The organism is Mycobacterium sp. GA-2829 (assembly GCF_001499965.1).
GTDB lineage: Bacteria > Actinomycetota > Actinomycetes > Mycobacteriales > Mycobacteriaceae > Mycobacterium.
Window position 1 is genome coordinate 113298 of record NZ_LQIT01000089.1, and the last position, 54939, is coordinate 168236.

General features: G+C 69.9%; 63 protein-coding genes (2 of these 63 running past the window's edge). 38 read left to right on the plus strand and 25 right to left on the minus strand.

Going from position 1 to position 54939, the window contains the following annotated elements; translation table 11 throughout:
• A protein-coding gene (locus AU194_RS30315) for a RidA family protein (protein WP_059092945.1) crosses the window boundary here: on the plus strand, positions 1–62 show its final stretch. It extends 310 nt beyond the left edge of the window; 62 of the gene's 372 nt are visible here — the last part of the coding sequence; the start codon falls outside the window, past its left edge; the stop codon is at positions 60–62.
• On the opposite strand, the gene AU194_RS30320 is transcribed toward AU194_RS30315, so the two are convergent.
• Positions 47–427, minus strand: coding sequence for a DUF952 domain-containing protein (locus tag AU194_RS30320; protein WP_059092946.1), 381 nt, complete (start codon positions 425–427; stop codon positions 47–49). The genes AU194_RS30315 and AU194_RS30320 overlap by 16 nt on opposite strands.
• A gap of 154 nt (positions 428–581) precedes the next feature.
• Between AU194_RS30320 and AU194_RS30325 the strand changes: the two genes are divergently transcribed.
• Together AU194_RS30325 and AU194_RS30330 are read left to right on the plus strand one after the other, a co-directional pair.
• The gene (locus AU194_RS30325; protein ID WP_011559579.1) at positions 582–773 is read left to right on the plus strand and encodes a hypothetical protein; all 192 of its coding nucleotides are present in this window, start codon (positions 582–584) and stop codon (positions 771–773) included.
• A 77-nt stretch (positions 774–850) separates the two neighbouring features.
• Positions 851–1828 (plus strand): YihY/virulence factor BrkB family protein, encoded by a 978-nt coding sequence (locus AU194_RS30330; protein WP_059092947.1) that lies wholly within the window; start codon positions 851–853, stop codon positions 1826–1828.
• Here AU194_RS30330 and AU194_RS30335 read toward each other — a convergent pair.
• Positions 1818–2054 carry a DUF3039 domain-containing protein gene (locus tag AU194_RS30335; protein ID WP_059092948.1) on the minus strand — a complete coding sequence of 79 codons (237 nt, stop codon included), beginning with the start codon at positions 2052–2054 and terminating at the stop codon, positions 1818–1820. The two genes, AU194_RS30330 and AU194_RS30335, sit on opposite strands and share 11 nt — an antisense overlap.
• A 59-nt stretch (positions 2055–2113) precedes the next feature.
• Here AU194_RS30335 and AU194_RS30340 point away from each other — a divergent pair, with 59 nt between their 5' ends.
• From AU194_RS30340 to AU194_RS30350, 3 genes are all read left to right on the plus strand, one after another.
• Positions 2114–2533, plus strand: a complete 420-nt coding sequence (locus AU194_RS30340) for a DUF3099 domain-containing protein (protein ID WP_059092949.1) — start codon at positions 2114–2116, stop codon at positions 2531–2533.
• A 117-nt stretch (positions 2534–2650) separates the two neighbouring features.
• Positions 2651–3640: a sigma-70 family RNA polymerase sigma factor gene (locus tag AU194_RS30345; protein WP_255374851.1), complete on the plus strand. Its 990-nt coding sequence runs from the start codon at positions 2651–2653 to the stop codon at positions 3638–3640.
• Between the two features lie 156 nt (positions 3641–3796).
• Positions 3797–4489, plus strand: coding sequence for a metal-dependent transcriptional regulator (locus tag AU194_RS30350; protein ID WP_059092951.1), 693 nt, complete (start codon positions 3797–3799; stop codon positions 4487–4489).
• Here the strand turns inward: AU194_RS30350 and AU194_RS30355 are convergent.
• Complete coding sequence (locus AU194_RS30355; RefSeq protein ID WP_059092952.1) at positions 4486–5532, minus strand: DUF4192 domain-containing protein; 1047 nt, start codon at positions 5530–5532, stop codon at positions 4486–4488. The two genes, AU194_RS30350 and AU194_RS30355, sit on opposite strands and share 4 nt — an antisense overlap.
• Before the next feature lie 91 nt (positions 5533–5623).
• Positions 5624–6316 carry a hypothetical protein gene (locus AU194_RS30360; protein WP_059092953.1) on the minus strand — a complete coding sequence of 231 codons (693 nt, stop codon included), beginning with the start codon at positions 6314–6316 and terminating at the stop codon, positions 5624–5626.
• Positions 6317–6440: 124 nt separating this feature from the next.
• Between AU194_RS30360 and sthA the strand changes: the two genes are divergently transcribed.
• The 4 genes from sthA to AU194_RS30380 all read left to right on the plus strand — a co-directional run bounded on the left by sthA (position 6441) and on the right by AU194_RS30380 (position 10822).
• Positions 6441–7847 carry a Si-specific NAD(P)(+) transhydrogenase gene (sthA, locus tag AU194_RS30365; RefSeq protein ID WP_197417787.1) on the plus strand — a complete coding sequence of 469 codons (1407 nt, stop codon included), beginning with the start codon at positions 6441–6443 and terminating at the stop codon, positions 7845–7847.
• Positions 7848–8022: 175 nt separating this feature from the next.
• Positions 8023–9027, plus strand: a complete 1005-nt coding sequence (locus AU194_RS30370; RefSeq protein ID WP_059092955.1) for a proteasome assembly chaperone family protein — start codon at positions 8023–8025, stop codon at positions 9025–9027.
• 50 nt (positions 9028–9077) lie between these two features.
• The gene (locus tag AU194_RS30375; protein WP_059092956.1) at positions 9078–10100 is read left to right on the plus strand and encodes an alpha/beta fold hydrolase; all 1023 of its coding nucleotides are present in this window, start codon (positions 9078–9080) and stop codon (positions 10098–10100) included.
• Positions 10101–10135: 35 nt separating this feature from the next.
• Complete coding sequence (locus tag AU194_RS30380; protein WP_059092957.1) at positions 10136–10822, plus strand: PhzF family phenazine biosynthesis protein; 687 nt, start codon at positions 10136–10138, stop codon at positions 10820–10822.
• A 6-nt stretch (positions 10823–10828) separates the two neighbouring features.
• Here AU194_RS30380 and nrdR read toward each other — a convergent pair whose 3' ends face one another.
• Together nrdR and AU194_RS30390 are read right to left on the minus strand one after the other, a co-directional pair.
• Positions 10829–11290 (minus strand): transcriptional regulator NrdR, encoded by a 462-nt coding sequence (gene nrdR, locus AU194_RS30385; protein ID WP_059092958.1) that lies wholly within the window; start codon positions 11288–11290, stop codon positions 10829–10831.
• Between the two features lie 169 nt (positions 11291–11459).
• Positions 11460–11906: a LysM peptidoglycan-binding domain-containing protein gene (locus AU194_RS30390; RefSeq protein ID WP_059092959.1), complete on the minus strand. Its 447-nt coding sequence runs from the start codon at positions 11904–11906 to the stop codon at positions 11460–11462.
• Positions 11907–12091: 185 nt separating this feature from the next.
• On the opposite strand from AU194_RS30390, the gene lexA reads away from it, so the two are divergent.
• The gene (lexA, locus tag AU194_RS30395; protein ID WP_059092960.1) at positions 12092–12784 is read left to right on the plus strand and encodes a transcriptional repressor LexA; all 693 of its coding nucleotides are present in this window, start codon (positions 12092–12094) and stop codon (positions 12782–12784) included.
• An 11-nt stretch (positions 12785–12795) separates the two neighbouring features.
• On the opposite strand, the gene AU194_RS30400 is transcribed toward lexA, so the two are convergent.
• Positions 12796–14814, minus strand: coding sequence for an LGFP repeat-containing protein (locus AU194_RS30400; protein ID WP_059092961.1), 2019 nt, complete (start codon positions 14812–14814; stop codon positions 12796–12798).
• A gap of 181 nt (positions 14815–14995) precedes the next feature.
• Here AU194_RS30400 and AU194_RS30405 point away from each other — a divergent pair, with 181 nt between their 5' ends.
• Entirely contained in the window at positions 14996–17284 is a 2289-nt protein-coding gene (locus tag AU194_RS30405) for a molybdopterin guanine dinucleotide-containing S/N-oxide reductase (RefSeq protein WP_059092962.1), read from the plus strand.
• Here AU194_RS30405 and AU194_RS30410 read toward each other — a convergent pair.
• From AU194_RS30410 to AU194_RS30435, 6 genes are all read right to left on the minus strand, one after another.
• Positions 17281–18606 (minus strand): DEAD/DEAH box helicase, encoded by a 1326-nt coding sequence (locus tag AU194_RS30410; RefSeq protein ID WP_059092963.1) that lies wholly within the window; start codon positions 18604–18606, stop codon positions 17281–17283. The genes AU194_RS30405 and AU194_RS30410 overlap by 4 nt on opposite strands.
• Positions 18607–18803: 197 nt before the next feature.
• Complete coding sequence (gene hflX / locus AU194_RS30415; RefSeq protein ID WP_157576605.1) at positions 18804–20219, minus strand: GTPase HflX; 1416 nt, start codon at positions 20217–20219, stop codon at positions 18804–18806.
• A 45-nt stretch (positions 20220–20264) separates the two neighbouring features.
• Positions 20265–21146: a diaminopimelate epimerase gene (dapF, locus tag AU194_RS30420; RefSeq protein WP_059092965.1), complete on the minus strand. Its 882-nt coding sequence runs from the start codon at positions 21144–21146 to the stop codon at positions 20265–20267.
• Between the two features lie 4 nt (positions 21147–21150).
• Positions 21151–22068, minus strand: a complete 918-nt coding sequence (miaA, locus tag AU194_RS30425) for a tRNA (adenosine(37)-N6)-dimethylallyltransferase MiaA (protein WP_059092966.1) — start codon at positions 22066–22068, stop codon at positions 21151–21153.
• On the minus strand, positions 22065–22751 hold the full coding sequence (locus AU194_RS30430) for a hypothetical protein (protein ID WP_059092967.1): 687 nt from the start codon (positions 22749–22751) through the stop codon (positions 22065–22067). Before AU194_RS30430 ends, miaA begins: the two co-directional genes overlap by 4 nt.
• 9 nt (positions 22752–22760) lie before the next feature.
• Entirely contained in the window at positions 22761–23648 is an 888-nt protein-coding gene (locus AU194_RS30435) for a DMT family transporter (protein ID WP_059092968.1), read from the minus strand.
• Positions 23649–23842: 194 nt separating this feature from the next.
• Here AU194_RS30435 and AU194_RS30440 point away from each other — a divergent pair, with 194 nt between their 5' ends.
• A complete protein-coding gene (locus tag AU194_RS30440) occupies positions 23843–25204 on the plus strand; it encodes a DUF349 domain-containing protein (RefSeq protein ID WP_059092969.1) in 1362 nt (453 codons plus the stop codon).
• A gap of 27 nt (positions 25205–25231) precedes the next feature.
• Entirely contained in the window at positions 25232–26383 is a 1152-nt protein-coding gene (locus AU194_RS30445) for a macrolide family glycosyltransferase (RefSeq protein WP_197417783.1), read from the plus strand.
• Here the strand turns inward: AU194_RS30445 and AU194_RS30450 are convergent.
• Both AU194_RS30450 and miaB read right to left on the minus strand, forming a co-directional pair.
• Positions 26380–26985: a hypothetical protein gene (locus AU194_RS30450; RefSeq protein ID WP_059092971.1), complete on the minus strand. Its 606-nt coding sequence runs from the start codon at positions 26983–26985 to the stop codon at positions 26380–26382. The two genes, AU194_RS30445 and AU194_RS30450, sit on opposite strands and share 4 nt — an antisense overlap.
• Positions 26982–28514 carry a tRNA (N6-isopentenyl adenosine(37)-C2)-methylthiotransferase MiaB gene (gene miaB / locus AU194_RS30455; RefSeq protein WP_059092972.1) on the minus strand — a complete coding sequence of 511 codons (1533 nt, stop codon included), beginning with the start codon at positions 28512–28514 and terminating at the stop codon, positions 26982–26984. Before miaB ends, AU194_RS30450 begins: the two co-directional genes overlap by 4 nt.
• Positions 28515–28615: 101 nt before the next feature.
• On the opposite strand from miaB, the gene AU194_RS30460 reads away from it, so the two are divergent.
• From AU194_RS30460 to AU194_RS30485, 6 genes are read left to right on the plus strand one after another with little or no spacing between them, the layout of a single operon-like run.
• Entirely contained in the window at positions 28616–29344 is a 729-nt protein-coding gene (locus tag AU194_RS30460; protein WP_059092973.1) for an amino acid ABC transporter ATP-binding protein, read from the plus strand.
• A gap of 25 nt (positions 29345–29369) precedes the next feature.
• A complete protein-coding gene (locus AU194_RS30465) occupies positions 29370–30200 on the plus strand; it encodes a glutamate ABC transporter substrate-binding protein (RefSeq protein WP_059092974.1) in 831 nt (276 codons plus the stop codon).
• A 21-nt stretch (positions 30201–30221) separates the two neighbouring features.
• Entirely contained in the window at positions 30222–30902 is a 681-nt protein-coding gene (locus AU194_RS30470) for an amino acid ABC transporter permease (protein ID WP_059092975.1), read from the plus strand.
• A gap of 28 nt (positions 30903–30930) precedes the next feature.
• Positions 30931–31809 carry an amino acid ABC transporter permease gene (locus AU194_RS30475; protein WP_059092976.1) on the plus strand — a complete coding sequence of 293 codons (879 nt, stop codon included), beginning with the start codon at positions 30931–30933 and terminating at the stop codon, positions 31807–31809.
• A gap of 39 nt (positions 31810–31848) precedes the next feature.
• Entirely contained in the window at positions 31849–32256 is a 408-nt protein-coding gene (locus AU194_RS30480) for a DUF1622 domain-containing protein (RefSeq protein WP_059092977.1), read from the plus strand.
• The gene (locus AU194_RS30485) at positions 32253–32525 is read left to right on the plus strand and encodes a hypothetical protein (RefSeq protein ID WP_059092978.1); all 273 of its coding nucleotides are present in this window, start codon (positions 32253–32255) and stop codon (positions 32523–32525) included. Before AU194_RS30480 ends, AU194_RS30485 begins: the two co-directional genes overlap by 4 nt.
• Here AU194_RS30485 and recX read toward each other — a convergent pair.
• Together recX and recA are read right to left on the minus strand one after the other, a co-directional pair.
• Positions 32482–33018 carry a recombination regulator RecX gene (recX, locus tag AU194_RS30490; protein WP_059092979.1) on the minus strand — a complete coding sequence of 179 codons (537 nt, stop codon included), beginning with the start codon at positions 33016–33018 and terminating at the stop codon, positions 32482–32484. The two genes, AU194_RS30485 and recX, sit on opposite strands and share 44 nt — an antisense overlap.
• Positions 32990–34030, minus strand: coding sequence for a recombinase RecA (recA, locus tag AU194_RS30495; protein WP_059092980.1), 1041 nt, complete (start codon positions 34028–34030; stop codon positions 32990–32992). The genes recX and recA overlap by 29 nt, the downstream gene beginning before the upstream one ends.
• A 242-nt stretch (positions 34031–34272) precedes the next feature.
• On the opposite strand from recA, the gene AU194_RS30500 reads away from it, so the two are divergent.
• From AU194_RS30500 to AU194_RS30575, 16 genes are all read left to right on the plus strand, one after another.
• Positions 34273–34602, plus strand: coding sequence for a hydrogenase maturation nickel metallochaperone HypA (locus AU194_RS30500; protein WP_059092981.1), 330 nt, complete (start codon positions 34273–34275; stop codon positions 34600–34602).
• Positions 34603–34604: 2 nt separating this feature from the next.
• Positions 34605–35408 carry a hydrogenase nickel incorporation protein HypB gene (hypB, locus tag AU194_RS30505; protein WP_059092982.1) on the plus strand — a complete coding sequence of 268 codons (804 nt, stop codon included), beginning with the start codon at positions 34605–34607 and terminating at the stop codon, positions 35406–35408.
• A gap of 87 nt (positions 35409–35495) precedes the next feature.
• Positions 35496–36551 carry a hydrogenase expression protein HypE gene (locus tag AU194_RS30510; RefSeq protein ID WP_059092983.1) on the plus strand — a complete coding sequence of 352 codons (1056 nt, stop codon included), beginning with the start codon at positions 35496–35498 and terminating at the stop codon, positions 36549–36551.
• Between the two features lie 70 nt (positions 36552–36621).
• Positions 36622–38418 (plus strand): nickel-dependent hydrogenase large subunit, encoded by a 1797-nt coding sequence (locus AU194_RS30515; protein ID WP_059092984.1) that lies wholly within the window; start codon positions 36622–36624, stop codon positions 38416–38418.
• A 3-nt stretch (positions 38419–38421) separates the two neighbouring features.
• Positions 38422–39285, plus strand: a complete 864-nt coding sequence (locus AU194_RS30520; RefSeq protein WP_059092985.1) for a NifU family protein — start codon at positions 38422–38424, stop codon at positions 39283–39285.
• Positions 39285–39917, plus strand: a complete 633-nt coding sequence (locus AU194_RS30525) for a DUF5947 family protein (RefSeq protein WP_059092986.1) — start codon at positions 39285–39287, stop codon at positions 39915–39917. Before AU194_RS30520 ends, AU194_RS30525 begins: the two co-directional genes overlap by 1 nt.
• Positions 39914–40558 carry a DUF6084 family protein gene (locus AU194_RS30530; RefSeq protein ID WP_059092987.1) on the plus strand — a complete coding sequence of 215 codons (645 nt, stop codon included), beginning with the start codon at positions 39914–39916 and terminating at the stop codon, positions 40556–40558. The genes AU194_RS30525 and AU194_RS30530 overlap by 4 nt, the downstream gene beginning before the upstream one ends.
• The gene (locus AU194_RS30535; RefSeq protein ID WP_059092988.1) at positions 40555–41886 is read left to right on the plus strand and encodes a hypothetical protein; all 1332 of its coding nucleotides are present in this window, start codon (positions 40555–40557) and stop codon (positions 41884–41886) included. Before AU194_RS30530 ends, AU194_RS30535 begins: the two co-directional genes overlap by 4 nt.
• Before the next feature lie 110 nt (positions 41887–41996).
• Entirely contained in the window at positions 41997–42470 is a 474-nt protein-coding gene (locus AU194_RS30540) for a hydrogenase maturation protease (protein WP_059092989.1), read from the plus strand.
• A gap of 3 nt (positions 42471–42473) precedes the next feature.
• Positions 42474–42728 carry a HypC/HybG/HupF family hydrogenase formation chaperone gene (locus AU194_RS30545; RefSeq protein ID WP_059092990.1) on the plus strand — a complete coding sequence of 85 codons (255 nt, stop codon included), beginning with the start codon at positions 42474–42476 and terminating at the stop codon, positions 42726–42728.
• A gap of 11 nt (positions 42729–42739) precedes the next feature.
• On the plus strand, positions 42740–44995 hold the full coding sequence (hypF, locus tag AU194_RS30550; RefSeq protein ID WP_059093036.1) for a carbamoyltransferase HypF: 2256 nt from the start codon (positions 42740–42742) through the stop codon (positions 44993–44995).
• Between the two features lie 14 nt (positions 44996–45009).
• The gene (locus AU194_RS30555; protein ID WP_059092991.1) at positions 45010–45309 is read left to right on the plus strand and encodes a HypC/HybG/HupF family hydrogenase formation chaperone; all 300 of its coding nucleotides are present in this window, start codon (positions 45010–45012) and stop codon (positions 45307–45309) included.
• 4 nt (positions 45310–45313) lie between these two features.
• Positions 45314–46414 (plus strand): hydrogenase formation protein HypD, encoded by a 1101-nt coding sequence (gene hypD / locus AU194_RS30560; RefSeq protein WP_059092992.1) that lies wholly within the window; start codon positions 45314–45316, stop codon positions 46412–46414.
• Complete coding sequence (gene hypE / locus AU194_RS30565) at positions 46407–47474, plus strand: hydrogenase expression/formation protein HypE (RefSeq protein ID WP_059092993.1); 1068 nt, start codon at positions 46407–46409, stop codon at positions 47472–47474. The genes hypD and hypE overlap by 8 nt, the downstream gene beginning before the upstream one ends.
• A 1-nt stretch (position 47475) precedes the next feature.
• Positions 47476–48186 carry a DUF6390 family protein gene (locus AU194_RS30570; RefSeq protein ID WP_059092994.1) on the plus strand — a complete coding sequence of 237 codons (711 nt, stop codon included), beginning with the start codon at positions 47476–47478 and terminating at the stop codon, positions 48184–48186.
• Between the two features lies 1 nt (position 48187).
• A complete protein-coding gene (locus AU194_RS30575; RefSeq protein ID WP_059092995.1) occupies positions 48188–48499 on the plus strand; it encodes a hypothetical protein in 312 nt (103 codons plus the stop codon).
• Between the two features lie 6 nt (positions 48500–48505).
• On the opposite strand, the gene AU194_RS30580 is transcribed toward AU194_RS30575, so the two are convergent.
• Positions 48506–48700: a DUF3046 domain-containing protein gene (locus AU194_RS30580; RefSeq protein WP_059092996.1), complete on the minus strand. Its 195-nt coding sequence runs from the start codon at positions 48698–48700 to the stop codon at positions 48506–48508.
• A 9-nt stretch (positions 48701–48709) separates the two neighbouring features.
• On the minus strand, positions 48710–49873 hold the full coding sequence (locus tag AU194_RS30585; RefSeq protein WP_059092997.1) for a glycosyltransferase: 1164 nt from the start codon (positions 49871–49873) through the stop codon (positions 48710–48712).
• A 61-nt stretch (positions 49874–49934) separates the two neighbouring features.
• On the opposite strand from AU194_RS30585, the gene AU194_RS30590 reads away from it, so the two are divergent.
• Positions 49935–50384, plus strand: a complete 450-nt coding sequence (locus AU194_RS30590; RefSeq protein ID WP_059092998.1) for a limonene-1,2-epoxide hydrolase family protein — start codon at positions 49935–49937, stop codon at positions 50382–50384.
• A 4-nt stretch (positions 50385–50388) separates the two neighbouring features.
• On the opposite strand, the gene AU194_RS30595 is transcribed toward AU194_RS30590, so the two are convergent.
• The 5 genes from AU194_RS30595 to pgsA form a co-directional block, all read right to left on the minus strand.
• Positions 50389–51210 carry a hypothetical protein gene (locus AU194_RS30595; RefSeq protein ID WP_059092999.1) on the minus strand — a complete coding sequence of 274 codons (822 nt, stop codon included), beginning with the start codon at positions 51208–51210 and terminating at the stop codon, positions 50389–50391.
• 18 nt (positions 51211–51228) lie between these two features.
• Entirely contained in the window at positions 51229–52047 is an 819-nt protein-coding gene (pspA, locus tag AU194_RS30600; protein WP_059093000.1) for a phage shock protein PspA, read from the minus strand.
• 106 nt (positions 52048–52153) lie between these two features.
• Positions 52154–52468: a transcriptional regulator ClgR gene (gene clgR / locus AU194_RS30605; protein ID WP_059093001.1), complete on the minus strand. Its 315-nt coding sequence runs from the start codon at positions 52466–52468 to the stop codon at positions 52154–52156.
• 83 nt (positions 52469–52551) lie between these two features.
• The gene (locus tag AU194_RS30610; RefSeq protein WP_059093002.1) at positions 52552–53040 is read right to left on the minus strand and encodes a CinA family protein; all 489 of its coding nucleotides are present in this window, start codon (positions 53038–53040) and stop codon (positions 52552–52554) included.
• Complete coding sequence (gene pgsA, locus AU194_RS30615; RefSeq protein WP_197417784.1) at positions 53018–53629, minus strand: CDP-diacylglycerol--glycerol-3-phosphate 3-phosphatidyltransferase; 612 nt, start codon at positions 53627–53629, stop codon at positions 53018–53020. The genes AU194_RS30610 and pgsA overlap by 23 nt, the downstream gene beginning before the upstream one ends.
• 83 nt (positions 53630–53712) lie before the next feature.
• On the opposite strand from pgsA, the gene AU194_RS30620 reads away from it, so the two are divergent.
• Positions 53713–54198, plus strand: a complete 486-nt coding sequence (locus tag AU194_RS30620; RefSeq protein ID WP_197417789.1) for an amino-acid N-acetyltransferase — start codon at positions 53713–53715, stop codon at positions 54196–54198.
• Positions 54199–54249: 51 nt separating this feature from the next.
• On the opposite strand, the gene AU194_RS30625 is transcribed toward AU194_RS30620, so the two are convergent.
• Positions 54250–54939, minus strand: partial view of a DNA translocase FtsK gene (locus AU194_RS30625; RefSeq protein ID WP_197417785.1) — the final stretch only. Its footprint extends 1884 nt past the window's final position; the window shows 690 of its 2574 coding nt (coding positions 1885–2574); its start codon lies beyond the right edge, outside the window; the stop codon is at positions 54250–54252.

The following is a 54939-nucleotide window of genomic DNA, read 5'->3' on the forward strand; positions in this document are numbered from 1 at the left end:
CCGCGCTGATCTCCCCCGGCTTGTACGTCGAGATCGAGGCCGAGGCTCACGTACCCGGTTGAGCGAACGGGGCGAAGGAGCCGTCGGGTGCAGGCGTGTACGGCGTGACATCGGTCACCGCCGCCGCGGGCAGCGGACCGTACAGATGCGGGAACACCATGGCCTCGGGATCCGTTGTCACACCAGGCTCCCAACGCACCGGGTCGGTCAACCGGTCCGGGTCGATGTGGAGCAGCACCAGATCGGTGCGGCCGGCGAAGAGCCGGTTGGCCGGCAGGTGCACCTGTTCGGGTGTCGACAGATGGACGTAGCCGACACTCCCGAGCGAGTCCGGACGGTGTTCGCCCTGAGCGGAAATCGCCTGCCACTCCGCGGTACTGCACAAGTGCAGAAGGACAGGTGGTTTCGGGGCCGAATGTGGGTACATACGTCTAGCCTGCCTCGCCGGCAACCCGGGTTGACGTGAGACACGACACACCGGTGAACCCCAAGGGAACAAGGCCGGAACCGAATACGTCTGACAGAGTGGATATACGCGAGCGGGCGAAGCGCCCAACCGCAGAAGAGGAAACGGAGGAGCCATGACCGCAACTCTGACCAGCCCCGAGCTCACCCGGGCTGATCGCTGCGATCGCTGTGGTGCCGCGGCGCGTGTGCGCGCCAAGCTGCCCTCCGGCGCGGAATTGCTGTTCTGCCAGCACCATGCCAACGAGCACGAGGCGAAGCTGGTCGAACTCGCAGCCGTTCTCGAGGTCAGCCCCGTCGAGGCGTGAGTTCTCACCAAGCCGCCCCAACACGGCGTTAGCCAATCTGGGGCAACGCGCCCGACGTCAGTAATGCTGGTCTGGTAATGAACGACCAGCCCCCGCCGGTAAGACCGAACCGACACCACCTTCGCCACACACTCGTCCGGACTCTGTCGAAGAGTTGGGACGACTCGATCTTCTCCGAGTCGGCCCAAGCCGCCTTCTGGTGTGCGCTGTCGCTGCCCCCGCTGCTGCTGGGGATGCTCGGCAGCCTCGCTTACATCGCACCGCTGTTCGGCCCCGATGTACTCCCGACGATCGAGAACCAGCTGATCAGCACCGCCGACAGCTTCTTCTCGGCCAACGTCGTCAACGAGATCATCGAGCCGACGGTGCGCGACATCGTCAAGGGCGCCCGTGGCGAGGTGGTGTCGCTCGGTTTCGTGATCTCCCTGTGGGCCGGCTCGTCGGCGATCTCGGCGTTCGTCGACTCGATCGTGGAGGCCCACGATCAGACCGAACTGCGGCACCCGGTCCGGCAGCGCTTCTACGCGCTGGGCCTCTACGTCGTCATGCTGGTGTTCGCGGTCGGCACCGCACCCCTGCTGGTGCTCGGCCCGCGCAAGGTCGCCGAACTCATCCCCTACGACTGGGACGGGATCCTGCGGTACGGCTACTGGCCTGCCCTGTTCATCAGCCTGATGATCGCGGTGAACGTCCTCTACCGGGTGTCACTGCCCAAACCGCTGCCGACCCACCGCCTGATCATCGGATCGGCTCTGGCCACGGTCGTGTTCCTGGTCACCACGCTGGGATTGCGGGTGTATCTGACCTGGATCACCAGCACCGGATACACCTACGGCGCACTGGCGACGCCCATCGCGTTCCTGCTGTTCGCGTTCTTCCTGGGCTTCGCGATCATGATCGGCGCCGAGCTCAACGCCGCGATCGAGGAACAGTGGCCCGCGCCCACCACCCACACCCACCGGGTGCGGGGCTGGCTGGAGGGACGGACGGCATCCGAGCGGTCCGCGCCGTCGGTCACCCCGCCCGTCACCCCGGACGGGCCCGCTACTTCTTGAGCGACTCGTAGATCCGCTTGCAGTCCGGGCACACCGGCGATCCGGGCTTCGCCGATTTCGTGACCGGGAACACCTCACCGCACAGCGCGACGACATGGGTGCCCATCACGGCGCTCTCGGCGATCTTGTCCTTCTTCACGTAGTGGAAGAACTTGGGGGTGTCGTCGCCCGTCCCGTCGTCGAGGCGTTCGTCGGTGTCCGGGCGCTCGATGGTCTGCGTCTGCATAGGAACATTGTGCCCGGCAAGCATTCGGTAAGAAATGCGACGGGCACCGTCGCCCGACGATGTGGAACAGTGGAGGTATGAAACACGGCCCCGAGCTGAGTTTCGACGATGAGGGTCGGCCAGTTCTGATCACTCGTGCCGCACCCGCGTACGAGGAGCAGCACCGTGCCCGCGTGCGGAAGTACCTGACCCTGATGTCGTTCCGCATCCCCGCGCTCATCCTCGCGGCCGTCGCCTACAGCATCTGGGAGAACGGCCTGATCTCGCTCGGCATCGTGGTGCTGTCGATCCCGCTGCCCTGGATGGCGGTGCTGATCGCCAACGACCGGCCGCCACGCAGGGCCGAAGAGCCTCGCCGCTTCGACACCCCGCGACGGATTCCGTTGTTCCCCACCGCCGAACGGCCCGCACTCGACTACCACGCCCCCGCCGCCCCGCAACCGGACGTCGACGGGGACGACCCGGAGCGGGCCCGCTGAGCGGCCGGACCGGCCATTCTCAGCGCATTCTCAGGTCCTCCCGGAAAAACCGCTGATCAACACGTGTGAAGCACGCGATACCCGGGAACTACAGACGGCACTTGAACGTTGAAGCTCATGACAGACCGAGCTGATCAGGAGGCCGTCATGGCAAATGCCACCACAAGCCGCGTCGATAGCGATCTGGACGCCCAGAGCCCGGCCGCTGACCTCGTGCGCGTGTATCTCAACGGCATCGGCAAAACGGCCCTGCTCAACGCCGCGGACGAAGTCGAGCTGGCGAAGCGCATCGAGGCAGGGCTCTACGCGCAGCATCTGCTGAACACCAAGAAGCGTCTCGGCGATGCCCGCAAGCGTGACCTGGCCGCGATCGTGCGCGACGGGGAGGCCGCCCGGCGTCATCTGCTGGAGGCCAACCTGCGCCTGGTGGTGTCGCTGGCCAAGCGCTACACCGGCCGCGGCATGCCGCTGCTGGACCTCATCCAGGAGGGCAACCTGGGCCTCATCCGCGCGATGGAGAAGTTCGACTACACCAAGGGCTTCAAGTTCTCCACGTACGCGACCTGGTGGATCCGCCAGGCCATCACGCGAGGCATGGCCGACCAGAGCCGCACCATCCGGCTGCCGGTCCACCTCGTCGAACAGGTCAACAAGCTGGCGCGGATCAAGCGCGAGATGCACCAGAACCTCGGCCGCGAGGCCACCGACGAGGAGCTGGCCGAGGAGTCGGGCATCCCCGCCGAGAAGATCGCCGACCTGCTCGAGCACAGCCGCGACCCGGTGAGCCTGGACATGCCGGTCGGCAGCGACGAAGAGGCCCCGCTGGGCGACTTCATCGAGGACGCCGAGGCGATGTCGGCCGAGAACGCGGTGATCTCCGAGCTGCTGCACACCGACATCCGCCACGTGCTCGCCACCCTCGACGAGCGCGAGCAGCAGGTGATCCGCCTGCGCTTCGGCCTCGACGACGGGCAGCCCCGCACGCTCGACCAGATCGGCAAGCTCTTCGGGCTCTCGCGTGAGCGGGTCCGCCAGATCGAGCGCGAGGTCATGGCCAAGCTCCGCAACGGCGAACGCGCCGACCGACTGCGCTCCTACGCGAGCTGAACCCAGCACCACCGACCACCGTGCCCGTCGGCTCACCCCGGCGGGCACGGTGTCGTCAACCCCACACCGCACGCGTGTGTCGTCGCCGATGAAGGCCGCAGATCAGACGCGCCAACCGGTAGACTCGACCGCGACAGAGGTCTTGAGAGGCGCCAAATGAACGATCTGGTCGATACCACCGAGATGTACCTGCGGACCATTTACGACCTCGAGGAAGAGGGCGTGGTTCCGCTGCGTGCACGCATCGCCGAACGCCTCGACCAGAGCGGTCCGACGGTCAGCCAGACCGTCTCGCGCATGGAGCGCGACGGGCTCCTCCAGGTCGCGGGCGACCGGCATCTCGAACTCACCGAGAAGGGCCGCGCACTGGCCGTCGCCGTGATGCGCAAGCACCGGCTCGCCGAGCGGCTGCTGGTCGACGTCATCGGCCTGCCGTGGGAGGAAGTCCACGCCGAGGCCTGCCGCTGGGAGCACGTGATGAGCGAGGACGTCGAACGCCGCCTCGTGCAGGTGCTCGACAACCCCACCACCTCGCCGTTCGGAAACCCGATCCCGGGACTGTCCGAACTGGGACTGGATTCGCTCATCCGGACCGAGGACGTCAACCTGGTCCGGCTCACCGAACTGCCCGCAGGCATGCCCGTCGCGGTCGTCGTGCGCCAGCTGACCGAACACGTCCAGGGCGACGCCGACCTCATCGCGCGACTCAAGGAAGCCGGTGTCGTGCCCAACGCGCGCGTCACCGTCGAATCCGCGGCGCACGGCGGGGTGAACATCGTCATCCCCGGCCACGAGCAGGTCGAACTGCCGCACCACATGGCCCACGCCGTCAAGGTCGAGAAGGTCTAACCCGCGCGGCGCCGCGGGTGCTGCACCGGTGGAAGAGTCACCCCCAGCTGCTCGGCCAGCCGGTATCCGGTGACCGCGAGTTCGCGGATGCGTTCCGGCCGCAACCCCGACTGCAACGCCTGGTCGAGCATGCCCGCCATCCGGTGGAGCGGATCGAGCCGCAGCGCCGCGTCCAGCGCCACCCCGGCGAGCGGACCGTCGCCGCGGGCGTACGCCGAGAAGGCCAGCAGCACCAGCGCCTCGGTGCGCCACGGCGCGGGCAGCAGGCGCGACAGCGCCACCCACAGCGCCTCGGCGTGGTCGGCGTCGGCCCCGACCGCCAGCGCGAACAGCGTGTCCCGCACCCGCACGTCGCCCAGCGCGACGCCCAGCCGAGCCGCCGCCTCGTCGGACACTGTGCCGCCGGCGCCGACATGTGCGGCCACCGCGCGCGTTTCGTCGATCGCCGCACCGGCCTCGCCGTCGGACATCTCGGTGAGGTGCCCGGTGACAGAGGAGATCGCCTCGGCGACCGCGGCGCCGCGCACCGCGTCGGGGGCGACGACGGCCTGCAGGTCCGAGCGGCGGGTGTAGAGCCGGCGACCGTCGAGTACGGCGGCCACCGCCAGCGGTGACGCCGACGGGTCCTCGATCTCCCCGCCGCGGCCGCAGCCGTCTGCGCAGTGCCACCGGCCGCCGGCGGCGATGCGATCGACGACCAACGCGTCGAGCAGCTCGATGCCCCACCCGGCCAGCTCCTCCCCCAGCAGGTCGGCGAGCCCGCGGTGTTCGTCGTTGCAGGGGTGGCAACCCGCGCCGTGCTCGTCGACGATCACCGCGACCGCGCCGTCGGGTCGCGCGGCCGCCGCCACCTCGGCCAGGTGGACGATCTGACCGTCCATGTCGGCGTGCAGGTCGACCCGCAGCACACAGCCGAGATCGCCGCGGTCCACGGTCAGCAGCACCAGGGACGTTTCGGGGACGAAGCCCAGCACGGCGGGAACGGCGGCGATCAGCGTGCCGGGACGGTCGAGGTCGGATCCGGGGGTATGCGATGTGGTCATGCCTCGAACACTGGCCGCAGGCGCCGTCACACCGGCCGCCCCGACGCCTCCGCCGGCCCCATCTGGGGATGGATTCGCCGCTGGGGATAGCTCAGCGGGCTCCGCGCATCGCGGACAGCGCCTCGCCGAAGACGTGATCGAGCGCGGCCGAATCCGGCTCGAACCCCGGGTCGTCGTTGCGCCACGCGGCGGTCAGCCGCACCTCGTCGAGCTGGGCGGTGAGCACGAGCGTCCGCACGGGCGGGCCGTCGGCGCGGCGGATCGTGGACTCGGCGGCGAGGGTGTCGTCGGCGTCCGCCGGCGGCGGGGGCAGCAGCACGGTGTCGACCGTGGTGACCACCTCGCCGGCGGTGGCGGTGAACGACGGGCAGCGCTCGAGTTCCTCGCGGCGGACCGACAGCGCGTCGTAGGTGCGGGTCAGGATGACCGTGAGGGCGGCACCGGTCGCCGGATCGACGCCCTGGGCGGCGACGGCGTCGCGGGGACCTGAACCCGTCGGCGGAGGCGCACAATCCGGCGGCTTTACCGTGGCGCCTGCCGGGACGCCGGCCACGCCGGTGACGGCCTCGGCGGTGCCCTGTTCGTCGAGGACGGCCGCGGGGTAGGCCGCCGGGAATCGCGACGGGTCGAGCAGGGCGTCGGCGAGGACGACCGGCTTCGCGGCGGCGGCCAGCCCGGCGGTGCCGTCGGTGAGCCGCACGCACCCCGACGACAGCACGCAGACCAGGCCCAGCGCAGCCGTCGCACCGACACCCCGCACGAGCATGCCGTCCATCGTGGTCATCGTCTCACCGCAGCCCCGCGGGCCCGGTCAGGCGCGCTGGCCGCAGGCAGTGTTCACGCGTTGTTGACGCGCGTCGGCATGCGGGAACGCCGGGGGCGGCGTAGACCTTGTTGCCATGGGTGCGATGCAGGAGTTCGACCTCGTCGTGATCGGCTCCGGACCGGGCGGGCAGAAGGCGGCGATCGCCGCGGCCAAGCTCGGCAAGACCGTCGCGGTGATCGAACGCGGCCGCATGCTCGGCGGTGTGTGCGTCAACACCGGCACCATCCCGTCGAAGACCCTGCGCGAGGCCGTGGTGTACCTCACCGGCATGAGCCAGCGGGAGCTGTACGGCGCGAGCTACCGGGTGAAGGAGAAGATCACCCCGGCCGATCTGCTCGCCCGCACCCAGCACGTCATCAACAAGGAGATCGACGTCGTGCGGTCCCAGCTGATGCGCAACCGCGTCGAGCTCTACATCGGCCACGCCCGCTTCGTCGATCCGCGCACCGTCCTGGTCGAGGACCCCAACCGCGCGGAACGCATCACCGTCTGCGGCCGCAACATCGTGATCGCCACCGGCACGAAACCGGCCAGGCCCGTGGGCATCGAATTCGACGAGGACCGGGTGCTGGACTCCGACGGAATCCTCGACCTGAAGTTCATCCCGTCGTCGATGGTGGTCGTCGGCGCCGGGGTGATCGGCATCGAGTACGCGTCGATGTTCGCCGCGCTCGGCACGAAGGTCACCGTCGTGGAGAAGCGCGACGCGATGCTGGAGTTCTGCGACCCCGAGATCGTCGAGGCGCTGCGGTTCCACCTGCGCGATCTGGCGGTCACGTTCCGCTTCGGGGAGGAGGTCACCGCCGTCGACGTCGGCTCGGCGGGCACGGTCACCACCCTGGCCAGCGGCAAGCAGATCCCCGCCGAGACGGTGATGTACTCGGCGGGCAGGCAGGGCCAGACCGACCACCTCGACCTGGAGAACGCCGGGCTCGAGGCCGACGCCCGCGGCCGCATCTTCGTCGACGAGAACTACCGCACCAAGGCCGACCACATCTACGCCGTCGGCGACGTGATCGGGTTCCCGGCGCTGGCCGCGACGTCGATGGACCAGGGCAGGCTGGCGGCCTACCACGCCTTCGGCGAGGCCGCCAAGGGAATGACCGAGCTGCAGCCGATCGGCATCTACTCGATCCCCGAGGTGTCGTACGTGGGCGCCACGGAGGTCGAGCTGACCCGCGACGCGGTGCCCTACGAGGTGGGGGTGTCGCGCTACCGGGAGCTCGCCCGCGGGCAGATCGCCGGCGACTCGTACGGCATGCTCAAACTGCTGGTCTCCACCGAGGATCTGCGGCTGCTCGGCGTGCACATCTTCGGCTCCAACGCCACCGAGATGGTGCACATCGGCCAGGCCGTGATGGGGTGCGGCGGCACGGTCGAGTACCTCGTCGACGCGGTCTTCAACTATCCGACCTTCTCGGAGGCCTACAAGGTCGCCGCCCTCGACGTGGTGAACAAGCTGCGCGCGCTGAGCCGATTCCGCTCCTAGCAAACCTGGTTCGACCGACAGCGATCAGGGCATTCTGCCTGGAATGCGGTACGACCCGTGCCGTGTTGACCCGGTGAGCCGGTACCCGCGGCGGCGGGGGCCGCAAAATGCGCGACACTTATGGCCACGGCGCGACGTGGGAGACGTCGACACCGCGGCGAGGAGGCGAACCGAGATGGCAGACCAGCCAGACATTCCCGAGCAGCGTTACCAGCCCGAACCGAACGGCATGTACGAGTTGGAGTTCCCGGCTCCGCAGCTGTCGTCGGCCGACGGGCGTGGACCGGTGTTACTCCATGCGCTGGAGGGCTTCTCGGATGCGGGCCACGTGGTGAAGTTGGCGACGGCCCACCTGAAGAGCAGTCTCGACACCGAACTGGTCGCGTCGTTCGCGATCGACGAACTGCTCGACTACCGGTCGCGGCGGCCGCTGATGACGTTCAAGACCGACCACTTCTCCTCCTACGAGGAGCCCGAACTCAACCTGTACGCGATGCACGACACCGCGGGCACACCGTTCCTGCTGCTGGCCGGGATGGAGCCGGATCTGCGCTGGGAACGGTTCATCTCGGCCGTGCGGCTGTTGGCCGAACGGCTCGGGGTGCGCCAGACGATCGGGCTGGGGTCGATCCCGATGGCGGTCCCCCACACCCGGCCGGTCACCATGACCGCGCATTCGAACAACAAGGAACTCATCGCCGAACACACCCCGTGGGTCGGCGAGGTGCAGGTGCCGGCCAGCGTGTCGAGCCTGCTGGAGTTCCGGATGGCCCAGCACGGCCACGAGGTGGTCGGCTACACCGTCTACGTCCCGCACTACCTGTCGCAGACGGCCTATCCGCCCGCGGCCGAGGCGCTGCTCGCCGAGGTGGCCAAGACCGCGGCGCTGCAGATCCCGCTCGCGGCGATGTCGGAGGCGGGCGCCGAGGTGTACACCAAGATCAACGAGCAGGTCGAGGCCAGCGTCGAGGTTGCCCAAGTGGTGACCGCACTGGAGCGACAGTACGATGCGTTCGTCGCCGCTCAAGAGAATCGGTCGCTGCTCGCGCACGACGAAGATCTGCCCAGCGGAGACGAACTCGGCGCCGAATTCGAACGGTTCCTCGCCCAGCAGACGGGCGAGAAGGACAAAGAGGACCGGTACCGGGACGGGTTCTCCGATGGCGAGGACCGTAGCTGAACGGACTGCACGCCCGCCGGGCACCCCGGCCCGACGACGAGGTTGGCGACATGACGGACCGCACGCCCAACCTGCGCCCGGTCCGGGACGTCACGCCGACGCTGCAGTACCGCACGATCCACGGGTACCGCCGCGCCTTCCGCATCGCCGGTGAGGGTCCGGCGATCCTGCTCATCCACGGGATCGGCGACAACTCCACGACGTGGAGCACGGTGCAGTCCAAACTCGCACAGCGGTTCACCGTCATCGCACCGGACCTGCTCGGGCACGGCAAGTCCGACAAACCCCGCGCGGACTATTCGGTCGCGGCCTACGCCAACGGTATGCGGGATCTGCTCAGCGTCCTCGACATCGACCGGGTGACCGTGGTCGGCCATTCGCTCGGCGGCGGCGTGGCGATGCAGTTCGCCTACCAGTTCCCGCAGTTCGTGGATCGCCTCATCCTCGTCGGGGCGGGCGGGGTCACCAAGGACGTCAACATCGCGCTGCGGGTGGCGTCGCTGCCGTTGGGCAGTGAGGCGCTCGCGCTGCTGCGCCTGCCGCTGGTGTTGCCGACGCTGCAGGCCGCAGGGCGGATCGCGGGCACCGCGCTGGGCACCACGAAGGTCGGTCGCGACATCGCCGAGATGATGCGCATCCTCGCCGACCTACCCGAACCCACCGCCTCGTCGGCATTCGCCAGGACCCTGCGCGCCGTGGTCGACTGGCGCGGCCAGGTGGTCACCATGCTCGACCGCTGCTACCTCACCGAATCGGTTCCGGTGCAGCTGATCTGGGGAACCCACGATTCGGTCATCCCGGTGAGCCACGCCCGCCTGGCGCACGCCGCGATGCCCGGCTCGCGGCTCGAGGTCTTCGAGGGCGCCGGGCACTTCCCGTTCCACGACGATCCGGACCGGTTCGTCGAAACCGTCCTGCGTTTCATCGATTCCACCGAACCGGCGACCCACGACCAGGAACTGCTGCGGGAGTTGTTGCGCACCGGTCTGAGCGAATCGGCCATCAGCGGTTCGGTCGACACCCGCGTCGCCGTGCTCGACGCGATGGGCAGCGACGAGCGCAGCGCGACCTGACCGCCCCGTCGTCGCCGACCACGTAGCATCGCCGCATGGCCATCGATGTCCAGGTGTTGCGGGTGTTCACCGACCCCGACGGGAATCACGGCAATCCGCTCGGCGTCGTCGACGCTGCCGCCGTCGACCCTGCCGACCGGCAGCGGATCGCCCGCGAACTCAATTACAGCGAAACGATTTTCGTCGACATCCCGGATTCCGGTGCGACGAGTGCACACATCAGGATCTTCACCCCGGCGACCGAACTGCCCTTCGCCGGGCACCCCACCGTCGGCGCGGCGTGGTGGCTGCGCGCGAACGGTCTGCCGGTGCGCACACTGCAGGTGCCTGCCGGGATCGTCCAGGTGGGCGAGGACGGCGACCTCACCACAGTCCGGGCCCGCTCCGAATGGGCGCCGGAGTTCGCGTTCCACGACCTCGCCTCGACCGAGGAACTGGCTGCCGCCGACCCGTCGGACTTCTCCGACGACACCCATCACTACCTGTGGACATGGACCGACCGCGAGGCCGGGCACATCCGCGCGCGGATGTTCGCCCCGGACCTCGGCGTCCCCGAGGACGAGGCCACCGGTGCCGCCGCGATCCGCGTGACCGACTACCTCAGCCGAGATCTGACGATCGTGCAGGGCAAGGGGTCGGTGATCCAGACGGTCTGGAGCCCGGACGGCTGGGTTCGCATCGCGGGCCGCGTGGTCGCCGACAGCGACCGGCGCCTGGACTGAGCCGGGTCAGCCCGACCGGGCGCCCTGGTGGGCGCGCAGCGCCTCGATCTCGCGTTCGAAATCCGCGGCCGACTCGAAGGACCGGTACACCGACGCGAACCGCAGGTAGGCGACCTCGTCGAGGTCGCGCAGCGGCCCAAGGATGGCCAGACCCACTTCGTGGCTGGGCACCTCCGGTGACCCGGTGGCCCGGACCGCGTCCTCGACCTGCTGGGCGAGCTTGTTGAGGGCGTCGTCGTCGACCTGGCGGCCCTGACAGGCCCGGCGGACGCCCTTGATGACCTTCTCGCGGCTGAACGGTTCGGTCACGCCGCTGCGTTTGACGACGGCGAGCACCGCGGTCTCGACGGTGGTGAAGCGTCGACCGCATTCCGGGCAGGACCGACGTCGCCGGATCGCCTGTCCCTCATCGGTCTCCCGCGAGTCGACCACGCGGGAGTCGGGGTGACGGCAGAACGGACAGTGCATCACCGCTCCTTCGCCAGACCGCCGGGTGAGTGTCTCGAACCTCCCCGAGCCTACCCGGGCGGCACCACCACCGCCGACGGCCCGTGGCCACACCCACCCGATACTCGGGTGGGTGAGTGGCGCGAACGGCACCGCTGCACCACACCGCGATTCGCCGGCCACGACACCGTCAGCCGACGGGTGCGATCAGGGTCTGACCCGCGTCGAGCGCCGCGGACTCCAATTGGTTGAGCTCCCGGATACGTTCGACCACCGCACCGACGGGGGCGTCCGGCGCGACCCGCTGCGCCACCTGATGCAGGCTCTCCCCGGACTGCACCTGGACCACGGCCAGTTCGGCGGGCACCGAGGCGTGCTCCCCCGCCAGGCCACCCAGGTTGGCGACCAGCCCGAGCCACACGGTGATCCCGCCGGCGAGCAGCGCCAACAGCACGGTTGTCGCGGGCGTGATGGGGCGGCGGCGGTGCGAGGCCCGCGACACCAGTACCCCGTTGCCCCGGTGCCGGACCGCCGCACCGGCGGGCCGCCCGGCTCGCGGGCGCCGCGTGGCGGTCGGTCGGCGGACGCCGCCTGCGGCGGGGATGTGCTGGCTCTGCCGCGCTTCGAGGATCGTCATGTCCTGCCCTTTCCCTGTGGCTGTTCGCTCTTGTGTTCGAATGTAGTCGATCAGGTGTTCGATGGATAGAACGTGTGATCGAACTGTTGCGAACGATAAGCGAAGGGTCTGACAAGCCGGTCGGGCCGCGACACGCGTCGAACACATGTTTGATCATCGGCGCCCGGGCGACTAGATTCAGCGCCATGAGCGACGACAGCAGCGACACCCGGACCGGCGGCGGACGTCGCGCGGACGCCGGTCTCACGGAACGACAGCGCACCATTCTCGAGGTCATCCGCACCTCGGTGACCAGCCGCGGGTACCCGCCGAGCATCCGGGAGATCGGCGACGCGGTCGGCCTCAACTCGACCTCGTCGGTGGCCCATCAGCTACGCACCCTCGAACGCAAGGGTTATCTCCGCCGCGATCCCAACCGGCCGCGCGCGGTCGACGTCCGGTTGTCCGACGAACCGGCGGCACCGGTGGTCACCACCGACGTCGCGGGAAGCGACGCGCTACCGGAGCCGACGTTCGTCCCGGTCCTCGGGCGCATCGCCGCCGGTGGGCCGATCCTGGCCGAAGAGGCCGTCGAGGACGTGTTCCCGCTCCCCCGCGAACTCGTCGGCGAGGGGTCGCTGTTCCTGCTCAAGGTCGTCGGCGAGTCGATGGTCGACGCCGCCATCTGCGACGGCGACTGGGTCGTCGTACGCCAGCAGGCCGTCGCCGACAACGGCGACATCGTCGCGGCCATGATCGACGGCGAGGCCACGGTCAAGACCTTCAAGCGGACCCGCGGTCAGGTGTGGCTGATGCCCCACAACCCGGCGTTCGAACCGATCCCGGGCAACGACGCCGCGATCCTCGGCAAGGTCGTCACCGTCATCCGCAAGATCTGATCCGGCGGGCGTCAGTCGCCGCGGACGAAACCGTTCGTCCGCGCGAATTCCTCACTCGCGAAATAGATCTCGGCGGCCGCCTGGTCGTAGCCGGGGCTGCCCGGCGCCCAGTACAGACCCGACCGGGTGTCGGCCTTGACCGGGTAACCTTCGGGGGCGGTACCGGAATCGACCGGCAGGTGGATCGCGGTGCGGCCCGGGCTGGGTTCGTCGATGTCGATCGCCGCGTGGCGTCCGCTGGGGGCATCCTCGACGTACGGCGCCGGTGCGAACAGTTGCGGCTCGGGCTCCGGTTCCGGCTCAGGCTCAGGTTCGGGTTCGAACCGGAGTTCTGGTTCGGGCGAGGGTTCGGAGACCGGCAGCGACGGCTCCTCCAGCGCGGACTGCGCCGCGATCTGATCCGCGGTGCCCGCCGGTTCCTCGATGCGGGTGGGCGCGGTGTCGACGGAATCGGGGTCCTCCTGACCGCCGAAGAGCTCGTCGGCGGTCGGCTCCGGCCGTGCGCTCTCGACGCCGTCGGCCGGCTCGTCACGCGGATTCCACGGATCGGCGTAGGGGTGCGGCTGGTCCTCGTGCTCGTCGGGACGCGGCTCCGGGTGGTAGCGGGCCGCGTCGGAGAACACGTCCCCCTCGTCGGCGAAGGGGTCCTCGCGGTAGCCGTCGCGGGCATTGCGGCGGCGCCACAGCACCGCACCGGCCACCAGGGCGACCACGAGCAGCACCGGGATCAGCGCCAGCAGCCACCACCAGTTCCAGTGCCAGTTCAGCCACTTGCCCTCGTCGTCGGCGGCGGTGGCCGGTGGCGCCTCGGGCGTCTGGGGCGCCTGCTCGCCGGGGACTTCCACATTGGCCAGCTGGGCGGCCAGATTGCCCGGTTCGATGGTGAACTTCCGGTTCGCGCGGTCGTAGGACAGCACACCGTCGCTGAAGCGTTGGGTGATGATGTCGCCGTTCTCGGTCTGATCGGCCACCGGCGCGCCGAGCGGCCCCTTTGCACCGTCGAGCTTCGACCAGCCGGCGTTCATCGCGCCGCGCACGATCACGGCGCCGTAGTCGGGGGTCCAGAAGATGACCGGCTGGTCCTCGGCGGCGAAGGTGCTGATCCGGCTGTTCGAGCCGAGGCCGCCGTCGGCTTCGCTGGCGGTCGGGAAGCCGAGATCGCCCTCGGGTCCGCCCACGCTCTCGTACTTCTCGAGCACCTGACCGGTGACGACGTTGGCGCCCGTCTCGGGGGTGTAGAAGATCTTGCCGCCCGCGTAGTTCTGGCCGACCCCGTCCTCGCCGATCTCGTACTGCGGCCCGTCCTTGGCGCCGAGCGGTCCCAGGGCGCCGCCCGCGGCGCGGCGTGCGGCCGCGATGGCCGAGGACGCATCCTCGGGGATCGACAGGTCCGTGAGCTGGTCTGCCAGTTCCGGCGGCGTCGTGGTGAACGTCTTGGTCTTGCGGTTCCAGGACACCTCACCGCCGGTGAACTTCTGGGACGCGACGTCGCCCCGGTACACCTCGTCCTCGGCAGGCACGCCGAGGACCCCGGCTGAACCGCCGAGCTTGTCCCACGCGGCGTTGACCGCACCGCGGGCGACATGCGCACCGGTCGCCGGGGTCCAGAAGATCACCGGCTTGTCGGCGGCCGAGAAGGTGACGTTGCGGCTGTCCGGTCCGACCCGGCCCGGACCCTCGCCGATCGTGGGAAAGCCCAGGTCACTGTCGGCGGGCCCGCCAAGCGACTCATACTTCTCGAGGACCGCGCCCTGCATCCAGTGGGCGCCGGTGGCCGGGGTGAAGAACATCTTGCCCGCGGCGAAGTTCTGGCCGAAGCCGTCGCCGACGGGGTACACGCCGCCTTCGCGCACGCCGAGCGGACCGGTGGGCCCGCCGCTGGCGTCGTAGGCCGCGGTGATCGCGCCGTCGGCGTCGGTGGCCGGATCCGCAGCCGCGGTGGGTACGAACAACAGACCCGCCGCAGCCACCGCCAGCCCGACCGCCACGCGCACCAACGCCGTGTGCAGCAGGGGTCGCCGCCCGCTCATCGAACCTCCCGTATTCGGCGCGTGAGTGTGTCGAAAGTATCGCGCCAGCCAATCTTGTGTCAGCCGACGTCATTTTCCGGGACACGACAGGCAATTCTGGGCAAGATACTTGCAAATCGGGCCGATGTGAACGCAAATCCTGGTACGGGGACCCAATTCGAGCGGCTCTAGACTCTGCGCCATGGCCATCCTGCCGACCAGCCTCACGCACTGGGGAGGCTTCTCCGCGGAGGTCGCATCCGGTGACATCGCGTCCGTCACCCCGCTTCCCGGCGACCGCGATCCCTCACCCCTGCTGGGCAATCTGCCCGGTTCGGTGCGTCACCGCTCACGTATCGCGGGGCCCGCGGTCCGGCGGGGCTGGCTCGACGACGGCCCCGGCCCGAGCGATCGTCGCGGCGCCGACGAGTTCGTCGCGGTGTCGTGGGACGAGTTGACCGAACTGCTCGCCGGCGAACTGCGCCGCGTGGTCGACACCCACGGCAACGAGGCGATTTACGGCGGCTCCTACGGCTGGGCCAGCGCGGGCCGCTTTCACCACGCCCAGAGCCAGGTGCACCGCTTCCTGAAATTGCTTGGCGGATACACCTTTTCGCGGCACTCCTACAGCCTCGGCGCCACCGGCGTCATCATGCCGCACGTCGTGGGCACCCACGACGATCTGTTCAAGCGGTCCACCGACTGGGACGTGATCGCCGCCCACACCGAACTGCTCGTGTGTTTCGGCGGGCTGGCTCTGAAGAACACCGGCACCAATCACGGTGGCACGACGGCACACCCGGCCCGCGATGCGCTGCGCCGCTTCCGCGATCGCGGCGGTGCGATCGTGTCGTTCTCGCCACTGCGCGACGACGTCGACGGTGAGTGCGAATGGCACGCACCGGTACCCGGCACCGATGTCGCGATCATGCTGGGGTTGGCGTACGTGCTGGCCACCGAGGATCTCGTCGACCGCGAGTTCCTGCAGAGCCACTGTGTGGGCTATGACCGGTTCGAACGCTATCTGCTCGGTGCCGACGACGGTGCGCCGAAGAGCCCGCAGTGGGCGGCGGAGCGCAGCGGGCTGGCCGCCGACGAGATCGCCGCACTGGCACGGCGGATGGCCGCACACCGCACCATCGTCACGGTCAGCTGGTCGTTGCAGCGGGTGCGCCACGGTGAGCAGGCGCCGTGGATGGGGCTGACGCTGGCGGCGATGCTCGGCCAGATCGGGCTACCGGGCGGCGGATTCGGACACGGCTACGGGTCGATGAACGAACCCGGACTGCCGCCGCTGCGCTGCGGCCTGCCCCGGCTGCCGCAGGGCATCAACCCCGTGACCACCTTCATCCCGGTCGCCGCGGTCAGCGACATGCTGCTGCACCCCGGGGAAGAGTTCGACTACAACGGGATGCGCTTGACCTACCCCGACATCCGGTGCGTGTACTGGGCCGGCGGCAACCCGTTCCACCACCACCAGAACATCCCGCGGCTGCGGCGCGCACTGGGGCGCGTCGACACCGTGGTGGTGCACGACCCGTACTGGACGGCGATGGCCAAACACGCCGACATCGTGGTGCCGTCCACGACGGCGTTCGAACGCGACGACTTCTCGGGGTCGAAGAACGATCCGCTGCTCATGGCGATGCCGAAACTCGTCGACCCGTACGCCGACAGCCGCGACGACTACACGACGTTCGCCGCGCTGGCCGACCGGCTCGGGTTCGGCGATCAGTTCACCGAGGGGCGCACCGCGCGGCAGTGGCTGGCCCACCTCTACGAGAAGTGGGCCGCCGAACTGGATTTCGTGGTGCCGTCGTTCGACCAGTTCTGGGCCGACGGCAAGCTGCGGCTGCCGGTCGAGCCGGGACTGACCCTGCTCGGTGACTTCCGCGCCGATCCGGTGGCACACCGCCTTGGCACCCCGAGCGGGCGCATCGAGATCTTCTCTGACGACATCGCCGGTTACGGCTACGACGACTGCATCGGTCACCCGGCGTGGTTCGAACCCACCGAATGGCTCGGCGGCACAAGGGCCGAGCGGTATCCGCTGCATCTCATCGCCAACCAGCCCGCCACCCGGTTACACGGTCAGCTCGACGGCGGCGCCACCAGCCAGGCAGCGAAAGTCGCTGGGCGCGAAGCGATCCGGATGCATCCCGACGATGCGTCCGCCCGCGGGCTGAGCGCCGGCGACGTGGTGCGGGTGTTCAACGACCGCGGGGCGTGCCTGGCCGGTGTGGTGGTCGACGACCGCGTCCGGCGCGACGTCGTCCACCTGCCGACCGGCGCCTGGTTCGATCCGGAGGATCCCGCCGACTACGACGCCATGTGCGTGCACGGCAACCCGAACGTGCTCACCGACGACGTCGGGACGTCGAAGCTGGCGCGCGGCAGCACCGGCGCCCATGTGCTCGTGCAGGTGGAGAAGTTCGCGGGCCCGCTCCCTCCGGTGCGGGCCCACGAACCGCCGGTGATCCGGCAGCGTTAGCGCGCCGCCTGGGGCCGCCGGCGCGGACGGCGGGTGCGGGAGGCGTCACCGGCGCCCTGGGGGCGTCCCTGCCGCTCGCCGTGTGCGGGCCGCCGGCGCCGCGGATTGGCGGCCGCGCGGGGCTGTTCGACGGGCTTCGGCGCGGGCGCCTGGTACGGGGCGATCTCCCCGACCAGCGCGGTGACCGACGGCGAATCCGCCGCGACCTGCTGCGGGGCGACCTTGATGCCGGCGCGGCGCAGCAGCGCCGCGGTGTCCCTGCGCTCCTCGGGCAGCACGACGGTGACCACGTCACCGGCGCTGCCGGCGCGAGCGGTGCGGCCCGACCGGTGCAGGTAGGCCTTGTGCTCGACGGGCGGGTCCACGTGGACGACGAGTTCGACCTCGTCGACGTGCACGCCGCGGGCGGCGATGTCGGTGGCGACCAGCACCTTGGCCTCACCGCTGGAGAACGCCGCGAGGTTGCGCTCGCGCGCGTTCTGGGAGAGGTTGCCGTGCAGATCGACCGACGGCACCCCGGATTCGGTGAGCAGGCGGGCCAGCTTGCGGGCCTGGTGCTTGGTGCGCATGAACAGGATCCGGCGTCCGGTCCCGGACGCGAGCGTCTGCACCAGCGCCTTCTTCTCCTGGGTGCCGGCCACGTGGAACACGTGGTGGGTCATCGCCGGGGGCGGCGCGTTGACCTCGTCGACCGAGTGGGTGACGGGTTCCCGCAGGAAGCGACGGACCAGCTTGTCGACGCCGTTGTCCAGGGTCGCCGAGAACAGCAGTCGCTGACCGCCCGCGGGCGTCGCGGACAGGATGCGGGTGACGCCGGGCAGGAAGCCGAGATCGGCCATGTGGTCGGCCTCGTCGAGCACGGTGATCTCCACCGCGTCGAGCTGGATCAGCTTCTGCCGCATCAGGTCTTCGAGCCGTCCCGGGCACGCGACGACGATGTCGACCCCGGCGCGCAACGCGGCGGCCTGCGGGTTCTGTGAGACACCACCGAAGATGGTGGCGACCTTGAGATCGTATGCGGCAGCGAGGGGTTCGAGCGTGGCGGTGATCTGGGAGGCCAGCTCACGGGTGGGTGCGAGCACCAGGCCGCTCGGGTGGCCCGGGCGACGCTTCGCGTCGGCCAGCCGGCTCACCAGCGGCAGCGAGAACGCCAGCGTCTTACCGCTGCCGGTCTTTCCGCGACCCAGCACGTCCCGACCGGCCAGGCTGTCGGGCAGCGTCGCGGCCTGGATCGGGAACGGGCTGTCGATGCCACGGTTCTCCAGGACACGGCGCAGCGGTCCGCGCACACCGAGGTCGGCGAAAGTGGGGGTGGTCGTCATGCAGGTAATGCCTTTCAGGGCAGTGTCGTGCATCCTGGGGCAGCACCGGACACGGTGCGCATGAGGGATACACAGGTGGCGAGATTGCCGGTCGGCAACATCGATCGCCGCGAGAAGAGCTTGAGCCGGACGCGATGGGTAAGCGTTCCACGACGAGCCGTCGTCAGGGACGTCGGCGTTGAGAACAGTCTAGCGCATCAAAATGTCGCGAACTCACGCAGTCCCGCCGCCAGGGCCGCGGGCACCCGCGCCTTGATCCGGGTGCCGTGCGCGGTGTGCTCGGTCGCGTCGATGCGGCCCTCGCTGTGCACGCGGGCCACCAGATCCCCACGGTCGTAGGGAACGGTGATGTCGACGGTCAGATCGGTGGACTCCACCATCTCCGACATCCGGGCCGAAAGCCGTTCCAGCCCTTCGCCTGTGCGGGCGGAGACGAACACCGCGTCGGGCAGCGCGCCGCGCAGGTGCGCCAGCGACAACCCGTCGGCCGCGTCGATCTTGTTGACCACCAACAACTCCGGAACCGGCTTGGCGTTCTGCTCGGCGACCACCTCGTTGATGACCTCACGCACCGCGCTGATCTGTGCCAGCGGGTTGACGTCCGAACCGTCGACGACGTGCACCAGCAGGTCGGCGTCGGCGACCTCCTCGAGGGTGGAGCGGAACGCCTCGACCAGCTGGGTCGGCAGGTGGCGGACGAAGCCGACGGTGTCGGTCAACACGAACGGCCTGCCGTCGACGAATTCGCCTCGCCGCGTTGTGGGTTCGAGGGTGGCGAACAGCGCATTCTCGACCAGCACACCCGCGCCGGTGAGCGCGTTGAGCAGGCTGGACTTCCCGGCGTTGGTGTAGCCGACGATCGCGACGGACGGCACCTCGGTGCGACGGCGGCCGCTGCGCTGGGTGTCGCGGATCTTCTTCATGTCCTTGATCTCGCGGCGCAGCTTGCTCATCCGCTCACGGATGCGGCGGCGGTCGGTCTCGATCTTCGTCTCACCGGGTCCACGGGTGCCCACACCGCCACCGGCGCCACCGGCGCGGCCACCGGCCTGCCGGGACATGGATTCACCCCAGCCGCGCAGCCGCGGCAGCATGTACTCCATCTGGGCCAGCGACACCTGGGCCTTGCCTTCGCGGCTGGTGGCGTGCTGGGCGAAGATGTCGAGGATCAGCGCGGTCCGGTCGATCACCTTGACCTTGACGATCTTCTCCAGCGCGGTGAGCTGGGCGGGGCTGAGTTCACCGTCGCAGATGACGGTGTCGGCGCCGGTCGCGAGCACGATCTCGCGCAGTTCGTTGGCCTTGCCGGAGCCGATGTAGGTCGACGCGTCGGGTTTGTCGCGACGCTGGACGACGCCTTCGAGGACCTCGGAGCCCGCGGTCTCGGCGAGGGCGGCGAGTTCGGCGAGGCTGGCTTCGGCGTCGGCCGCGCTGCCGTCGGTCCACACCCCGACCAGCACCACGCGCTCGAGGCGCAGCTGGCGGTACTCGACCTCGGAGATGTCGGTGAGTTCGGTGGACAGCCCGGCGACGCGGCGCAGGGCCGAACGGTCCTCGAGGGCCAGTTCACCGGCGCTCGGGGCGTTGTGGGAGGGGAATTCGGGAAATGTCATGAGCGAATCAAGGTTCGCACGGAGATCACTTTTCATGCACCTCGATTAACGCTGATGGGACACCCACCATTCCTCGGCGAGCTCTCCGGTGGCGACCAATTCCGACGGACCCCGCAGGAAACTGGTGGTCTCGGTGACCGTGACGGTGACCACACCGCCGGGGATGCGCACGTCGAGGGTCCCGACGGCCGCACCCGTGCGGCCCAGCGCCGCGACGGCCGCCGCCACCGTTCCCGTCCCGCACGACCGCGTTTCTCCGACACCCCGTTCGTGTACCCGCATCGCGACCGCCCCATCGCGCGGTGCGGTGAGGACTTCGACGTTGACGCCATCGGGGAACTGCGTGGTGTTGAACTCCACCGGGGCCGCCACGTCGAGGGCGGCGAGGTCGGCCTCGGTCAGCGTGTCGTCGACGCAGGCCAGGTGCGGGTTTCCGACGTCGACGCCGAGTCCGCTGAACCGGCGGCCGCCGACCACCGCCGATCCGGCACCGAGGAGGTTGACCTTGCCCATGTCGACGGTGACCTCGGAGCGGTGGCGGTGCGCCGGGTCGAAGCCGTGCACGACGACGGGCCGCGGTCCGGCCAGTGAGCCGACCACGAACTCGTCGCGCGTTTCGAGGCCCGCCGCCCGCAGGTAGTGCGCGAAGACGCGGACCCCGTTGCCGCACATCTGGGCGATCGAGCCGTCGGCGTTGCGGTAGTCCATGTACCAGTCGTCCGCCGCGACGCCTTCGGGCAGCCGGTCGAACACCCCGGCGGCCCCGGCCGCGCCGGCGGTGGTGACCCGCAGGACGCCGTCGGCGCCGAGCCCGTCGCGGCGGTCGCACAGCGCGGCGACCACCGAGGGGGTCAGCGTCAGCCGGGCGTCGAGGTCGGGCAGCACGACGAAGTCGTTCTGCGTCCCGTGACCCTTGGCGAACTGCACCAGGTCAGGATACGGCCCGCCATACCCGCAACGCGTGGTCCACGTTGTCGGGCGCCGCGCCGTCCAGCCAGCACACGCGGTGGTCGCGGCGGAACCAGGAGCGCTGGCGGCGCACGTAGCGGCGGGTGCCGATGAAGGTGGGTTCGCGCGCCGCGGACCCGTCACCGCCGGCGTCCAGGTCGGCCAGCACCTGGGCGTACCCGAGCGCCCGCGACGCCGTCACCCCTTCGCGCAGGCCCCGTCCGATCAGCCCGGTCACCTCGTCGACCAGGCCCTCGTCGAACATGGTGTCGGTGCGGGTCGCCAGCCGTTCGTCGAGAACGCTTGTCTCCCAATCCAACCCGACGATCACGGTGTCCCAGCGCGGGGTGCCGATGGTGGGCGCGGACGCGGCGAACGGCGCCCCGGTGAGCTCGACGACCTCGAGGGCGCGCACGATCCGGCGGCCGTCGGTGGGCAGGATCGACGCCGCCGCGTCCGGGTCGACCGCCGCGAGCTCACGGTGCAGCGCCGCCACCCCGATCTCGGCGAGCCGCTGCTCCCATCTGGCCCGCACCGCGGGATCGGTGGCGGGGAACGCCCAATCGTCGAGCAGGGCCTGCACGTACATCATCGACCCGCCGACGATGATCGGCAGCGCTCCACGGGCGGCGATGGCCTCGACGTCGCGGGCGGCGTCGGCCTGGTAGCGCGCGACCGATGCGGTGTCGGTGACCTCGAGCACGTCGAGTTGGTGGTGTGGAATGCCGTAGCGCTGCGCGACGGGCAGTTTCGCGGTGCCGATGTCCATCCCCCGGTAGAGCTGCATGGCGTCGGCGTTGACGATCTCCACGCCGGTCGCGCCGCCGATCCGCTCGGCCACCTGCAGCGCCAGCGCGGATTTCCCCGTCCCGGTCGGCCCGATGATCGCCAGCGGTCTCATGGCGTCCAACGGCCGGCGAAGTACCCGACGCCGTAGGGGGCGTCCCGGTAGAGCTGCCGCGCATCCGCCGGCCGGGGTTCGGTGAGCCCGGCCAGCACCTGGTAGGCGACGCGGCCGACCACCGAGTTCGGCAGCCGGGTCAGCGCCGCGGCGTCGCCCGTGGCCAGCGCGTCGTCCAGCGTCGCCTGGACGGGCACGGATGCGGGGTCGTGCCCGCCGGGCGCGGACGGGGTGAGGGTGTGGCAGCCGTCGGCGACCACCAGCACACCGATCGGGTCGGCGGCGTCCTCGATCAGCGCGCGCAGGTCGCGGCCGCGGGCCACCGCGGCGTCGGCGTCGTGGCCGGCGGCGAAGACCCGCACCTCGGCCGCGGCGTGGGCGGCGAACGCGCCGCGCACCCAGCCGGCGATCAGCGCGCACAGCGGCATCGGTTCGGGCGCAGCGGAAGCGTCCGCGGACAGCGTCACCGGCACGTCGGCGCCGTAGCCTGCGAACGTGCCGGTCCGGGGTGGGGTCAGCACCTCGTCGTTGGCGCCGACGCCGATCGCGATCCAGCGGTCGGGCAGCGGCTCGACCGCGGCCGCCACCGCGGCGCGCAGATCGGTGAGCTCACCGGCCGCACCGCCGGCCAGTTCGGGCACGATCACCGGCGCAGACGGGACGAGGGCGATCGCGGTCAGCACGTGACCAAACTAGTGGTCGAGCGCGGCATCGGTGTCGGCCGCCACGGTGCCCGCCGCCTCCCCGCGCGCCAACGCCGCCGTGGCGACGACCATCACCGCGGCCGCGACGATCAGCGTCAGCCATCCGGCGTCTCCCGGTCGCATGGTCTCCCCCAGCACCACCACCCCGAGCACCGAACCGACCACCGGTTCGGCCACGGTCATGGTGGGCAGCGACGCGGTGAGCGCCCCCGACCGGAACGACGCCTGCTGCCACGCCGTCCCGGCGACGGCGACCACACCCAGGACGTACAGCTCGGGCATCTGCAACAGCGCCACCAGACCGTCGTCGAGCCGGTCGACCACACCTTTGAGCAGCACCGCGAACACCCCCCACAGGGCTCCGGAGACCAGTGCGAGCAGCACCGCACCGGCGGTCTTCGACACCACCCGGGCGGCGACGACGCAGACCACCAGGGCGGGTACCAGTACCGCGGCCACCGCCGCCCAGGTCTCCCACGACGCGCGCGCCTGACCCGCGGTCGGATTGCCGACCGTCACGATCACCGCGACCGCGCCGGCCAGCAGCGCCGCCCACAGCCACTCCCACCGCGTGACGCGCCGCCCGGTCAGCCGCGCGTTGATCGGCAGCGCGAACAGCAGCGACGTCACCAGCAGCGCCTGCACCAGCAGGACCGAGCCGAGGCCGAGGGCGGCGGCCTGCAGACCGAACCCCGCGGCGGCCACGGTGCTGCCGAGCCACCACTGCCGATCGCGCAGCAACCGCAGGAACAGCTCGAGGTGGCCGACCGACTCATCGGTGACCTCGTGCGCGGTGCGCTGGTGGATGACGTCGCCGATCGCGATGAAGAAGGCGGCGCCCAACGCGAGCAGCGCGGCGATATCCGCCTTGGCCATGGCATCTCCTCGTCGTCGTCACGGGCGCGAATCCGGCCCGGGCGGTGTACCGGGGTGCCCAAGGTGTGCGCACACCCCGGGCCGACCTGTTTCAATGGTTCCCAGACAGCTCAGAGATTCATATCAACAGGTGAAAGGCGCCGCGTTGCGCGGCAGTGCGCGGTCCACCGCGCGGAGGGTGCGAGGTACGAGAGATGACGACCAGCGAGCCGGGTGCCACGTCCGAGGCGACCCCCGAGGTGACACCACGTCCGGTGCCGGGGCCGGGGCCCCGACCGGGACCGCCGAGGCCGGTCCCCCGGCCGGGCCGCCCCGTACCCGCCGCGGCGGTGGCCGCGCCACCGACCAGCGATCCGCACCGGTTCGGCCGGGTCGACCCCGACGGCACGGTGTGGTTGATCACCGGCGCGGGCGAACGCGTCATCGGCTCCTGGCAGGCCGGTGAGCCCGAGGCGGCGTACGCGCATTTCGGGCGCCGTTTCGACGATCTGCAGACCGAGGTCGTGCTGCTCGAACAGCGGCTGGTCACCCACGCCGGGGACGCCCGCAAGATCAAGTCCGCCGCCGCCGCGCTGGCCGAGAGCCTGCCCGAGGCGCACGTGCTCGGTGACGTCGACTCGCTGGCGGCGCGGCTGACCGCGATCCTCGAACACGCCGACGAAGAAGCCCAGGCCGAACGCGCCCGCCGCGACGAACTGCGCGCCGCGCAGCTGGCGCGCAAGGAGACGCTGGCCGCCGAGGCCGAGGACATCGCCGCCAACGCCACGCAGTGGAAGGCCGCAGGCGACCGGCTGCGCGAGATTCTCGACGAGTGGCGCACGATCACCGGGCTGGACCGCAAGACCGACGATGCGCTGTGGAAGCGCTACTCGGCGGCGCGGGAGACGTTCAACCGGCGGCGCGGATCGCACTTCGCCGAACTGGACCGCGGCCGGGCGGGCGCCCGGCAGGCCAAGGAGGCGCTGTGCGAACGCGCCGAGGAGTTGTCGGGTTCGCGGGAGTGGGGCGCGACCAGCGCCGCGTTCCGGGACCTGCTGGCCGAGTGGAAGGCCGCGGGCCGGGCCGCCAAGGACGTCGACGACGCCCTGTGGCAGCGGTTCAAGGCCGCCCAGGACACGTTCTTCTCCGCCCGTAACGCCGCGACCGCCGAACGCGACGCGGAGTTCAAGGCCAACGCCGTGGCCAAGGAGGCACTGCTGGCGCAGGCCGAGCAGATCGACACCTCGAACCCTGATGCGGCGCGCTCAGCGTTCCGCGCGATCGGCGACAAGTGGGATGCGATCGGCAAGGTGCCGCGAGAGCGGGCCGCCGAGTTCGAACGACGGCTGCGGGCGGTCGAGAAGAAGGTCCGTGACGCCGCGACGTCGAACTGGACCGACCCCGAGGCCCAGGCCCGCGCCGATCAGTTCCGGGTGCGCGCCGAGCAATACGAGCGTCAGGCGGAGAAGGCCGAGGCCGCGGGCCGCGCCAAGGACGCCGAACAGGCCCGCGCGAACGCCGCCCAGTGGCGACAGTGGGCCGACGCGGCGGCCGAAGCGGTGAGCAAGCGGCGCTAGGCGCGGGCGATCCACGTCGCGGTCTGCGTGCCGGTCGGTACCGGGCACGTCAATCCGACGCTCGGGGTGGCCGAGGAACTGGTCCGCCGCGGGCACCGTGTCACGTACGCGGCGACGGCGGCCCACGCCGCGCGGATCGCGGACGTGGGTGCGGGTCTGGTCCCCTACCGCACCACCCTGTCCGGCCGCCCGGGTCCGCCGCCGCAGTTCACCGCACGCGATTTCCACCGCGCCGCCGAGGCCGCGCTCGTGGAGTCCGAAGACGTTGCGCCGCAGGTGCTCTCGGGCTTTCGCGGCGACGAGCCCGACGTCGTCGTCCACGATGCGACCATGGCGTGGTGGGGACGGCTGGTGGCCGCCCGCTGGGGCGTGCCCGCGGTCGCGTGCTGGCCCAACTTCGTCGGTAATCGGCACTGGTCGCTGAACCGCTACGTCAAGGCCAACCCGCTGCGCCCGGCGATGGTGCGGGCGCTGTGGCGGGTGCACCGGTCGGCCCGGCGCCACGGCCTCACCGGGCTCGACCTGCTGCAGTCCTCGGGCGCCGCCGCGCAGCTGGTCCTCCTGCCGCGCGAGTTCCAGTACGCCGGGGAGACGTTCGGACCGCCGTACACGTTCATCGGACCCTGCCTGACCGACCGCCCGTCCGACGGCGATTGGCGCCCGCCACCGGGACGCGAGGTCGTGCTGGTCTCGCTGGGCACCGCCTACCACGACCGGCCCGACTTCTTCCGCGCCTGCCTGACCGCATTCGCCGGCACGCCGTGGCACGTCGTGCTGGCCGTCGGTGACCGGGTGGACCGGGCGACGCTGGGTCCGGTGCCGCCGAACGTGGAGGTGCACTCCACGGTGCCGCAACTGCGCGTACTGCGGTCTGCAGCGGCCTTCGTCAGCCATGCCGGGATGGGCAGCACCATGGAGGCGCTGGCGCTGGGCGTGCCCATCGTGGCGGTTCCGCAGATGACCGAACAGCAGGCCAACGCCGACCGCATCGCCGAACTCGGGCTGGGGATGCGGCTCACGCCCGCAGAGGCCGGCGCCGAACGGTTGCGCGCGGCGGTGCAGGAGGTCGCCACCGACGAGCGCATCCGGGTGGCGTTGCGCGACATGCGCGACCACATCGCGGCCGCGGGCGGCGCGACCGCCGCCGCCGATGTCGTCGAGCGGGTGCTCGGGGACTAACGGGTCGTGTCGTCGCCGTCTGGCTCGTCGCCGCGGTCGTCGCCGAAGTCGAGCAGCCCCTTGCCCTGGTTCTCCCTGGCCTGGCGGCGGCGCTCCTCCTCGGCGGCCAGCTGAACGGCGGTGCGCGTCCACACCACGCGCGCCCAGTGGAAGGTCAGCACGATCACCGCGAGCCAGCCGATGACCAGCCCGATGCCCGGACCGGGGTAGGGCTCCGCGACGGTCTGACGCGACCAGACCGCGAGCATCCCGAGCACGCTGGCGACGGCGGATCCGGCCAGTGCCACCCAGGCCACCGCCCAGCGCCGGGTCAGCAGCGCGATGATCGAGAACCCGACGGAGAACACGATGGCCAGGGCGGTGAACACCCGCGACGGCAGCGACACGCCTTCGTCGGAGGCGACGTCGGTGCCCGCCAGCACGTCGAAACCGCGGGCGGCGCCGGTGTGCGGCAGCACGAACGACAGCAGCACCACGAACACCAGGATCGCGACGACGAGTGCCCGGGTACCCGGGTCGAACTCGCCGGCCACCCGCTTCTCGACGTCGTCGATGTCGTCGCGGTAGGAGTCGAATCCGTTCGAGTTGTCGGATCCGGTCACAGTGCGCAACCGCTCGTGACCGGGGCGGGCGGCGGTGCGCCGACACCCGGCATGCCCAGCCCGACGCCGGTCCGCGGACGCACGCCCGCGGCGTGGGCGTCGCCGGCGCGGGTGCGCCGGTGCGAGAGCAGGACGCCGTCGGCGATCAGATGGTGCGGCGCGGCCCCGGTCACGGTGGTGGTGACGATGTCGCCGGGCCGCAGATCGGTGCCGCCGGGAGCGAAGTGCACGAGCCGCCCGTCGCGGGCGCGTCCGCTCATCCGTGCGGTGGCGGCGTCCTTACGCCCCTCCCCCGTGGCGACCAGCAACTCGACCGTGCGGCCGACCTGCGCCAGGTTCTCGTCGAGCGAGATCTTCTCCTGCAGGTCGATGAGCCGTTGATAACGTTCGCTCACAACGCTTTTCGGCAGCTGATCGGGCATGTCGGCCGCGGGGGTGCCGGGCCGCTTGGAGTACTGGAACGTGAACGCACTGGAGAAGCGCGACGCCGCGACCACGTCGAGGGTGGCCTGGAAATCCTCTTCGGTCTCGCCGGGGAAACCGACGATGAGGTCGGTGGTGATCGCCGCGTCCGGGATCGCCGCACGCACGCGGTCGATGATGCCGAGGAACTTCTCGGCGCGGTAGGAGCGGCGCATGGCCCGCAGGATCCGGTCGGAGCCCGATTGCAGCGGCATGTGCAGCGCCGGGCAGACGTTCGGCGTCTCGGCCATCGCCTCGATCACGTCGTCGGTGAACTCGGCCGGATGCGGTGAGGTGAACCGCACCCGCTCGAGGCCGTCGATCTTCCCGCAGGCGCGCAGCAGTTCGGCGAAAGCGCCGCGGTCGCGGGGCAGTGTTGGGTCGGCGAACGACACCCCGTAGGCGTTGACGTTCTGGCCCAGCAGCGTCACCTCGAGCACGCCCTGGTCGACCAGGGTCTGGATCTCGGCCAGCACGTCACCGGGACGGCGGTCGACCTCCTTGCCGCGCAGCGACGGCACGATGCAGAACGTGCAGGTGTTGTTGCAGCCCACCGAGATCGACACCCGCCCGGCGTAGGCGGATTCGCGCGCGGCGGGCAGCGTCGACGGGAACTCCTGCAGCGCCTCGGCGATCTCGACCTGGGCGGTGCGGTTGTGCCTGGCGCGTTCGAGCAGCGTCGGCAGCGCGCCGATGTTGTGGGTGCCGAACACCACGTCCACCCAGGGCGCGCGGCGCAGCACGGCGTCGCGGTCCTTCTGTGCGAGGCAACCGCCGACGGCGATCTGCATGTGCGGTTCGGACTGTTTGCGCGGCGCGAGGTGCGACAGGTTGCCGTAGAGCTTGTTGTCCGCGTTCTCGCGAACCGCGCAGGTGTTGAACACCACGACGTCGGCGTCGGCGGCGTCGGCGGCGCGCCGGTAACCGGCGGCCTCGAGCAGACCGGAGAGCCGCTCGGAGTCGTGCACGTTCATCTGGCAGCCGTAGGTGCGGACCTGGTAGGTGCGCGTCACCGGCGGCAGCGCGTCCGCCGCATGCTGCGTCACCGTCGAAGTCACGGGCACCATCGTACGGGGCGTCGGATTGGCCACTTCCGGGCAGAGCAGGCGTTCCGTGGGTAAGGTCTGCACCCATGGAAACGGCCGGGCACGCCAGTCGGGCAGTACCGATGATCTTGATGGAGGAGGTCAACAAGCACTTCGGCGATCTTCACGTGCTCAAGGACATCAACCTCCGGGTCGAGCGCGGTCAGGTCGTCGTGGTGATCGGTCCGTCGGGGTCGGGCAAATCCACCCTGTGCCGCACCATCAACCGCCTGGAGACCATCGATTCGGGCACCATCGCCGTCGACGGGCACGAACTGCCCGCGGAGGGACGCAAACTCGCGCAGCTGCGCTCCGATGTGGGCATGGTGTTCCAGTCGTTCAACCTGTTCGCGCACAAGACGATCCTCGAGAACGTGACACTGGCGCCGATGAAGGTGCGCGGGCTCGGCAAGGACGCCGCCCGCACCTCGGCGATGGAGCTGCTCGAGCGCGTCGGGGTGGCCAACCAGGCCGACAAGTACCCCGCCCAACTGTCGGGCGGCCAGCAGCAACGCGTCGCCATCGCCCGGTCGCTGGCGATGAACCCCAAGGTGATGCTGTTCGACGAACCGACCAGCGCCCTGGACCCCGAGATGATCAACGAGGTGCTGGCCGTGATGGCGTCACTGGCCGGTGAGGGGATGACGATGCTCGTCGTCACCCACGAGATGGGTTTCGCGCGCCGCGCGTCGGACCGTGTGGTCTTCATGGCCGACGGGGCGATCGTCGAGGACGCCGAACCCGCCCAGTTCTTCGACAACCCGCAGTCCGACCGCGCCAAAGACTTCCTCGGCAAGATCCTCCACCACTAACGCCCGGCGAAAGGAAAACCCACCCATGCCGTCCTTCTCGATGCCGTCTCGTAGGCGCGTCGCGGCAGCCATCGCGCTGGCCGTCGCAGTGCCGTTCGCCGCAACCGCGTGCGGCGGTGGTGGCGGCGGTGGTGACGAGAACACCATCGTCATCGGCACGAAGTTCGACCAGCCGGGTCTCGGTCTGCGCAACCCCGACGGGTCGATGAGCGGTTTCGACGTCGACGTCGCCACCTACGTGGCCGGCGAACTGGGCTACACCCCCGAGCAGATCGAGTGGAAGGAATCGCCGTCCGGACAGCGCGAGACGCTGATCCAGAACGGTCAGGTCGACTACATCGTCGCGACCTACTCGATCACCGACTCCCGCAAGGAGAAGGTGGATTTCGCCGGGCCGTACCTGGTGACCGGCCAGAGCCTGCTGGTGCGTTCGGACAACACCGACATCACCGGCGCCGCGTCGCTGGAGAACAACAAGCGGCTGTGCTCGGTGTCCGGGTCGACACCCGCGCAGAAGATCAAGGACGAGTACCCGGGTGTGCAGCTGCAGCAGTACGACACCTACTCGGCGTGCATCGAGGCGCTGAAGAACGGCGCGATCGACGCGGTCACCACCGACGAGGTCATCCTCGCCGGGTACGCCGCCCAGACTCCGGGTGCGTTCAAGATCGTCGGCGACACCTTCTCCGAGGAGCGCTACGGCGTCGGTCTGAAGAAGGACGACAGCGAACTGCGCGCCAAGATCAACGCCGCCATCGAGAAGATGGAGTCCAGCGGCGAGTGGAAGAAGGCCTTCGACAAGAACCTCGGCCCGGCGGGCATCACCGCGCCCACCCCGCCGAAGATCGACAGCTAAGCCGGGGGTCTGGCTCCGGCCGTGGACATCTTCACCGAGTACCGCGCGCAGATCTTCGAGGCGTTCTGGACCACCATCCAGCTCACGGTCTACTCCGCGGTCGGAGCACTCATCCTGGGCACGGTGCTGGCCGCGATGCGGTTGTCACCGGTGCCGATGCTGACCTGGCTCGGCACCGCCTATGTCAACGTCGTCCGCAACACCCCGCTCACGCTCATCATCTTGTTCTGTTCGTTCGGGGTGTCCCAGACGCTGGGGATCACGCTGGTCGATCCGCAGTCGAGCACCTCGATCGAGGACAGCAACTTCCGGTTGGCGGTGCTCGGGTTGACGGTGTACACCGCGTCGTTCGTGTGTGAGACGGTGCGCTCGGGGGTCAACACGGTGCCGCTGGGTCAGGCCGAGGCCGCCAGGTCACTCGGGCTGACGTTCGGCCAGAACCTGCGAATGATTCTGTTGCCGCAGGCCTTTCGCGCGGTGATCATTCCCCTGGGTTCGGTGCTGATCGCGCTGACCAAGAACACCACGATCGCCTCGGCGATCGGTGTGGCGGAGGCGGCGTTGCTGATGAAGGAGATGATCGAGAACACCGCGGCGCTGCTGGTGGTCGGCTCGATCTTCGCGCTCGGGTTCATCATCCTGACGCTGCCGCTGGGGCTGCTGTTCGGGTGGATGGGACGACGGATGGCGGTGGCTAGGTGATGAGCGCTTGCGCGAAGAACGGACAAGCATGAGCGGAACCGTTCTTTTCGACGCGCCGGGTCCGCGCGCCCGGCGGCGTAACGCCGTTGTCAGCGCCGCGTCGATCGTGGTGGTCGCGCTCATCGGGTGGGTGGTGTACTCACGCCTGCAGGCCAAGGGTCAGCTCACCGCCGCCAAGTGGGAGCCGTTCCTGACGTCGAATCTGTGGACGACGTACGTACTGCCCGGCGTGGAGGGCACGCTGACCGCGGCCGCGGTGTCGATCGTGCTCGCACTGATCCTGGGGTTCCTGCTCGGGGTGGGCCGGCTGTCGGTGATCACCCCGATCCGCTGGGTGTGTGCGGTGATCGTGGAGTTCTTCCGCGCGGTTCCGGTGCTGATCATGATGATCTTCGCGTACTTCCTGTACGCGCTCTACGACGTGTTCCCCTCCAAGTACCTGGCGCTGGCCGGTGTCATCACCGGGCTCACGCTCTACAACGGCGCGGTGATCGCCGAGATCGTGCGCGCCGGGGTGAACGCACTGCCACGCGGACAGGCCGAGGCCGCGTCGGCGCTCGGGCTGCGGTGGGGGCAGACCATGCGCTCGATCCTGCTGCCGCAGGCGATCACCTCGATGCTGCCGGTGCTGGTGTCGCAGCTCGTGGTCGTGCTCAAAGACACCGCGATCGGCTACCAGATCACCTTCGTGGAGATGGTGCGTCAGGGCACCGTCGTCGGATCGTCCTACGGCAACTACATCCCCGCGCTCATCGTGATCGCGCTGCTGATGATCAGCGTGAACTTCGCGTTGTCGGCGTTGGCCACCCGGCTCGAACGCCGGATGCGCCGGTCGCGGCGCGGTCCCGCACCGCTGGGCACCGAGGCCGTCGAGCAGGAGGGCGCACCCGGCGCGAAAGCCGTGTAATCGGCCCCTACCGGACCGGTGCCACGAGACACTGACCGGGTGATCGAGACCCTGTCCGCACTGGACCTGCTGCCGGAGTCGACGCTGCGCACCGTCGTCGACGTCATGGTGCGGCTGGTGGAGGCGTGCGGCGCCATCGTCATCGTGATCGGCGCATTGGTCGCGATCGTGAAGTTCGCCCTGTCGCTGGTGCGTCGCGACATCGGCGAATTCACGTCGGTGCGGCTGACATTGGGCCGGTTCCTCGCACTCGGCCTGGAGTTCCAGCTCGCCAGCGATGTGCTGCGCACCGCGATCTCACCGTCGTTCGAGGAGATCGGGAAACTCGCGGCGATCGCGGCCATCCGGACCGCGCTGAACTACTTCCTGGCCCGCGAAATCGCCGACGAGCAGCGCGCCGTCGAGGAGGCCGAGGCCCGCCGCGCGGCCCCCGGCGCCGCACCGTGACGAGCGTCGCCGCTGACCTGTCGTGGGTGATCGCGGCGGCAGGAGTCCTGCTGGGCACCGCAACGCTGTTCGTGTTCCGGCGGCCGGCACCGGCCGTGCACGTCCTGCTCGACCTGTTGCTCGCGGCCGGACTGCTCCGCCTGAGCGCCGACCTGGGATGGTCGGCGATCGCCGTGACTGCCGCCGTGGTGCTCCTGCGCCGACTCCTCAGCCGCGGCCTGGTGGCTACACGCGGCGGCGCTCCCGCTCGTTCGCCAACTCGACCGTGACCACGTCGAGCGCCATCGACTGGTTGTAGCCGCGGCGGGCCAACATCCCGGCCAGCCGTCGCTTGACCTTCAGATCGGTATCCGGCTCGTCGTCGAGCTTCTCGCGGCGCAGCCGGTCCCGGACCAGCTGTTCGGCCCGGTTCCGCTCGGCCCCGGCGTCGATATCGGCCAGCGACGAGGCGATCACCTCGTCGTCGACACCCTTGCGGCGCAGCTCGGCGGCCAACGCGCGCTTGCCTTTTCCGGCGTACCGGTGGCGTGACCGCACCCACTGCTCGGCGAAGTCCTCGTCGTCGACGAGCCCCACCTTCGCCAACCGGTCGAGCACCCGCTGCGCGACCGGTTCGGTGTAGCCGCGCTCGCCCAGCTTGCCGGCCAGCTCCGCCCGGGTGCGCGCCCGCGCGGTGAGCAGACGCAGACAGTACGCGTGCGCCTGCTCCTCGCGATCGGGCTGCTCGTCGGACTCAGAAGTCGACGGGTGCGGGGAGCGCATCGTCGGTCACCACGGCGCCGATGTTGAGCTTCTCTTTGATCTTCTTCTCGATCTCGTTGGCCACATCGGCGTTCTCCAGCAGAAACTTCCGGGCGTTCTCCTTACCCTGGCCCAACTGCTCCCCCTCGTAGGTGAACCAGGACCCGGACTTGCGGATGAAGCCGTGCTCCACGCCCATGTCGATCAGCGAGCCTTCCTTGCTGATGCCCTTGCCGTAGAGGATGTCGAACTCGGCCTGCTTGAACGGCGGCGACACCTTGTTCTTGACGATCTTGACCCGGGTGCGGTTGCCCACCGCATCGGTGCCGTCCTTGAGCGTCTCGATACGGCGCACGTCCATGCGAACCGAGGCGTAGAACTTCAGCGCCTTACCACCGGTGGTGGTCTCGGGCGAACCGAACATCACACCGATCTTCTCGCGCAGCTGGTTGATGAAGATCGCGGTGGTGCCCGAGTTGTTCAGCGCGCCGGTGATCTTGCGCAGCGCCTGGCTCATCAGGCGGGCCTGCAGACCGACGTGGCTGTCGCCCATCTCGCCCTCGATCTCGGCACGCGGCACCAGGGCGGCGACGGAGTCGATGACCAGGATGTCCAGCGCACCGGAACGGATCAGCATGTCGGCGATCTCGAGGGCCTGCTCACCGGTGTCGGGCTGGGAGACCAGCAGCGAATCGGTGTCCACCCCGAGTTTCTTGGCGTAGTCGGGATCGAGCGCGTGCTCGGCGTCGATGAACGCCGCGATACCGCCCGCGGCCTGCGCGTTGGCCACCGCGTGCAGCGCCACGGTGGTCTTACCGGAGGATTCCGGACCGTAGATCTCGATGACGCGGCCGCGCGGCAGGCCGCCGATGCCCAGCGCCACGTCCAGTGCGATGGAGCCGGTCGGGATGACCGAGATCGGCGCGCGGACCTCGTCGCCGAGCCGCATCACCGAACCTTTGCCGTGACTCTTCTCGATCTGCGCGAGCGCCAGCTCGAGGGCCTTCTCGCGATCGGGGGCCTGCGGTGCCATGTCTGTCTCCGTCCTCGTGGTGTTCGGTTGATCGGTGCCGATCAGTTGGCCATGACGGTAGAGGCACCCACCGACAAGTCCCGACAAGTCGGCTTGACCAGCACCTGAGCCGTCGAACACCACCCACCATAGACGAACATCTGTTCGACTCAAGTCAACACGCCGACGATCTTCGCAAACGAGTGGCCCGTGACGACCGCCGGAGGCCTATCGTGAGGACATCCCCCACCGGGACGGCACCGATGCACGAGATGGCGATCACCCAGAGTGTTGTCGACGCGGTCTGCGACCACGCCGCCGGGCGGCGTGTCCACAGTGTGCGGGTGGAGGTCGGCGCGCTGTGCGCCATCGTGCCCGACGCCATGCGGTTCTGCTTCGACCTGGTCACCGAGGGCACCGTCGCCGACGGCGCCCGCCTCGAACTCGACGTGCTGCCCGCACACGCGCGCTGCCGGACCTGTGCCGTCGACTTCGAACTACCCGATCCGATCCTGTTGTGCCCCTGCGGAAGTGCCGATGTCGAACTACTCGACGGCCGCAGCATGCGCATCCTGTCGATGGAAGTGAGCTGACCATGTGTGCCACCTGCGGCTGCGGCGCCGACGGCGCCGCCATCACCCTGGCCGGCGCCCCACACGAGCACCCCCACCCCCACGAGCACGACCACGAGCACGTCCACGGGCACGTCCACCTCGAGACCGTCACCCTCGAACAGAAGGTCCTGCACAAGAACGACGTCATCGCCGAGCGCAACCGGCAGCGCCTGGCCGACCTCGGCGTCCTCGCGCTCAACCTGACCAGCTCCCCCGGCGCGGGTAAGACCACCCTGCTCGAACGCACGATCCGCGACCTGAGCCCGCACCGCGCGGTCAGCGTCATCGAAGGCGACCAGGAGACGCGCTATGACGCCGAACGCATCCGGGCCGCAGGCGCCCGCGCGGTCCAGGTCAACACCGGCGCCGGCTGCCATCTCGATGCGGACATGGTGCGGCGCGCGCTCGACACCCTCGGCCCCGACCCCGGCTCGCTGCTGTTCATCGAGAACGTCGGGAACCTGGTCTGTCCCGCGCTGTTCGACCTCGGCGAGCGCAGCAAAGTCGTGGTCATCTCCGTCACCGAGGGCGCCGACAAACCGCGCAAGTATCCCCACATGTTTGCTGCCGCAACGCTTGTGGTGCTCAACAAGATCGACCTGCTGCCCTACGTCGACTTCGACGTCGAGGACTTCGCCGCCCATACCCGCGCGGTCAATCCCGCGGCCGAGATCGTGGCTGTGTCGGCGACCCGCGGTGACGGGATGGACACGTGGTACGCGTGGATCGACCGGTTCGCCGCTTCCTCTGCGCGATCCGTTGACAAGGCGTTGCCACCGGAGTAGACCCAGAATTTAGCGCCACGCAAGTGGGCCGAGGGTCGACTCCGGTGGTGCAGGGGTCGTCAGCCCCGACCCCGGAAAGCTGTGGCAATGCCCACTGAGGCAGCAGTCAAAGCGGAAGAGGCACTGATCCACGTGTTGTGGATCAACGCCGGATTGAGTTGTGACGGCGATTCTGTGGCGCTGACTGCCGCCACCCAACCGAGCATCGAGGAGATCGCGCTCGGCGCGCTCCCCGGCCTGCCGAAGATCGCCGTCCACTGGCCCCTGATCGACTTCGAATGCGGACCGAACGGGGGCGCCGACGACTTCCTCGAATGGTTCTTCAAGGCCGACAGGGGCCAACTGGAACCCTTCGTGCTGGTCGTGGAGGGTTCGATCCCGAACGAGGCGATCAAGGACGAGGGGTACTGGTGCGGCTTCGGCAACGACCCGGCCACCGGACAGCCGATGACCACCAGTGAATGGCTCGATCGACTGGCGCCCAAGGCCACCGCGATCGTCGCGGCCGGCACCTGCGCCACCTACGGCGGCATCCACGCGATGGCGGGCAACCCCACCGGAGCCATGGGCGTCCCCGACTATCTCGGCTGGGACTGGAAGAGCAAGGCCGGCATCCCCATCGTGTGCGTGCCCGGGTGTCCCATCCATCCGGACAACATGGCGGAGACGCTGACGTATCTGCTCTACATGGCGACCGATCAGGCGCCGATGATCCCGCTGGACGACGCGCTGCGCCCGCAGTGGCTGTTCGGCCAGTCGGTGCACGAGGGGTGCGACCGCGCCGGATACTACGAGCAGGGCGATTTCGCGACCGAGTACGGGTCACCGAAATGCATCGTGAAACTGGGCTGTTGGGGTCCGGTGGTGAAGTGCAACGTGCCCAAGCGCGGGTGGATCAACGGCATCGGCGGCTGCCCGAACGTCGGCGGCATCTGCATCGGCTGCACCATGCCCGGTTTCCCGGACAAGTTCATGCCGTTCATGGACGAACCACCGGGCGGCAAGGTGTCCACCACCGCATCCACCCTCTACGGCTCGGTCATCCGCAGTCTGCGACACGTCACCGGGCGCACGGTCGACAAAGAACCCAAGTGGCGCCACACCGGCACCAAACTCGAGACGGGCGCCGCACGCACCTGGTAGGTGCACCGCCCCCGCCCGCCCGCATGCGTGAAACACGCACGGGCGCAGCACCGTACGAGAGAAGTATCCGATGACCACCATCATCCCCAAGCCGTCGCACGTCTCCTCAGAACCCGGTCAGTTGGTGGAGATGGCGTGGGATCCCATCACCCGCATCGTCGGCAGCCTCGGCATCTACACCAAGGTCGACTTCGACAACCGCGAGGTCGTCGAATGCCACAGCACCTCGTCGATCTTCCGTGGCTACTCGATCTTCATGAAGGGCAAGGACCCCCGCGACGCCCACTTCATCACCAGCCGCATCTGCGGTATCTGCGGTGACAACCACGCCACCTGCTCCTGCTACACGCAGAACATGGCCTACGGGGTGCGACCACCGCACCTGGCGGAATGGCTGGTCAACCTCGGTGAAGCCGCGGAATACATGTTCGACCACAACATCTTCCAGGAGAATCTGGTCGGGGTGGACTACTGCGAGAAGATGGTCGCCGAGACCAATCCGTCGGTACTGGCGAAGGCCGAGAACACCCAGGCGCCGCACGCCGACATGCACGGACACCGCACGATCGCCGACATCATGCGCGCGCTCAACCCGTTCACCGGCGAGTTCTACCGCGAGGCGCTTCAGGTCAGCCGCTGGACGCGAGAGATGTTCTGCCTCATGGAGGGCCGCCACGTCCACCCGTCGACGCTGTACCCCGGCGGTATCGGGGTGAGCGCCACCGTGCAGTTGATGACCGACTACATGACCCGGTTGATGCGCTACGTCGAGTTCATGAAGAAGGTCGTGCCGATGCACGACGACCTGTTCGACTTCTTCTACGAGGCGCTACCCGGCTACGACCAGGTCGGGTTGCGGCGCACGCTGCTCGGCTGCTGGGGCTCCTTCCAGGATCCCGAACACTGCAACTTCTCCTACCGCGACATGGAGGACTGGGGGCGCAAGATGTTCGTGACCCCGGGCGTGGTGGTGGACGGCAAGCTCGTCACCACCTCACTGGTGGACATCAACCTCGGTATCCGGATCCTGTTGGGGCACAGTTACTACGACGACTGGACCGACCAGGAGATGTTCGTCAACACCGATCCGCTGGGTAATCCGGTCGACCGGCGCCACCCCTGGAACCAGCACACCAACCCCAAACCGCAGAAACGCGACTTCGACGAGAACTACAGCTGGGTGATGTCACCGCGGTGGTTCGACGGTCAGGACCACCTGGCGCTCGACACCGGCGGCGGGCCGCTGGCACGGCTGTGGTCCACGGCGCTGGCCGAACTCGTCGACATCGGCTACGTGAAGTCGACCGGGCACAGCGTCCAGATCAACCTGCCCAAGACCGCGTTGAAGGGTCCGGTCGAATTCGAGTGGAAGATCCCGCGACACGGCAGCAACACCCTCGAACGAAATCGCGCCAGAACCTACTTCCAGGCCTACGCGGCGGCGTGCGCGCTGCACTTCGCGGAGAAGGCGCTCACCGAGATCCGTGCGGGCCGCACGAAGACGTGGGAGCCCTTCGAGGTGCCCGACGAGGGCATCGGCTGCGGGTTCACCGAGGCGGTGCGCGGGGTGCTCAGCCACCACATGGTGATCCGCGACGGCAAGATCGCCAACTACCACCCGTATCCGCCGACACCGTGGAACGCCAATCCCCGTGACAGCTACGGCACCCCGGGCCCGTACGAGGACGCCGTCCAGGGTCAGCCGATCTTCGAGGAGAACGACCGGGAGCACTTCAAGGGCATCGACATCATGCGCACCGTGCGCAGTTTCGACCCGTGCCTGCCCTGCGGGGTGCACATGTACCTCGGCGGCGGGAAATCGTTGGAGCTGTTGCACTCCCCCACCCAGTCCGTCACCGGGGAGTAGGGCATGGGCGCGTCACCGGACCGCGAGGACGCGCAGTGGGCGACTGCCGGCGAGCGCATCCAGACGCTGCTGGACGCCAGTTCGGTCGGCGGCGGCGCCGCCCGTGAGCGTGCCGAACGACTCGTCGGCGAGGTCACCGATCTCTACGGTGCGGCGCTGGCCCGGCTGCTGAGGTTGGCGCTGGACGCCCAGCCGTCACTCGCCGAGGCCGTCGCCGCGGACCGGTTGATCGCCAGCCTGCTGCTGGTGCACGGTCTGCATCCGCACAGCGTCGAACGGCGGATCGGCGACGCGCTGGACACCGTGCGCCCCTACCTCGGGTCACACGGCGGCGACGTGCACCTGCTCGAGGTCGACGGCGCGACGGTGCGGCTCCGGTTCTCCGGGAACTGCCGTGGTTGCCCGTCGTCGGCGAAGACGCTCGAACTGGCCGTGGAGGATGCGGTCCGGGCGGCGGCCCCGGAGATCGACATGATCGAAGTCGTTGCCGCCGCGCCTGATTCGACGCTGATCCCGGCCGAATCGCTGTTCACCCGGGTGCGCGGCCCGGTCCGGTGGGTGTCGGTGCCCCCGCTCGACGAGTTGGCGCCCGGGGAGATCGGCGGCTTCGCGGTGGCGGGCACCGTGGTGCTGGCCTGTCGGCTCGGGGATGTGGTCTATGCCTACCGCGACCGGTGCCCGACGTGCACACGCTCGCTCGCAGGGGCCCGGCTCGACGGCGGGACGCTGGGCTGTCCGCGCTGCGGTGCGGAGTTCGACGTGGTCGCGGCCGGCACGGGTGTCGGGGTCTCCCAACATCTCGACCCCGTGCCGGTCCTCCAGCGCGCAGGCGTGTGGTCCATGGCGATCGCCGAGGAGGTGGCCTGATGACGCTGCCCGCCCACGACGTGCTGGCGCGCATCCGCGCCGCCAGATCGGCGCCACCGCCGGCGGGCGAACGCTGCGAGATGTGCGCCGAACCGATCGCCGCCGACCACGGGCACGTGGTCGGCGTCGAGGACCGCAGGCTGATGTGCGTGTGCCGTGGGTGCTATCTGCTGTTCACCGACGCCCATGCGGCGTTGCGCTACCGTGCGGTGCCGCAACGGTATTCCACGTTCACCGACCTGGCGATCGACCGGCGCCGGTGGGAGGCGCTGCAGATCCCCGTCGGGCTCGCGTTCTTCTTCCACAACTCGGCGCTGCAGCGCACGGTCGCGTTCTACCCCGGGCCTGCGGGCGCGACGGAGTCCGAACTCGACCTCGCGGCCTGGCAGGACGTGCGTACCGCGGACCCGCGCGTCGACCTGCCCGCCCCGGACACCGAGGCGCTCCTGGTGCGCATGCCCACCGACGAGCGCGGCGCGACCGGCTACCTGCTGCCGATCGACGCCTGTTACGAACTCGTGGGCCGGATGCGCATGCTGTGGCGGGGTTTCGACGGCGGCGCGGAGGTGCGCGAGTACCTGGCCGGGTTCTTCGCCTCGGTCGAGGCCCGCAGCGCAGGCGTGACGCGATGACCGGCGATTTGACGTTCCGGGTGCGCGATGTGGTGGCCGAACAGTATTCGGTCACTCCGGTCCTCACCGCGCGTATCGAGATCGGCGGTGCGGGCGACGATCCCGTCCACGCGCTCGCGGTCCGCGCGCAGGTGCGCATCGACCCGCTGCGCCGCACCTACACCGACGCCGAAGCCGATGCCCTGCGCGATCTGTTCGGCCCGCGTGAGCGGTGGTCGGCCACCCAGCACACGTTCCTGTGGCAGCACGCCGCGACGGTCGTGCCCGGGTTCACCGCAACCACGACCGTCGACCTGCCGCTGGAGTGCACCTACGACGTGGAGGTGGCGTCGGCGAAGTACCTGCACGCTCTGCGCGACGGCACGATCCCGACCCAGTTCCTGTTCAGCGGCACCGTGTTCCGCGCGGGTGCGCGGGGTCTGGCGGTCACCCAGATCCCCTGGGACCGCGAGGACCGGTACGACCTGCCCGTCGCGGTGTGGCGGGAGATGATCGCGCTGCACTATCCCGGCACCGGGTGGCTGCGGGTGCGGCACGAGACCGTCGACGCCCTGTGCGCGTACCGGTCGGCGCACGGTTGGCTGTCCTGCGACGAAGCGCTCACGGCGCTGCTGGCCGGAGCCGAACAGGGGGTGCCATGACCGCCGCATGGGATCGGGCCCGCGCCGTCGCCGACGCGGTGCTCTACGAGGGGTACCTGCTCTACCCGTACCGGGCCACTTCGGCGAAGAACCAGGCGCGCTGGCAGTTCGGCGTGCTGAGCCCGCCCGGCGCGGCGGAGGCGGGTGTCGGGGAGGACGACACGATGTCGGCGCAACTGCTCGTCGAGCCGGCCGGCCGGGCGACGCTGTCGGTGGTGGTGCGGTTCCTGCAGTTACAGCACCGCTGCGTCGAGAAGCTCTCGGCGCGAGGCGGATTCGCCCCGGTCGACGAGCTGGTCACGACCGGCGGGTGCTGGGTGACGTGGGATGAGGCCGTCGCCGTCGAGGTCCCGGTGGACACCGTCCCGCTGGAGACCGTGACGCTGCACGCGCCGCTGGATGTCGGGTCCGGGTGCGCGGTCGAACCGGTCGGTGGCGGGCGGCTGGTGCGCACCCGGTGTGCGCTGCGCGCTGAGCTGATCGTCCACACCGAGCCCGACGGGGCGTTCATCCGGGTGACCGTGACGGTCCGCAACACCGGCCCGACCGCGGCCGACAAGGTCGATGCGACCGCCCGTTCACTGATCGGTACGCACGTACTCGCCGAGGTCCGCGACGGCGCATTCGTCTCGCTGCTCGACCCGCCTGCGGCCGCGGCGGGCGCCGCCGCCCGGTGCACCCACCACCGGTGCTTCCCGGTGCTGGCCGGACCGCCGGGCGCCCGGGATCTGATGCTGGTGTCGCCGATCATCCTCTATGACCATCCCGAGATCGCCGAACAGAGCGACGGCCCGCTCTACGATTCGACCGAGATCGACGAGATCCTCACCCTGCGTGTGATGACCATGACCGACGAGGAGAAGGCGCAGGCCCGCGCCACCGATCCGCGTGCCGCGGCGATCATCGACCGGTGCGACGGGATGTCGCCGGAGGCCATGCTCACCCTGCACGGGGTGCTGCGCGACCCGCACGCCGCCGATCCCCCGCTGATCCCGGAGGTCCCCGAGGGCGTCGACTGGTGGGATCCGGTGGCCGACACCGCCGTCGCACCCGACCACGATGCCGTGCTGGTCGACGGGATCCGGGTGAGCCGAGGGAGCCGGGTGCGGCTACACCCGTCGCGGCGCGCCGACGCCCAGGACCTGTTCTACGCGGGCCGGGTCGCGCGCGTCGCGTCGGTGCACGAGACCGTCGACGGTGACGCGCAGATCGGTGTCGTCCTGGAGGACGATCCCGCCGCGGACGTGCACGACGCGTACGGGCGCTACCTGTACTTCGCACCCGACGAGGTGGAACCGCTCAACGAAGGGAGCCCGTCATGGAGGTAGTCGGCTGGATCGCCGTGGTCCTCGCGGCGATGGTCGCGGTGTTCGCGGTCCTGCTGGGGGTGCGGTCGATACCGGATGCCCGGCGCTACATGAAGATACGCCGGATGTGAGTGGGTGACCCCACGTCCCGCACCCTGATCGCCGGCATCGGCAACATCTTCCTCGGCGACGACGGATTCGGTCCCGAGGTGATCCGCCACGTCGCACCCGTGGTCGTCGACCCGCGGATCCGGGTGGTCGACTACGGGATCCGCGGTATGCACCTGGCCTACGATCTGCTCGACGGGTGGGATCTGCTGGTGCTGGTCGACGCCGTCCCCAACCGCGGCGCCCCGGGCACCCTGCACGTCTTCGAGGCGGACACCGGAACCGTCGGCGGCACAACTGGTGTCGACGCCCACGCGATGGATCCGGGCGCGGTGTTCGCGAGCCTGGCCACTCTCGGCGGCCGCCCGCCCCGCACGCTGGTGATCGGATGCGAGGTGGCCGATGTGACCGAGGGCATCGGGCTGAGCGACCCGGTCGCCGCCGCGGTGCCCGATGCGGTGTGGGCGGTCGCGACGGTCGTGGCGGAGACCGGGTGAGCCATGTGCCTCGGGATCCCCGGCCGGGTGGTGCGGATGGTCGACGGTTACGGCGATCAGCTCGCGCTGGTCGACGTCGCCGGTGAGCATCGCCGGGTCAACGTCGGCATGTTGCCCGACGAGACGTTCCGCCCCGGCGACTGGGTGATCATCCACATGGGGTTCGTGGTCGAGAAGACCGATGCGGCCGGCGCCGCCGCCGCGATGGCGGGTCTGGAACTCATGGGGCGCGGAGCGGTGACGGAGGACGGGCCGTGACGCGCCGGCGGGTGCGGGTGTGCGTACGCGGCGTGGTGCAGGGCGTCGGGTTCCGCCCGTTCGTGTACACGACGGCCACCGCGCTCGGGCTGTCCGGCTCGGTGCGCAACGACAGCGCGGGCGCGGTCATCGAGGTGGAGGGCGCCGCGGCTGCGGTCGCGGACTTCCTCGACCGGGTGCGTGACCACCCGCCGCCGCTCGCGGTCGTCGAGGGTGTCGACACCGTCGAGCTCCCGCCCGCCGGCGGTACCGATTTCGTCATCGCGGGCACCTCCCGCGGCGGCGGCCGCACGCTGACCTCGCCCGACGTCGCGATGTGTGCGGAATGTGCCGCCGAACAACGTGATCCGCGCAACCGGCGCTATCGCCACCCGTTCGTCAACTGCACCAACTGCGGCCCGCGGTTCACCATCATCGCCGCCCTGCCCTACGACCGCGCCGCCACGTCGATGGCCGGGTTCGCGATGTGCGCCGACTGCGCCCGCGAATACGTCGACCCCGGCGACCGCCGCTTCCACGCCCAGCCGGTGTGCTGTCCGCGGTGCGGTCCCACGTTGACCTTCCACACCGGTGGCACCCCGGCGCGGTCCGGCGAGGCGGCGCTGGCGCAGGCCCGGCGGCTCCTGCGCGACGGCGGCGTCGTGGCGGTCAAGGGCATCGGCGGCTACCACCTGGCCTGCGACGCCGCCGACGCATCGGCGGTGACGGAACTGCGACGGCGCAAACGCCGCGGCGACAAACCGTTCGCGGTCATGGTGCCCGACCTCCCCACCGCACACCGGATCGCCGTGCTCGACGATGCCGCCGCGCGCGTGCTCACCGGGCCGCAACGCCCGATCGTGCTGGCGCCGCGCCGGCCCGGGGCGCCCGTCGCGGTGGCGGTGGCACCCGCCATCCCCGATCTCGGTGTGCTGCTGGCCTATTCACCGCTGCACACCCTGCTGTTCGGGCTGCCCGGCGACGAACCGGGCCCGCAGGTGCTGGTGATGACGTCGGGGAACCTCGCCGGTGAACCGCTGTGCTACCGCGACGACGACGCCCTCGAGCGGTTGGCGGGTCTGGCCGACGGGTGGCTGTGCCACGACCGGCCGATCCTCGTCCCGTGTGACGACTCGGTGGTGCGGGTCGTCGACGGCAGGGAACTGCCCGTGCGGCGGTCCCGCGGATACGCGCCGCTGCCGGTGGCGCTGCCCGTCCCGGTCGCGCCGACGCTGGCGGTCGGGGCCGACCTCAAGAACACGATGGCCGTCGCCGACGGCCGCTACGCCTGGCTGAGCCAGCACATCGGTGACATGGACGATCTGGCGACGCTGTCGGCGTTCACCGCGGCCGAAGAGCACCTGCGCCTGCTCACCGGCGTGGCACCCACCATCGTGGCCGCCGACGCCCACCCCCGGTACCGCTCCACCGACTGGGCGCACCGGCATGCGCGCGGTAGGCCGGTGCGCACCGTCCAGCACCACCACGCCCACATCGCGGCGGTGATGGCCGAACACGGCCTCGACGAGCCGGTACTCGGATTCGCCTTCGACGGAACCGGTTACGGGCCGGACGGCGCGGTCTGGGGTGGCGAGGTGATGGTCGCCGACTACAAGGGATACCGCCGGACCGCCGCGCTGCGCTACGTCCCGCTGCCCGGCGGCGACGTCAGCGTGCGACGGCCCTACCGGATGGCGCTCGCGCATCTGTTGGCGGCCGGACTCCCCTGGGACGACGGGTTACCGCCGGTGCGCGCATGCCCCGACGACGAGCGACGGGTGCTGCGCCACCAACTCGGGACCGGACTGCACTGCGTACCGACGTCGAGCATGGGCCGGCTCTTCGACGCCGTCGCCGCCCTGGCGGGAGTCCGGCAGCGCGTGGACTACGAGGCGCAGGCGGCGATCGAGTTGGAGGGGCTGGCCCGCATGGTCACCGATCCGCCTGCGCCGTATGCGTTCTCCGTCGACGAGACCGCCGCGCCGGCGCTGATCGAGCCCGCCCCTGTGCTGCGCGCGATCGTCGCCGACGTCGCTCGCGGGGTGTCCGCGGCCGTGGTCGGGTGGCGGTTCCACCGCGCCGTCGCCGACCTCGTCCTGCGACTCGCCGACGGGACCGGATCGGTGGTGGCGCTCTCGGGCGGCGTCTTCCAGAACGCGCTGCTGCTGCGGATGGTGCTCGAGGGCTTCGCCGCACGTGGCACCCCGGTGCTGACCCACCACCGGGTGCCGCCGAACGACGGCGGTATCGCGCTGGGCCAACTGATGGTCGCGAACATGGGATCGTAGAAGGGAGAACGCCGATGTGTCTGGCGGTTCCGGGGAAGATCGAGAGCGTGTCCGACCGCGACGGCACGCTGATGGCCGTCGTCGACTTCGGCGGCATCAAGAAAGACGTGTGCCTGCAATACATTCCCGATGCGCGCGAGGGCCAGTACGTGGTGGTGCACGTCGGATTCGCGATCCAGCGCCTCGACGAGGAGTCGGCGATGCGCACCCTGCGCGAATTCGAACATCTCGGCGTCCTGGCCGAGGAGTTCGGTGACGGATTCGAACTGGCCGCCCGCCAAGCCGGTGTGGCCAACCCCGACAGCGGGAGGTGACGGGATGAAGTACCTCGACGAGTTCAGTGACCCCGAGTTGGCGGCCCGGCTCGTGGCACAGATCAAGGCCGTCACGACCCGGCGCTGGTCGATCATGGAAGTCTGTGGCGGCCAGACGCATTCGATCATCCGCCACGGTATCGACCAGCTGCTGCCCGATCAGATCGAGATGATCCACGGCCCGGGGTGCCCGGTGTGCGTCACGCCGCTGGAGATCATCGACAAGGCGTTGGAGATCGCGTCCAGGCCCGAGGTGATCTTCTGCTCGTTCGGCGACATGCTGCGCGTACCGGGCAGCGAGAAGGACCTGTTCCGGGTCAAGAGCGAGGGCGGTGACGTGCGCGTGGTGTACTCGCCGCTGGATGCGCTGACCGTGGCCCGCCAGAACCCGGACCGGCAGGTGGTGTTCTTCGGCATCGGATTCGAGACCACCGCCCCGGCCAACGCGATGACCGTCTACCAGGCCCGGCGTCTCGGCATCACCAACTTCTCACTGCTGGTGTCGCATGTGCTGGTGCCGCCAGCGATCTCGGCGATCATGGAATCCCCCACCTGCCGCGTGCAGGCGTTCCTCGCCGCCGGCCACGTCTGCTCGGTGATGGGCACCGACGAGTATCCGCCGCTGTGCGACAAGTACGGCATCCCGATCGTGGTCACCGGTTTCGAACCACTCGACATCCTCGAGGGCATCCGGCGCACCGTCGTGCAACTCGAAGCCGGCCGCCACGAACTGGAGAACGCCTACCCGCGCGCGGTCCGCGCCGAGGGCAATCCGGCGGCCAAGGCGATGCTGACCGACGTCTTCGAGCCCACCGACCGCAGTTGGCGCGGCATCGGGATGATCCCGGCCAGCGGGTGGCGGCTCTCCCCCGCCTACCGGGAGTTCGACGCCGAGTACCGGTTCGCGGTGACCGACATCCACACCGAGGAGTCCACGCTGTGCCGGTCGGGTGAGGTGCTGCAGGGGTTGATCAAACCGCACGAGTGCGCGGCGTTCGGCACGGTGTGCACACCACGGAATCCGCTCGGCGCGACCATGGTGTCGTCGGAGGGCGCGTGCGCAGCGTACTACCTGTATCGGCGGCTCGAGGTGAGCCATGCGTGAGGACAGCGCGGCCATCGATATGGACAGCTGGGTGTGCCCTGCCCCACTGCGCGATTCGCCGAACATCGTGATGGGCCACGGCGGCGGCGGTGCGATGTCCGGTGAACTCATCGAGCACCTGTTCCTGCCCGCATACGGCCCGGCCGCCGACGCCGCGCTGGGCGACGCCGCCGTCGTCGAGGTCGACGGCACCCGGCTCGCCTTCTCCACGGACTCCTTCGTCGTCAAACCGATGGTGTTCCCGGGCGGCACGATCGGCGACCTCGCGGTCAACGGCACCGTGAACGACCTCGCCATGGCCGGTGCGACGCCGACGGTGCTGTCGACGGCGTTCATCCTCGAGGAGGGCACGCCGCTCGACGAGTTGGCCCGCGTCGCCCAGGCGGTCGGCACCGCGGCGCTGGCCGCGGGCGTGAAACTGGTGACCGGCGACACCAAGGTCGTCGACTCCGGCCACGGTGACGGCGTCTACATCAACACCAGCGGCATCGGGCTCATCGATCCGCGAGTCGACATCCGGCCGCAGCGCGCGAGCGTGGGCGACGCCGTCATCGTCAGCGGCGACATCGGGGTCCACGGGGTCGCGGTGATGAGTTGCCGCGAGGGGTTGGAGTTCGCGACGACCGTCGCCAGCGACACGGCGCCGCTGCACGGACTGGTCGCCGCGATGATCGACACCGGCGCCGACATCCACACGCTGCGTGACCCCACCCGGGGCGGTATGGCGGCCACGCTCAACGAGATCGCCAGGGCCGCGTCGGTCGGCATCGCCCTCGACGAGCGGGCGCTGCCGATACCGCCGCAGGTGCGCGACGCGTGCGGGCTGCTCGGCCTGGACCCGATGTACGTGGCCAACGAGGGCAAGCTGGTGGCGTTCGTGCCCGCCGCGGGCGCCGAGCGGGTGCTGACGGCGATGCGGGACCACCCGCTGGGCGCCCGCGCCGCGCTCATCGGCACGTGCGTGGCCGACCATCCGGGCATGGTCGTGGCGCGCACCGCGCTCGGCGGCACCCGGGTGGTGGATCTGCCGGTGGGCGAACAACTTCCGCGGATCTGCTGACATGGCACTGCGGACCCGGCGGGACGGCCGCACCCTCTTCGCGCAGTACGCGTTCCCGCCCAACGAACTCGGGTACTGCGGCCCGCCCGGCGTCGCGGGCGCCGGGTTGGCGGGCCGGGCCCGGGAGTTCGACGGCGCCTGGCCGTACCTGGAGGCATTGGCCGCCGCCGGGAATGCGGACGTGCTCGACGACGAGGTGGTGCACAGCTATTGGATCGGCGGGGCGCTGCTGGCGGCGGTGGACCCGTCGGATCTGCTGACGCGGTTGCGGTGCGCGTTCGCCGGTCAGGTGACGGGTCTGCTCGACGCGGTGGCCGAACACGGGGTGTCGGCGCACCACAGTTTCCACGTTCTCGTCGTGTACCCCTGGATCCGTTTCCTCGACCGCGACCCCGCGACACCGCTGCGAATCATGCAGATGTGCCGGATCCGTTGGGGCACGGTCGAATACGTCGACGACGACCACGTCGTGCTGAGCAGCCGGCCGCTGACGGTGACGGACCGGGCGCTGGGACTGGGCGCCCCCCGCTGCGAGCGGGTGCGGTGGCGCAGGGACGGGACCGCACTGTCGGACACACCCCGACCGGGCGACCTGGTCGCCGCGCACTGGGACTGGGTGTGCGGGGCCCTGACCGAGGGCGACGTCACGGCGCTGCAGACCGCCACGTCGGTGACCCTCGCCCTCGTCAACGACGTTCTGGAGAGGAGTTGAGATGAGTAGCACGAACGAACGGCTGTCGGAGGAACCGCAGGAGCGACGCGGGGCGCCGGGCTCCCGGGACACCGGGTCGGATGCGCCGTCGGGCGGGCCCGCCGACCGGCCGTCGGGCACCTATCGCGGTGACGAGACGGTGCCCTCGCATCCCGAACAGGGCGACCCCGAGCAGACCGGGAGCGAGAAGACCGAGGCGCCGCCCTCGGACGCCGAACCCGCCGTACCGCCCTACGGGGGCAGGCAGACGTCGGCGAAACCGGACACCGGCGGGCCGACCGGAGCGGTGAAACCGGTCACCGACACGGGCTGACGCCCCTCACCACTGATCGCGCGGGACGTCGAAATCGGCGCACAGCGCCCGCCACACGTCGCGGGGCTCGACGCCCTCCTCGATGGCCTGGGCGGCGGTGCGCCCACCGAAGCCACTGAGCACATGGTCGACGAGCAGCGACCGGCCGCGGATCGAGCCGAACTGGCCGTCGACGAGTTCGTGGAATTCCGTCAGTCGCACGCCACCAAATTACGCGAGCGTGCGGCGGCACACCTGTACCGGATCGGTGACCTGTCCCGCAGTCTCCGCCGCCAGGCGTGCCGCGGCCCGGTAACCGGGGGTGTCGAGCACCTCCCGCACGGCCGCCGCGAGCGCCGGTCCGCTCAACGGTCGCACCAGCTGCGCACTGCCTTGCCGGACAACACGATTGGCGATCTCCCACTGGTCGCCGCCGCCGGGTACCACCACCATCGGCACCCCGGCCAGCAGTGTCTTGGCCACCATACCGTGGCCGCCACCGCAGATCACCACGTCGGCGTGGGTGAGCAGTTCGTCCTGACGGCCCAGCCCGACCGCCGCCCAGGGCGGCACCGGACCGTCGGGCCCCGACAACCGGGACACCACCACCCGCGCGCCGGCGGGCAATACGCTACCGGGCGTCAAAACCTCGAGCGCCACCTCGGCGACCCCACGTTCGCCCGTCGTGGCCGTCGACGGGGCGACCAGTACGACCGGGCCGTCGCCGGCGGGAACGTCGAGCACCTGCGCGGTGGGCTCGAAGTGCAGCGGGCCGACGAGGACCGCCTCGGCGGGCCAGTCCGGACGGGGCACCTCCAGGGCGGGCAGCGTGGCGATCAGCCGCCGCAGCGGGCCGGGATCCTCGGCGGGCAGTCCAATCCCGGTTCGGGCCTCGGCGCGCTGAGCCAGCCCCTGCCGCCATGACCGCGCGGTGAGCGCCCGCATCACCGCATCCCGCAGCCTGCCCCGTACGCCCACGCCGGGCGCCAGTCCGCTGCCGATGGGCGGCAACCCCCTCGACGGCCGGTACAGCGGATGCGGGTTGAGCTCCACCCAGGGGCGGCCGAGCAGTTCGGCGGCCAGCCCCCCGCATGCGGTGATGACGTCGGACACTACGAGGTCTGGGTTCAGGGCCTCGAGCACCGGCGCGTTGAGCACCGCCATCCGGGCGGCGCGGCGGTGGATCTTGGCGCCGGCGTCGGCGTCGTCATCGTCCTCGGTGGGGTCGAGTCCGAGGAGTTCCTCGGCGTTCACACCGGCCGCTCGGGCAGTGTCGAGCCATTCGACCCCGGTCAGCAGCGTGGGCTCGTCGCCCGCGGCGGCGAATTTCCGGCACAGGGCGATCGCGGGGAACGCGTGCCCCGGATCCGGACCGGCGACGACGGCGACACGCACCCGCTCACCCTGCCACAGCAACAACCGTCCAGTGCCCGCGGGCGCGGACTACCCTGAGCCCATGACCGACTCGAGCAACGGCTCCACGTCAGCCCTGCAGAGCACGACCAACGCCCGCACGGTGGAGACCTTCCTCTTCGGCCTCCAGGACGAGGACTTCGACGCCGCGGAGTCCTTGATGGCCGACCACATCGCCTGGCACAACGTCGGCTTCCCGATCATCCGCGGGCGCACCCGCATCTCCAAGCTCTTCCGCAGCGGCCAGGGGCGGATGCGGTTCGAGGTGAAGTTCCACAACATCGCCGCCGAGGGCGACACCGTGCTCACCGAACGCACCGACGCGCTCATCTTCGGTCCGGTGCGGTTGCAGTTCTGGGTGTGCGGCGTCTTCGAGGTGCACGCGGGCAAGGTCACGGTGTGGCGGGACTACTTCGACAAGCTCGGCTTCCTCACCTCGACGGTGCGCGGTCTGCTGGCCGTACCGTTCCCCGCGCTCCGCCCGACGATGTAGCGGTCTAAGCGCGGCGCAGGTGACCCAGTTCGTCGAACGCCTGCGCCCAGCCCTGCAGCCGGTCGGTGGCCGCGACGAGTTCCTCGCGGTGGCGCCGGCCGTACATGGGTGAGCTGGACATCGGGCCGTTGTTGGCCGCCGCCACGAGTTGCGCTGCTGCATCGACCATTTCGTGATACTGGCGCACACCCTGGTCCATCTGCGCGGTGAACGCGCGCACCGTCGACTGCAGGTGGTTGCGCGACATCGGCGCCGAGGACATGGCGCGTTCCATCGACGCCACCTCCGCGGCGGTCGCGGCCATGGTGGCCGCGCTCTGCTGCGCCGCGGTGGTCAACTCGCGCAGTTCGTCGTGCGGCAGCATGCGCCCGCGTTCCATCACCCCGAGTAGGGAGAACAACGCGCGTTCGGCGTTCTGCAGCGCCGCCATCGGCGGGCGGGCAGCCGAAGTCCACGGCGGGAGCCGGCGCGAACCCCTGGTGCGGGCGGGCGGCAGCGGTTCGGCGCGCAGCCAGCGGTAGCGCAGCAACAGCAGGGTGGCGGGGAACATCGCCCCCGCGGCGATCGCCCCGGTGATGATGAAGACCCAGAACGGTGTGCTCCACGCGGCCAGTACCGCAGTGACGAGGATCCAGAACACGCTGGTGACGGCGAAGAACAACCCCAGCCGCAGCGCCCACCGCCGCTTGCGCAGCAGTTTCGCCCGCGGATCGGCAGCGGCGTGCAGCTTGTCGGCGACCACGTCGGACAGCTCTGCGGCGGTGTCGACCCCGCGTTGCACCATCGAACGCCACATCGTCGGGGCCGGCCTGCTCTGCGTCTTCACTGCCTCACCTCACGGGAACTATTGCGACAACGGGTTTTCCGGCGTCGGCGCAGCCGGGTTGGCGGCCGGAGTCGCGGGATTGGCCGCCGGGGTGGCGCCACCGGACGGCAGGGCGTCGCCCCGCATCGAGGCGCGGATCTGCTCGAGCCGGGAGTGGCCGGCCATCTGCACACTGGCCTGCTGCACCTCGAGCATGCGGCCCTGTACAGAGTTCTGCGCGAGTTCGGCCTCGCCCATCGCGTTGGCGTAGCGCCGCTCGATCTTCTGGCGCACCTCGTCGAGGCTGGGCGTGGTGCCCGGTGCGGCGAGCTCGCTCATCGACCGCAGCGAGGAACTGACCTGCTCCTGCATCTTGGCCTGTTCGAGCTGGCTGAGCAGTTTGGTGCGCTCGGCGATCTTCTGCTGCAGCATCATCGCGTTCTGCTCGACGGCCTTCTTGGCCTGTCCCGCGGCCTGCAGCGCCTGGTCATGCAGGGTCTTGAGGTCTTCGACGCTCTGCTCGGCGGTGACCAGCTGCGCGGCGAACGCCTCGGCGGCGTTGTTGTACTCGGTCGCCTTGGCGGTGTCGCCGTTCGCGACCGCCTGGTCGGCCAGCGTGAGCGCCTGGCGGACGTTGACCTGCAGCTTCTCGATGTCGGCGAGCTGGCGGTTGAGCCGCATCTCCAGCTGACGCTGGTTGCCGATGACCTGGGCTGCCTGCTGGGTGAGGGCCTGGTGCTGGCGCTGCGCCTCTTCGATCGCCTGCTGGATCTGCACCTTCGGATCGGCGTACTCGTCGACCTTGGAGCTGAACAGCGCCATCATGTACTTCCACGCCTTGACGAACGGGTTGGCCATCGCTTCACTCCGCCTTCGGGTCTAGTCGACTAAGTCCTGTTGCCAACTTATCGGTTCTGTACACGTCACCACACCCCCGCAGAGGGTTCGGGGGCGTCAGGCCGGGTCACGCAACGGCCATCGACACCGACTGCGGGATCACGACCTTCGTGCTGACGTCGATCGACGAGGTCGCGCCGATGTGCTCCTGATGGGCGAGTTCCTCACCCGCGTCGGCGAGCACCCGCGACAGCGGGACGTCCAGCGCGCCGCAGATGGCACTCAGCAACTCGCTCGAGGCCTCTTTGCGGCCGCGTTCCACCTCGGAGAGATAACCCAGGCTGACCCGGGCGGTATCGGAGACCTCACGCAGGGTCCGGCCCTGTTCGGTGCGGGCACGGCGCAGCACGTCGCCGATAACCTCGCGCAGCAATGCCGCCATCGTGCCCTCCTTCGTTGGCTGGGTTGCTACCTGCACAACGCCCTCGGCGCCGACGCGGTTCCCAGGATTCGAAGAGTTTCAGATCACTGCTGCGCGACGAGTGCGCGCAGGTGGCTGATCGCCGCGTCGACCGCGGCCCTGCGGATCTCCCACCGCGACCCGGCCAGGCGCAGTTCGACCACCTCGGTGTGCACCGGGCCGGCCAGGCCGAGGAAGACGGTGCCCACCGGATGGCCGCCGTGCGGTTCGGGCCCGGCGACGCCGGTCAACCCGACACCCCAGGTGGCCGCGCAGCGCTGCCGCGCCCCGACCGCCAGCGCCCGCGCGGTCGGGGCGGCGACGGGTCCGACGGCATCGAGAACCTGCGGCGCCACCCCGGCCAGTGCGATCTTGGTGTCCTCGGTGTAGGTGACCAACCCGCCGCGCAGCACCGCGCTCGCGCCGGGCACGCCGGCCAGCGTGGCGGTCAGCAGGCCCGCGGTCAGCGATTCGGCGGTCGCGACGCTCTGGTGGCGCACGGTCAGGTCGGCGACCAGTGCGCGGGCGTCGTCAGTGAGCAGCGGGTCGGTCACGGGAGTCCCGGATCGCAGAGAGGACGTAGTCCAGACCGGTGAGCACAGTCAGGACCACGGCGGCCACCATGATCACCCACGCCACCGCCAGCCAGGGCCCCGGCCAGGCCGCCAGCGGCAGCACGAACAGCCCGATCGCGACGGCCTGCACCAGAGTCTTGAGCTTGCCGCCGCGACTGGCCGGGATCACCCCGTGCCGCAGCACCGCGAAGCGCAGCACGGTCACGGCGAGCTCACGGGCCAGGATGACCGACGTCACCCACCACGGCAGGTCGCCGAGTACCGACAGACCGACCAGCGCCGAACCGATCAGTGCCTTGTCGGCGATGGGGTCGGCCAGCGCGCCGAATTCAGTGACCATGCCGTAGCTGCGGGCCAGCGCACCGTCGAACCGGTCGGTGATCACCGCCACGGCGAACACCACGAATGCGACCACGCGCCAATACGTTTCATGGCCGTCGCCGACGAACAGCGCGGCGAGGAAGACCGGCACGAGGATGAAGCGCACACCGGTGAGGACGTTGGCGATGTTGGCCACTCGGGCGCGCGGCACCACCGGATCAGTAGGAGACGGGCCCGACACCGCCACAGAATATCGGTTGGCTCTGCCGATATTCTCGCAGCGTGAGCGCAGCCGATGAGAACACGGGCCCAAGCGTCGCCGACGGGGTCATCGTGCGCCGGGCGCGCACGTCCGACGTCCCGGCGATCAAAGCGCTCGTCGACATCTATGCCGGCAAGATCCTGCTCGAGAAGAACCTCGTCAACATCTACGAGGCCGTACAGGAGTTCTGGGTCGCCGAGGAGGACGACGAGCTCATCGGGTGTGGCGCATTGCACGTGCTGTGGGCCGACCTCGGCGAGGTGCGCACGGTCGCGGTGCATCCGAAGGTCCGGGGCCGCGGCGTGGGGCACCGCATCGTGTCGCGATTGCTCGACGTGGCGCGCGAGTTGCGGCTCGAGCGGATCTTCGTGCTCACCTTCGAGGTGGAGTTCTTCGGCAGGCACGGCTTCGCCGAGATCGACGGCACCCCGGTGACGGCGGAGGTCTACGAGGAGATGTGCCGCTCGTACGACACCGGTGTCGCGGAATTCCTCGACCTGTCCTACGTCAAGCCGAACATCCTCGGCAACACCCGAATGCTGCTCACCCTCTAGCGATTTCGGCGCGCTCGCATACGCTGCGCGCACGCGAGCGCGCCGAAACCGCTACTCGTCGTCGTCGGCGTCGGCGCCGTTGGCATCGGCCCCGCCGCGGATCAGCATCAGGGTGCCCGCCAGCTCGTCGGGTTTGACCAGCACCTCCCGGGCCTTGGACCCCTCCGACGGGCCCACGATGCCGCGGGTCTCCATCAGGTCCATCAACCGGCCGGCCTTGGCGAAGCCGACCCGCAGCTTGCGCTGCAGCATCGAGGTGGACCCGAACTGGCTGGACACCACGAGTTCGACGGCCTGCAGGAACACGTCCATGTCATCGCCGATGTCGGGGTCGACGTCCTTCTTCTCACCCGCCTTGACCGCGGTGACGCCCTCGATGAACTCGGGTTCGGCCTGATCCTTGGTCGCGTTGACGACGGCCTGGATCTCCTCGTCGGTGATGAAGGCGCCCTGCAGGCGGATCGGCTTACCGGCACCCATCGGCAGGAACAGCCCGTCGCCCATACCGATGAGCTTCTCGGCGCCGGGCTGGTCGAGGATGACGCGGCTGTCGGTCAGCGACGAGGTCGCGAACGCCAACCGGGACGGCACGTTGGTCTTGATCAGACCGGTGACGACGTCGACCGAGGGCCGCTGGGTGGCCAGCACGAGATGGATACCGGCGGCACGGGCCTTCTGGGTGATCCGCACGATCGCGTCCTCGACGTCGCGCGGCGCGGTCATCATGAGGTCGGCGAGCTC

Bases quoted from the DNA above. Each gene is read 5' to 3' on its own strand.
- AU194_RS30320 (WP_059092946.1), bottom strand. From the start codon at position 427: ATGTACCCACATTCGGCCCCGAAACCACCTGTCCTTCTGCACTTGTGC.
- AU194_RS30325 (WP_011559579.1), top strand. From the start codon at position 582: ATGACCGCAACTCTGACCAGCCCCGAGCTCACCCGGGCTGATCGCTGC.
- AU194_RS30330 (WP_059092947.1), top strand. From the start codon at position 851: ATGAACGACCAGCCCCCGCCGGTAAGACCGAACCGACACCACCTTCGC.
- AU194_RS30335 (WP_059092948.1), bottom strand. From the start codon at position 2,054: ATGCAGACGCAGACCATCGAGCGCCCGGACACCGACGAACGCCTCGAC.
- AU194_RS30340 (WP_059092949.1), top strand. From the start codon at position 2,114: ATGTGGAACAGTGGAGGTATGAAACACGGCCCCGAGCTGAGTTTCGAC.
- AU194_RS30345 (WP_255374851.1), top strand. From the start codon at position 2,651: ATGACAGACCGAGCTGATCAGGAGGCCGTCATGGCAAATGCCACCACA.
- AU194_RS30350 (WP_059092951.1), top strand. From the start codon at position 3,797: ATGAACGATCTGGTCGATACCACCGAGATGTACCTGCGGACCATTTAC.
- AU194_RS30355 (WP_059092952.1), bottom strand. From the start codon at position 5,532: ATGACCACATCGCATACCCCCGGATCCGACCTCGACCGTCCCGGCACG.
- AU194_RS30360 (WP_059092953.1), bottom strand. From the start codon at position 6,316: ATGACCACGATGGACGGCATGCTCGTGCGGGGTGTCGGTGCGACGGCT.
- sthA (WP_197417787.1), top strand. From the start codon at position 6,441: ATGCAGGAGTTCGACCTCGTCGTGATCGGCTCCGGACCGGGCGGGCAG.
- AU194_RS30370 (WP_059092955.1), top strand. From the start codon at position 8,023: ATGGCAGACCAGCCAGACATTCCCGAGCAGCGTTACCAGCCCGAACCG.
- AU194_RS30375 (WP_059092956.1), top strand. From the start codon at position 9,078: ATGACGGACCGCACGCCCAACCTGCGCCCGGTCCGGGACGTCACGCCG.
- AU194_RS30380 (WP_059092957.1), top strand. From the start codon at position 10,136: ATGGCCATCGATGTCCAGGTGTTGCGGGTGTTCACCGACCCCGACGGG.
- nrdR (WP_059092958.1), bottom strand. From the start codon at position 11,290: ATGCACTGTCCGTTCTGCCGTCACCCCGACTCCCGCGTGGTCGACTCG.
- AU194_RS30390 (WP_059092959.1), bottom strand. From the start codon at position 11,906: ATGACGATCCTCGAAGCGCGGCAGAGCCAGCACATCCCCGCCGCAGGC.
- lexA (WP_059092960.1), top strand. From the start codon at position 12,092: ATGAGCGACGACAGCAGCGACACCCGGACCGGCGGCGGACGTCGCGCG.
- AU194_RS30400 (WP_059092961.1), bottom strand. From the start codon at position 14,814: ATGAGCGGGCGGCGACCCCTGCTGCACACGGCGTTGGTGCGCGTGGCG.
- AU194_RS30405 (WP_059092962.1), top strand. From the start codon at position 14,996: ATGGCCATCCTGCCGACCAGCCTCACGCACTGGGGAGGCTTCTCCGCG.
- AU194_RS30410 (WP_059092963.1), bottom strand. From the start codon at position 18,606: ATGACGACCACCCCCACTTTCGCCGACCTCGGTGTGCGCGGACCGCTG.
- hflX (WP_157576605.1), bottom strand. From the start codon at position 20,219: ATGACATTTCCCGAATTCCCCTCCCACAACGCCCCGAGCGCCGGTGAA.
- miaA (WP_059092966.1), bottom strand. From the start codon at position 22,068: ATGAGACCGCTGGCGATCATCGGGCCGACCGGGACGGGGAAATCCGCG.
- AU194_RS30435 (WP_059092968.1), bottom strand. From the start codon at position 23,648: ATGGCCAAGGCGGATATCGCCGCGCTGCTCGCGTTGGGCGCCGCCTTC.
- AU194_RS30440 (WP_059092969.1), top strand. From the start codon at position 23,843: ATGACGACCAGCGAGCCGGGTGCCACGTCCGAGGCGACCCCCGAGGTG.
- miaB (WP_059092972.1), bottom strand. From the start codon at position 28,514: ATGGTGCCCGTGACTTCGACGGTGACGCAGCATGCGGCGGACGCGCTG.
- AU194_RS30460 (WP_059092973.1), top strand. From the start codon at position 28,616: ATGATCTTGATGGAGGAGGTCAACAAGCACTTCGGCGATCTTCACGTG.
- AU194_RS30465 (WP_059092974.1), top strand. From the start codon at position 29,370: ATGCCGTCCTTCTCGATGCCGTCTCGTAGGCGCGTCGCGGCAGCCATC.
- AU194_RS30475 (WP_059092976.1), top strand. From the start codon at position 30,931: ATGAGCGGAACCGTTCTTTTCGACGCGCCGGGTCCGCGCGCCCGGCGG.
- recX (WP_059092979.1), bottom strand. From the start codon at position 33,018: ATGCGCTCCCCGCACCCGTCGACTTCTGAGTCCGACGAGCAGCCCGAT.
- recA (WP_059092980.1), bottom strand. From the start codon at position 34,030: ATGGCACCGCAGGCCCCCGATCGCGAGAAGGCCCTCGAGCTGGCGCTC.
- AU194_RS30500 (WP_059092981.1), top strand. From the start codon at position 34,273: ATGCACGAGATGGCGATCACCCAGAGTGTTGTCGACGCGGTCTGCGAC.
- hypB (WP_059092982.1), top strand. From the start codon at position 34,605: ATGTGTGCCACCTGCGGCTGCGGCGCCGACGGCGCCGCCATCACCCTG.
- AU194_RS30510 (WP_059092983.1), top strand. From the start codon at position 35,496: ATGCCCACTGAGGCAGCAGTCAAAGCGGAAGAGGCACTGATCCACGTG.
- AU194_RS30515 (WP_059092984.1), top strand. From the start codon at position 36,622: ATGACCACCATCATCCCCAAGCCGTCGCACGTCTCCTCAGAACCCGGT.
- AU194_RS30520 (WP_059092985.1), top strand. From the start codon at position 38,422: ATGGGCGCGTCACCGGACCGCGAGGACGCGCAGTGGGCGACTGCCGGC.
- AU194_RS30525 (WP_059092986.1), top strand. From the start codon at position 39,285: ATGACGCTGCCCGCCCACGACGTGCTGGCGCGCATCCGCGCCGCCAGA.
- AU194_RS30530 (WP_059092987.1), top strand. From the start codon at position 39,914: ATGACCGGCGATTTGACGTTCCGGGTGCGCGATGTGGTGGCCGAACAG.
- AU194_RS30535 (WP_059092988.1), top strand. From the start codon at position 40,555: ATGACCGCCGCATGGGATCGGGCCCGCGCCGTCGCCGACGCGGTGCTC.
- AU194_RS30545 (WP_059092990.1), top strand. From the start codon at position 42,474: ATGTGCCTCGGGATCCCCGGCCGGGTGGTGCGGATGGTCGACGGTTAC.
- AU194_RS30555 (WP_059092991.1), top strand. From the start codon at position 45,010: ATGTGTCTGGCGGTTCCGGGGAAGATCGAGAGCGTGTCCGACCGCGAC.
- hypD (WP_059092992.1), top strand. From the start codon at position 45,314: ATGAAGTACCTCGACGAGTTCAGTGACCCCGAGTTGGCGGCCCGGCTC.
- hypE (WP_059092993.1), top strand. From the start codon at position 46,407: ATGCGTGAGGACAGCGCGGCCATCGATATGGACAGCTGGGTGTGCCCT.
- AU194_RS30570 (WP_059092994.1), top strand. From the start codon at position 47,476: ATGGCACTGCGGACCCGGCGGGACGGCCGCACCCTCTTCGCGCAGTAC.
- AU194_RS30575 (WP_059092995.1), top strand. From the start codon at position 48,188: ATGAGTAGCACGAACGAACGGCTGTCGGAGGAACCGCAGGAGCGACGC.
- AU194_RS30590 (WP_059092998.1), top strand. From the start codon at position 49,935: ATGACCGACTCGAGCAACGGCTCCACGTCAGCCCTGCAGAGCACGACC.
- pspA (WP_059093000.1), bottom strand. From the start codon at position 52,047: ATGGCCAACCCGTTCGTCAAGGCGTGGAAGTACATGATGGCGCTGTTC.
- clgR (WP_059093001.1), bottom strand. From the start codon at position 52,468: ATGGCGGCATTGCTGCGCGAGGTTATCGGCGACGTGCTGCGCCGTGCC.